Annotated in this window: 45 protein-coding genes (1 of these 45 only partly in view); 17 read left to right on the top strand and 28 right to left on the bottom strand. The window is 72.9% G+C overall.

The window, feature by feature from the left end:
• Positions 1-36, top strand: the final stretch of a protein-coding gene (locus ACIPN7_RS26850) for a VOC family protein (RefSeq protein ID WP_400549746.1). It extends 891 nt beyond the left edge of the window; only the last 36 of its 927 coding nucleotides appear in the window; its start codon lies beyond the left edge, outside the window; it ends in the stop codon at positions 34-36.
• A gap of 30 nt (positions 37-66) precedes the next feature.
• Here ACIPN7_RS26850 and ACIPN7_RS26845 read toward each other — a convergent pair whose 3' ends face one another.
• Genes ACIPN7_RS26845 through ACIPN7_RS26820 form a run of 6 tightly spaced genes read right to left on the bottom strand, consistent with a single transcriptional unit; the run spans position 67 to position 6842 of the window.
• A complete protein-coding gene (locus tag ACIPN7_RS26845; protein WP_400549744.1) occupies positions 67-1161 on the bottom strand; it encodes a GntR family transcriptional regulator in 1095 nt (364 codons plus the stop codon).
• 36 nt (positions 1162-1197) lie between these two features.
• Positions 1198-2379 carry a glycoside hydrolase family 76 protein gene (locus ACIPN7_RS26840; protein WP_400549742.1) on the bottom strand — a complete coding sequence of 394 codons (1182 nt, stop codon included), beginning with the start codon at positions 2377-2379 and terminating at the stop codon, positions 1198-1200.
• Positions 2376-3629 (bottom strand): ABC transporter substrate-binding protein, encoded by a 1254-nt coding sequence (locus ACIPN7_RS26835; RefSeq protein WP_400549740.1) that lies wholly within the window; start codon positions 3627-3629, stop codon positions 2376-2378. The genes ACIPN7_RS26840 and ACIPN7_RS26835 overlap by 4 nt, the downstream gene beginning before the upstream one ends.
• A 26-nt stretch (positions 3630-3655) precedes the next feature.
• Complete coding sequence (locus ACIPN7_RS26830; protein ID WP_400549738.1) at positions 3656-4594, bottom strand: carbohydrate ABC transporter permease; 939 nt, start codon at positions 4592-4594, stop codon at positions 3656-3658.
• Complete coding sequence (locus ACIPN7_RS26825) at positions 4591-5478, bottom strand: carbohydrate ABC transporter permease (RefSeq protein WP_400549736.1); 888 nt, start codon at positions 5476-5478, stop codon at positions 4591-4593. The genes ACIPN7_RS26830 and ACIPN7_RS26825 overlap by 4 nt, the downstream gene beginning before the upstream one ends.
• Complete coding sequence (locus tag ACIPN7_RS26820) at positions 5475-6842, bottom strand: glycoside hydrolase family 125 protein (protein WP_400549734.1); 1368 nt, start codon at positions 6840-6842, stop codon at positions 5475-5477. The genes ACIPN7_RS26825 and ACIPN7_RS26820 overlap by 4 nt, the downstream gene beginning before the upstream one ends.
• Before the next feature lie 208 nt (positions 6843-7050).
• Between ACIPN7_RS26820 and ACIPN7_RS26815 the strand changes: the two genes are divergently transcribed.
• The 3 genes from ACIPN7_RS26815 to ACIPN7_RS26805 all read left to right on the top strand — a co-directional run bounded on the left by ACIPN7_RS26815 (position 7051) and on the right by ACIPN7_RS26805 (position 9839).
• Entirely contained in the window at positions 7051-8520 is a 1470-nt protein-coding gene (locus tag ACIPN7_RS26815; RefSeq protein WP_400549732.1) for an aldehyde dehydrogenase family protein, read from the top strand.
• An 87-nt stretch (positions 8521-8607) separates the two neighbouring features.
• Positions 8608-9369 (top strand): SDR family NAD(P)-dependent oxidoreductase, encoded by a 762-nt coding sequence (locus ACIPN7_RS26810; protein ID WP_400549730.1) that lies wholly within the window; start codon positions 8608-8610, stop codon positions 9367-9369.
• Between the two features lie 32 nt (positions 9370-9401).
• The gene (locus ACIPN7_RS26805; protein ID WP_400549728.1) at positions 9402-9839 is read left to right on the top strand and encodes a VOC family protein; all 438 of its coding nucleotides are present in this window, start codon (positions 9402-9404) and stop codon (positions 9837-9839) included.
• Positions 9840-9866: 27 nt separating this feature from the next.
• Here the strand turns inward: ACIPN7_RS26805 and ACIPN7_RS26800 are convergent, their stop codons facing one another.
• The 4 genes from ACIPN7_RS26800 to ACIPN7_RS26785 are packed head-to-tail and all read right to left on the bottom strand — an operon-like array spanning position 9867 to position 15770.
• Entirely contained in the window at positions 9867-12710 is a 2844-nt protein-coding gene (locus ACIPN7_RS26800) for a family 78 glycoside hydrolase catalytic domain (RefSeq protein ID WP_400549726.1), read from the bottom strand.
• Positions 12711-12721: 11 nt separating this feature from the next.
• Positions 12722-13549: a carbohydrate ABC transporter permease gene (locus ACIPN7_RS26795; protein ID WP_400549724.1), complete on the bottom strand. Its 828-nt coding sequence runs from the start codon at positions 13547-13549 to the stop codon at positions 12722-12724.
• Complete coding sequence (locus ACIPN7_RS26790; protein WP_400549722.1) at positions 13546-14466, bottom strand: carbohydrate ABC transporter permease; 921 nt, start codon at positions 14464-14466, stop codon at positions 13546-13548. The genes ACIPN7_RS26795 and ACIPN7_RS26790 overlap by 4 nt, the downstream gene beginning before the upstream one ends.
• Positions 14466-15770 (bottom strand): ABC transporter substrate-binding protein, encoded by a 1305-nt coding sequence (locus ACIPN7_RS26785; protein ID WP_400549720.1) that lies wholly within the window; start codon positions 15768-15770, stop codon positions 14466-14468. Before ACIPN7_RS26785 ends, ACIPN7_RS26790 begins: the two co-directional genes overlap by 1 nt.
• A gap of 132 nt (positions 15771-15902) precedes the next feature.
• On the opposite strand from ACIPN7_RS26785, the gene ACIPN7_RS26780 reads away from it, so the two are divergent.
• The gene (locus tag ACIPN7_RS26780; RefSeq protein WP_400549718.1) at positions 15903-17015 is read left to right on the top strand and encodes a LacI family DNA-binding transcriptional regulator; all 1113 of its coding nucleotides are present in this window, start codon (positions 15903-15905) and stop codon (positions 17013-17015) included.
• A gap of 138 nt (positions 17016-17153) precedes the next feature.
• On the opposite strand, the gene ACIPN7_RS26775 is transcribed toward ACIPN7_RS26780, so the two are convergent.
• The 3 genes from ACIPN7_RS26775 to ACIPN7_RS26765 all read right to left on the bottom strand — a co-directional run bounded on the left by ACIPN7_RS26775 (position 17154) and on the right by ACIPN7_RS26765 (position 19983).
• Entirely contained in the window at positions 17154-17681 is a 528-nt protein-coding gene (locus tag ACIPN7_RS26775) for a MerR family transcriptional regulator (protein ID WP_400549716.1), read from the bottom strand.
• A gap of 80 nt (positions 17682-17761) precedes the next feature.
• Positions 17762-18688, bottom strand: a complete 927-nt coding sequence (locus tag ACIPN7_RS26770; RefSeq protein ID WP_400549714.1) for an SDR family NAD(P)-dependent oxidoreductase — start codon at positions 18686-18688, stop codon at positions 17762-17764.
• Positions 18689-18885: 197 nt separating this feature from the next.
• The gene (locus tag ACIPN7_RS26765; RefSeq protein ID WP_400549712.1) at positions 18886-19983 is read right to left on the bottom strand and encodes a sigma-70 family RNA polymerase sigma factor; all 1098 of its coding nucleotides are present in this window, start codon (positions 19981-19983) and stop codon (positions 18886-18888) included.
• A gap of 115 nt (positions 19984-20098) precedes the next feature.
• On the opposite strand from ACIPN7_RS26765, the gene ACIPN7_RS26760 reads away from it, so the two are divergent.
• The gene (locus tag ACIPN7_RS26760) at positions 20099-20596 is read left to right on the top strand and encodes a DoxX family protein (protein WP_400549711.1); all 498 of its coding nucleotides are present in this window, start codon (positions 20099-20101) and stop codon (positions 20594-20596) included.
• Between the two features lie 160 nt (positions 20597-20756).
• The gene (locus ACIPN7_RS26755) at positions 20757-21545 is read left to right on the top strand and encodes a GNAT family N-acetyltransferase (RefSeq protein WP_400549709.1); all 789 of its coding nucleotides are present in this window, start codon (positions 20757-20759) and stop codon (positions 21543-21545) included.
• A 32-nt stretch (positions 21546-21577) separates the two neighbouring features.
• Here the strand turns inward: ACIPN7_RS26755 and ACIPN7_RS26750 are convergent, their stop codons facing one another.
• The 7 genes from ACIPN7_RS26750 to ACIPN7_RS26720 all read right to left on the bottom strand — a co-directional run bounded on the left by ACIPN7_RS26750 (position 21578) and on the right by ACIPN7_RS26720 (position 33852).
• A complete protein-coding gene (locus ACIPN7_RS26750) occupies positions 21578-22528 on the bottom strand; it encodes a DUF808 domain-containing protein (protein WP_400549707.1) in 951 nt (316 codons plus the stop codon).
• Between the two features lie 101 nt (positions 22529-22629).
• A complete protein-coding gene (locus ACIPN7_RS26745; RefSeq protein ID WP_400549706.1) occupies positions 22630-24108 on the bottom strand; it encodes a glycerophosphodiester phosphodiesterase family protein in 1479 nt (492 codons plus the stop codon).
• A 74-nt stretch (positions 24109-24182) separates the two neighbouring features.
• Complete coding sequence (locus tag ACIPN7_RS26740; RefSeq protein WP_400549704.1) at positions 24183-26873, bottom strand: glycoside hydrolase family 97 catalytic domain-containing protein; 2691 nt, start codon at positions 26871-26873, stop codon at positions 24183-24185.
• Positions 26874-26992: 119 nt separating this feature from the next.
• Positions 26993-29221, bottom strand: a complete 2229-nt coding sequence (locus ACIPN7_RS26735; protein ID WP_400549702.1) for a heavy metal translocating P-type ATPase — start codon at positions 29219-29221, stop codon at positions 26993-26995.
• A 318-nt stretch (positions 29222-29539) separates the two neighbouring features.
• The gene (locus ACIPN7_RS26730; protein ID WP_400549700.1) at positions 29540-31474 is read right to left on the bottom strand and encodes a potassium transporter Kup; all 1935 of its coding nucleotides are present in this window, start codon (positions 31472-31474) and stop codon (positions 29540-29542) included.
• A gap of 112 nt (positions 31475-31586) precedes the next feature.
• Positions 31587-32249 carry an SDR family NAD(P)-dependent oxidoreductase gene (locus ACIPN7_RS26725; RefSeq protein ID WP_400549698.1) on the bottom strand — a complete coding sequence of 221 codons (663 nt, stop codon included), beginning with the start codon at positions 32247-32249 and terminating at the stop codon, positions 31587-31589.
• A gap of 85 nt (positions 32250-32334) precedes the next feature.
• Positions 32335-33852, bottom strand: coding sequence for an MFS transporter (locus ACIPN7_RS26720; RefSeq protein WP_400549696.1), 1518 nt, complete (start codon positions 33850-33852; stop codon positions 32335-32337).
• Positions 33853-33945: 93 nt separating this feature from the next.
• Here ACIPN7_RS26720 and ACIPN7_RS26715 point away from each other — a divergent pair, with 93 nt between their 5' ends.
• On the top strand, positions 33946-34515 hold the full coding sequence (locus ACIPN7_RS26715; RefSeq protein ID WP_400549694.1) for a TetR family transcriptional regulator: 570 nt from the start codon (positions 33946-33948) through the stop codon (positions 34513-34515).
• A gap of 37 nt (positions 34516-34552) precedes the next feature.
• On the opposite strand, the gene ACIPN7_RS26710 is transcribed toward ACIPN7_RS26715, so the two are convergent.
• Complete coding sequence (locus ACIPN7_RS26710; protein WP_400549692.1) at positions 34553-34981, bottom strand: winged helix-turn-helix transcriptional regulator; 429 nt, start codon at positions 34979-34981, stop codon at positions 34553-34555.
• A gap of 169 nt (positions 34982-35150) precedes the next feature.
• Here ACIPN7_RS26710 and ACIPN7_RS26705 point away from each other — a divergent pair, with 169 nt between their 5' ends.
• Positions 35151-35708, top strand: coding sequence for an NADPH-dependent FMN reductase (locus ACIPN7_RS26705; RefSeq protein WP_400549690.1), 558 nt, complete (start codon positions 35151-35153; stop codon positions 35706-35708).
• Positions 35709-35747: 39 nt separating this feature from the next.
• On the opposite strand, the gene ACIPN7_RS26700 is transcribed toward ACIPN7_RS26705, so the two are convergent.
• The 3 genes from ACIPN7_RS26700 to ACIPN7_RS26690 are packed head-to-tail and all read right to left on the bottom strand — an operon-like array spanning position 35748 to position 39162.
• A complete protein-coding gene (locus ACIPN7_RS26700; protein ID WP_400549688.1) occupies positions 35748-38006 on the bottom strand; it encodes a heavy metal translocating P-type ATPase in 2259 nt (752 codons plus the stop codon).
• Positions 38006-38953 (bottom strand): heavy-metal-associated domain-containing protein, encoded by a 948-nt coding sequence (locus tag ACIPN7_RS26695; protein ID WP_400549686.1) that lies wholly within the window; start codon positions 38951-38953, stop codon positions 38006-38008. Before ACIPN7_RS26695 ends, ACIPN7_RS26700 begins: the two co-directional genes overlap by 1 nt.
• On the bottom strand, positions 38950-39162 hold the full coding sequence (locus ACIPN7_RS26690; RefSeq protein WP_400549684.1) for a heavy-metal-associated domain-containing protein: 213 nt from the start codon (positions 39160-39162) through the stop codon (positions 38950-38952). Before ACIPN7_RS26690 ends, ACIPN7_RS26695 begins: the two co-directional genes overlap by 4 nt.
• 157 nt (positions 39163-39319) lie before the next feature.
• Here ACIPN7_RS26690 and ACIPN7_RS26685 point away from each other — a divergent pair, with 157 nt between their 5' ends.
• The 4 genes from ACIPN7_RS26685 (at position 39320) to ACIPN7_RS26670 (ending at position 48013) form a co-directional block, all read left to right on the top strand.
• Positions 39320-40063, top strand: a complete 744-nt coding sequence (locus ACIPN7_RS26685; RefSeq protein ID WP_400549683.1) for a class I SAM-dependent methyltransferase — start codon at positions 39320-39322, stop codon at positions 40061-40063.
• Positions 40064-40311: 248 nt separating this feature from the next.
• The gene (locus ACIPN7_RS26680) at positions 40312-46374 is read left to right on the top strand and encodes an Ig-like domain-containing protein (RefSeq protein WP_400549681.1); all 6063 of its coding nucleotides are present in this window, start codon (positions 40312-40314) and stop codon (positions 46372-46374) included.
• Positions 46375-46541: 167 nt separating this feature from the next.
• The gene (locus ACIPN7_RS26675) at positions 46542-47405 is read left to right on the top strand and encodes a metalloregulator ArsR/SmtB family transcription factor (protein ID WP_400549679.1); all 864 of its coding nucleotides are present in this window, start codon (positions 46542-46544) and stop codon (positions 47403-47405) included.
• The gene (locus ACIPN7_RS26670; RefSeq protein ID WP_400549677.1) at positions 47402-48013 is read left to right on the top strand and encodes a dihydrofolate reductase family protein; all 612 of its coding nucleotides are present in this window, start codon (positions 47402-47404) and stop codon (positions 48011-48013) included. Before ACIPN7_RS26675 ends, ACIPN7_RS26670 begins: the two co-directional genes overlap by 4 nt.
• A gap of 2 nt (positions 48014-48015) precedes the next feature.
• Here the strand turns inward: ACIPN7_RS26670 and ACIPN7_RS26665 are convergent, their stop codons facing one another.
• Both ACIPN7_RS26665 and ACIPN7_RS26660 read right to left on the bottom strand, forming a co-directional pair.
• Entirely contained in the window at positions 48016-48801 is a 786-nt protein-coding gene (locus ACIPN7_RS26665; RefSeq protein WP_400549675.1) for a DUF899 domain-containing protein, read from the bottom strand.
• A 91-nt stretch (positions 48802-48892) separates the two neighbouring features.
• Entirely contained in the window at positions 48893-52105 is a 3213-nt protein-coding gene (locus ACIPN7_RS26660) for an efflux RND transporter permease subunit (RefSeq protein WP_400549673.1), read from the bottom strand.
• Between the two features lie 182 nt (positions 52106-52287).
• Between ACIPN7_RS26660 and ACIPN7_RS26655 the strand changes: the two genes are divergently transcribed.
• Positions 52288-52737: a MarR family winged helix-turn-helix transcriptional regulator gene (locus ACIPN7_RS26655; protein WP_400549671.1), complete on the top strand. Its 450-nt coding sequence runs from the start codon at positions 52288-52290 to the stop codon at positions 52735-52737.
• A 59-nt stretch (positions 52738-52796) separates the two neighbouring features.
• Here the strand turns inward: ACIPN7_RS26655 and ACIPN7_RS26650 are convergent, their stop codons facing one another.
• Complete coding sequence (locus ACIPN7_RS26650) at positions 52797-53765, bottom strand: helix-turn-helix transcriptional regulator (protein WP_400549669.1); 969 nt, start codon at positions 53763-53765, stop codon at positions 52797-52799.
• A gap of 111 nt (positions 53766-53876) precedes the next feature.
• On the opposite strand from ACIPN7_RS26650, the gene ACIPN7_RS26645 reads away from it, so the two are divergent.
• On the top strand, positions 53877-54242 hold the full coding sequence (locus ACIPN7_RS26645; RefSeq protein WP_400549667.1) for a VOC family protein: 366 nt from the start codon (positions 53877-53879) through the stop codon (positions 54240-54242).
• Between the two features lie 106 nt (positions 54243-54348).
• On the top strand, positions 54349-55503 hold the full coding sequence (locus tag ACIPN7_RS26640; RefSeq protein ID WP_400549665.1) for an epoxide hydrolase family protein: 1155 nt from the start codon (positions 54349-54351) through the stop codon (positions 55501-55503).
• A 1-nt stretch (position 55504) separates the two neighbouring features.
• Here the strand turns inward: ACIPN7_RS26640 and ACIPN7_RS26635 are convergent, their stop codons facing one another.
• The gene (locus ACIPN7_RS26635; protein WP_400549663.1) at positions 55505-56725 is read right to left on the bottom strand and encodes an FAD-dependent monooxygenase; all 1221 of its coding nucleotides are present in this window, start codon (positions 56723-56725) and stop codon (positions 55505-55507) included.
• Between the two features lie 57 nt (positions 56726-56782).
• Between ACIPN7_RS26635 and ACIPN7_RS26630 the strand changes: the two genes are divergently transcribed.
• Positions 56783-57535, top strand: coding sequence for a TetR/AcrR family transcriptional regulator (locus ACIPN7_RS26630; protein ID WP_400549661.1), 753 nt, complete (start codon positions 56783-56785; stop codon positions 57533-57535).
• Positions 57536-57671: the final 136 nt, after the last annotated feature.

Raw genomic sequence — 57671 nt, 5'->3', positions numbered from 1 at the left:
CCCGGCGCGTCCGCCGAGGACCTGCTGGCCCGGTAGGGCGCCGACCGGCCGCCTGGCCGCCCGCGCTCAGCGCGTCGAGCTGCCCGGCACCAGCTCGGTCGGCAGCGACAGCTTGGTCACCTGCCCGGGGTCACGGAGCTGGTCCAGCACGAGCCGCACCGCCTCCGCCCCCATGCGCGCCTCGTCCTGCCGGATGTGCGTGAACCGGTAGCGCGCCTGGTCGTAGAACGCGTCCGGGTGGTCGAAGCAGACGATGCCGAGGTCGCCGGGCACGTCGCGCCCGGCCCGGTGGGCGGCCTCCCGCAGCAGGACGGCGATGTTGTACTCCGTCGCCACGAGCCCGGTCAGCCCGGGGTTGGCGGCGAGGAACTTCTCCAGGGCGGCGATGTCGTCGTCGGGCGCCACGCCGCTGCCCGGCACCGTCGAGCGGACCTGCCGGAACTGGTGCGCGGGGTCGAACGGCACGTGCCGGGTGGCGTGGGCGTCGACCACGCCGTCGAGCCGGTCCTGCACCGTGGAGACCGTGCTCGTCGCCGACACGAGACCCACGTGGTCGTACCCGGCGGCGAAGAGCGTCTCCGCGGCCTGGCGGCCCGCCGAGACGTTGTCGGAGCAGACCGACGACACCGGGACGCCGTCGAACACCCGGTCCAGGATGGCCGCCGGGAACGACTGCGTGATCAGCTCCAGCACGGCCGGGGGCACGTACTGCGACGAGCTCGGCTCCAGGATCAGCCCCTGGACGCCGTCCGCCACGAGCGAGCGCACCAGGTCACCCTCCGCCTCGCCGTCCCCCAGGCTGCGCTTCATCACGAGGTTGGCGGTGGTGCCCGACGCGTCGAGCAGGCCCGCCAGGACGCGCGTGCCGAAGGTGTCGTCGAAGTCGGTCAGCACGCACCCGATCAGCGGGCTGGGCCCGCCGCCCGGGCCGACGGCGTTCGTGGCGGTCTCGCTCACCACCACCGTGCCGAGCCTCGGGCGGCGCGTGATGTAGCCGTCGTCGCGCAGCAGGTCCATCGCGCGCTTGAGCGTGATCGCGCTGACCCCGAGCTGCTTGGTCAGCTCGGCCTCGGCGGGCATCCGGTCGCCCACCCGGTACGTGCCGGCGTGGATCGCGTCGCGGAGCTTCTCGTACACCTCGAGGTAGAGCGGCTGGCTCACTGATGCCCCTTCACCGAATGGATATGACCGATGAATCTACCGTGACCCGGCGTCCGAACCGGTCTCCAGCGCGGCGCGCAGCTCCAGCGCCATGATGGCGCTGACCTGGGTCGAGTAGTACACCGGCGGCTCGGCCGGGCGGCGCCAGTCGTCGCCCGCCAGCAGCGACCCGTCGCGCTGCGCCGTCGACCACAGCGCGTCGGTGCTCGTGCGGACGAAGTCGACGAGCGGCGCGGCGTCGGGCGAGTCCGCGCCGAGCCGGCCCAGCAGCGTGCCCAGGTAGCGGTAGAGCACGCCCTTGAACAGGCCCTCGTCGCCGCCGGCGCCCTCGCTGCCGACCACGCCGTCGGGCGCGAGCTCCGCGACCGCCGTCATCGCGGTGCGCACGGCCGCGGCCACGAGCTCCGGCCGGTGCAGGACGGCGTCGAGCGCCACCGCCGCGCCCACGTACAGGCCCTGGTTGTAGGTGAACCGCCACTGGGTGTCGACCCGGCCGTCGCCCTCGCGGTTGATGCCGTCCTCGACGAACCCGTCGGGGCCCACGAGCGTGCCGGTGATCCAGTCGAAGGCGACGGTGCCGTGGTCCAGGTACCGCGGGTCCGGGTCGTGCCCGTGCAGCCGCGCGGACAGGATGGCGAACGGCCCGTTGGCCGGCGTGTTCTTGTAGTACGGCTGCTGCTTGCGCCAGGCGACGCTCGCGCCGTGCGTCTCGTTCCACCCGTGCTCGACGACGTGCGCCCAGATCGCGCGGGCGTCGTCCAGCGGCTCCTCGCGCCCGGTGGCCCGCGCCAGCCGCTCCAGGGCCAGCGCGTACCAGAGCATGTCGTCGAAGTAGTCGTTGAACAGGGAGCCCGCGTTGCGCGAGCGCAGGTTGGCGCTGGTCGCCTCGGCCGCATCCAGCCACTCCTGGTGCCCCGTGCGCTCGTACGCGTCCAGGCGCGCGTCGATCACGTGCGCCAGCCACCAGTAGTTGAACGTCGAGTTGTCCCCGACCGGGTAGGTGTTGTCGAGCAGCTGCGGCTCCGGCGCGCCGAAGAAGTGGTCCAGGCCGCGCTGGGCCAGGTCGGCGCGGGCGGGCCAGGGGTTGTCGGGCCGGTCGTTCTCAGCCAGGGCGTTCGAGGCGTTCACAGGTCTCCTAGATCGGTGCGCGTCCGGGACGCGCGTCGGGGTGGGCGTGCCGCCCGCCTCGTCGAGGCGGGCGGCACGCGGCGTGGTCACTGCGCGTTGTCGGCCAGGATCCGGTCGCCCAGCTCCTGCGCCTCCTTCAGCGCGGTGGCGGCATCGGTCTCGCCGCCCAGGAACCGCTCCAGGGCGGGGATCAGGGCCTTGCCCTCGACGTCGGACGCGCCGGGGATGTTCGAGCGGACCTGCGCGTACTCCATCGTCTCGATGAAGGCCTGGTACCGGTCGTCCTCCGTGAAGTAGGGGTCGTTGGCGGCCTCCACGTTCGCGGGGATCCAGCCGGAGATCTTGGCGAAGTCCACGCCGTTGGCGGGCTGCGTGGTCCACCACTTGATGAACTCCCAGGCGCCGTCCGGGTTCTGCGCCCCGCTCGGGATGACCAGGCCGAACCCGCCCATGCCCGCGCCCTGGTCGCCGTCGGGGCCGACGGGCGGCTGCACGATGCCGTAGTCGACCTCGGCCTCGTCCAGCGCGGTCAGCGCCCACGGGCCGTCGTACTTGATGGCCGTGGAGCCCTCCGCGAACGAGTCGACGCCCTCGCCGAAGCCCTGCTCGTACACGCCGGCGTCGAGCAGCCCCTGCCAGAACTCCAGCACCTCCAGGCCCTCCGGGCTGTTGAAGGCGGTGGTGGCGCCGTCGTCGCTGAACATCTGGCCGCCGGCCTGCCGCAGCCAGATGTTGAACAGGCCCGGGTCGTCCAGGGCGAAGCCGGCCACGCTCAGCTTGCCGCCGTCGCGCTCGGTGACCGCCTCGGCCGCCTTCTTCAGCGAGTCCCAGTCGGTCGGCGGCTCGACGCCGGCGTCCGCGAGGAGCTCGGTGTTGTAGAAGAGCGACCGGTTGTCCACGAGCAGCGGCAGACCGTAGGTCTCCCCCTCCACCACGAGCTCGCCCATGGCCTGCTCGTAGAACTGGGCGGTGTCCACGCCGTCCGCCGCGATGTACTCGTCGAGCGGCGCGAGCGCGTTCTTGGGCACGTACAGCGGGGTGTTGTACCGGTCCCAGAGGACGACGTCGGGCACGCTGCCCGAGGCGAGCGCCGTGAGCAGCTTCTCCTCGACGAGCTCCTGCCCCACGTACGTGACCTCGTACTCGTCCTGCGCCTCGTTGAAGGCGTCGGCCTGCGCCTGGAGCTGCTTGGCCTGGGCGCCCGACCAGGAGCCCCAGAACGTGACCTCCTCCGGACCGCCGCCGGAGCCGCCGTCCGACGCGCTCCCGCAGGCGCCCAGGGCGCCCACCATGACTGCTGCCGCGGCGAGGGCCCCGGTGATGCGTGCTGCAGACCTCATGACTCTGCTCCTTTGCAGGGTGCTGGTCACTTCGTCCCCGAGTGGGCGAAGTTCTCGATGATGTAGCGCTGGGCGACCACGAAGACCAGCAGGACCGGCAGGCTCGCCAGGATCGTGCCGGCCAGCAGCGGCCCGTACTGCGTCTGGTACTCGTTGACGTACCCGGCCAGGCCCACCTGGACGGTGAGCATCTCCGGGTCGTTGAGCGCGATCAGGGGCCAGAGAAAGCTGTTCCAGCCGGCCTGGAAGGTGAGCACGCCCAGCACCGCGAGGCCCGCGCGGGCCAGCGGCAGGTAGATGTTCCAGAAGATGCGGAACTCGCTCGCGCCGTCGATGCGGGCGGCGTCGCCGAGCTCGTCGGGCAGCGCCTGGAAGAACTGCCGCATGAAGAACACGGCGAACGGCCCGGCGGCGAACGGGACGAGCACCGCGCCGTAGCTGTTGATCAGGCCCGCCCCGCCCTCGCCGAACAGGTCGTTGCCGCCCGCCAGCGGGAAATGCCGCAGCACCAGGAACGTGGGGACCATCGTGATGATGCCGGGCACCATCATGGAGCCGAGGAACAGCGAGAAGACCACGCCGCGGCCGCGGAAGCTCAGCTTGGCCAGGGCGTACCCGGCCAGGCCCCCGAAGAACAGGTTGGTGACCACGCCGCCGAGCGCGATGACCGCCGAGTTGGCCAGGTACCGGCCGAACGGTCCGTCGGTGAACAGGGCCGCGTAGTTGGCGAGCGTCGGGTTGTCCGGCACGAGCTGGAGGTAGGACGAGAGGATCTCGCCCTCGGGCTTGAGCGACGTGGACAGCGTCCAGATCAGGGGCAGCACCGTGGTGACGCTGATCAGCACCACGGCCAGCGTCCAGACGGACTTCCCGGCCACCACGCGGGCGGTCAGCGGCCGGGACGTGGTGAGCTGCTGCGTCGCGGGCGCAGGGGCGCTCGGGGGCGCCGTCGCCAAGGCGCTCATCGGTCGTTCTCCCGTCCGGTGGCGCGGGCGTTGGCGACCGAGAAGACGAGGATCACCAGGAACAGCACGAAGGACAGCGCCGAGGCGTAGCCCATCTCCAGCCGCCCGAAGCCCCGGTCGTAGATGTAGTAGACGAGGGTCAGGGTCGAGTTGCCCGGGCCGCCCTTGGTCAGCACGTACGCCTGGTCGAACACCTGGAACGCGGCGATCAGCAGCAGCGTGAGGATGAGGAACGTCGCACGCGAGATGGAGGGCCGCGTGACGTGCCAGAACACCCGGAAGGCACCGGCGCCGTCGACGCGGGCGGCGTCGACCAGCTCGCCGGGCACGCCCTGGAGCGCGCCGAGGTAGATGATCATGTTGGCGCCGAACCCGGCCCAGACGCTCATCATGACGATGGCGATCATGGCCCAGCGGGACTCGTACAGCCACGCCGGCCCGTCGATGCCGAACCAGCCGAGCGCCGCGTTGAGCAGGCCGTACTGCGGGTTGAGCAGCCAGAACCAGATCGCCGCCGTCGCCACCGTCGAGGAGACCACCGGGATGTAGAACAGGGTGCGGAAGACGCGGGCGGCGCGCGTGCTGCGGTTGAGCAGCAGCGCGGTGCCGAGCGCGACCAGCAGCCCGGCCGGCACGTACAGCACCGTGTAGAGCGCGGTGTTGCGCACGGCGACCCAGAAGATGGGGTCGCCCGCGATCCGCGCGTAGTTGTCCAGGCCCACCCACTCGAAGTCGCCGATGACGGCGTAGTCGGTCAGGCTCAGCCCGATCGCCATGACCACCGGCAGCAGCAGGAAGATCACGAACAGCACGACCGGGACCGCCAGGAAGATCCAGGCGCTGATGGTCTGCTGACGCCGGGTGGCGCTCACCGCGGCGCTCACGGTGCCGGCTCCGGTGCCGGACGTCGGTGGGTGCGCAGCCCCGCGGTCTCCAGCGCCAGCTCGCAGAACATCGCGTTGGCCCAGGAGAACCACTCGCGGGTCCAGGTGCCGGGGTCGTCCACGTGGAACGACTCGTGCACCGCGCCCGTCCCGTCGTCGGTGGCCAGGATCAGGTCCAGCAGGGCGCGCCGCTCCGCCGGGTCCGTGCTGGTCAGCCCCTGGATCGCCAGCGCGATGGGCCAGACGTGCCCCTCGGGCGTGTGCGGGCTGCCGATGCCGGAGGCCGCCGAGCCGCTGTAGTAGTACGGGTTGGCCGGGCTCAGCACCAGGTCGCGGGTCGCGGTGTAGAGCGGGTCGTCCGCGCGGCACCAGCCGGTCAGGGGCAGTGCGAGCAGGCTGGGGGTGTTGGCGTCGTCGGCCAGGAGCACGCCGCCCCGGCCGTCCACCTCGTACGCGTACACCGGCACGCCGTCCGGCCCGGGCACCACGCCGTGCTCGCGGATGCCGCGCTCGATCTCGGCGCGCAGCGCCGTGGCCGACGCGGCCAGGTCGGCGTCGTGCAGCACCTCGGTGGCGAGCTCGGCAAGCTGACCCAGCGCCGCCGCCGCGAGCGCGTTGCCCGGGACGTTGTAGCCGTAGGCGCACGCGTCGTCGCTCGGGCGGAAGCCCGCCCAGGTCATCCCGGTCCAGGCGACCTCGGGCCCGCGGCCGCCGCGCACGAGCGTGTCGGTGGGCGGGCAGTCGGTGCGCTCGAAGGTGTACGACGACGCTTCCTCGTGCCGCTGCTCGGTGCGCCACAGCTCGATGACCGTGCGCCCCACCTGCCCGAGGTCGGCGAGGTGGTCGGTGCGGCCCGTCGCGCGCCACAGGTCGTGGGCGAGCTGCAGCGGGTAGGCCAGGGAGTCGATCTCGTACTTGCGCTCCCAGACCCAGGGCGACTGCCCCGTCCCCGGGCCGTCCGCGCCCGGCCCGCCCGTGCGGTCGCGGTGCCCCGCGCCGGTGGGGCCGTCGTTGAACGCGTTGGCGTACGGGTCGCGCAGGATCGACGCCTGCTGCCGCCGCGAGACGGCCGCGATGGTGTCGGCGAGGCGCTCGTCCCGGTCGACCAGGTGCAGGAACGGCGCGAGCTGCGTCGTCGAGTCCCGCAGCCACATGGCCGGGATGTCCCCGGTGATCACGAAGGCGGTGCCGTCCGGGTGCGGCGTGATGGTGCGCGCCAGGGTGTCCGCCATGCACCGCCCCACGGCGTCCGCCACCTCGCTGCCGAGCCGTTCGCCGACTCGCGCGACCAGGTCCGCCAGGACCTCCGGGTCGTAGAGCGCGGTACCGGACGCCGGTGCCGCGCTGCCTGTCACGTAGCTCATTCGAACCCCATCGTTCGGTCTGCTGTCGTACGTCTGATGCCCGCCGGACCCACGCTGGCCCGGCCTGCCGTGAACAGTAGGAGCGAATAACCCCTATGTCAACGTTGGCATTAGGGGTAATAGTGGAAGACGACGGCAGGGCGGTCGCGGAATACTCGGCAGTGCCCGCCCTCGACGAGGAGAGCGGCCGTCTCGACGAGGAGCAGCCATGCGCGACACGTCCCCCGGCCCCACCGCCGACCTGTTCATCGGCGGGCAGCACGTGCCCGCGGAGGGCGGCCGGTACACCGACTTCGTCCGCGCCCTGACGGGCGAGCCGGTCGCCCGGATCGCCGCCGCGTCGGTCGCGGACGCGAACCGCGCGGTCGACGCCGCCGCCGCGGCCCTGGAGGGCTGGTCGGGCCTGCCGCCGGCCGCGCGGCGCGAGGTGCTGCAGCGCGCCGCGGGTCTGCTGGCCGAGCGGGCCGACGAGATCGCCGCGGTGATGGGCCAGGAGATGGGCGCCACCCGGCCGTGGTGCGCGTTCAACGTGCACGTGGCCACCGGCATGCTGGCCGAGGCGGCGGCGCAGGCCTACTCCGCCGTCGGCGAGATCATCCCGTCCGACGTCCCCGGGCTGACCGCATACGGCGTGCGGCAGCCCGCGGGCGTCGTCGTGGGCATCGCCCCGTGGAACGCGCCCCTGATCCTGGGCGTGCGGGCCGTCGCGATGCCGCTCGTGCTCGGCAACACCGTGGTGCTCAAGGCCTCCGAGCAGACGCCGCGCACCCAGGCCGCGATCGTCGACGTGCTGCACGACGCCGGGGCGCCCGCCGGCGTCGTCAACCTGATCAGCAACGACCCGCAGGACGCGCCCGCGATCGTCGAGGCCCTCGTGGCGCACCGCGCCGTGCGGCGCGTCAACTTCACCGGCTCGACGCGGGTGGGCCGGGTGATCGGCGAGCTCGGCGGCCGGTACCTGACCCGGGTCCTGCTGGAGCTCGGCGGCAAGGCGCCGCTGGTCGTGCTGGCCGACGCCGACCTCGCCGAGGCGGCGGCCGCCGCGAGCTTCGGCGCGTTCATGAACCAGGGCGAGATCTGCATGTCCACCGAGCGCGTGATCGTCGACCGCGCCGTCGCGGACGACCTCGCCACGCGGCTCGCCGCAAAGGCCGCGGCCCTGGCGGTGGGCGCCCCGGACGACCCGGAGGCGCAGGTGGGGCCGATGGTGCACGCCGCGGCGCGGGACCACGTGCTGGACCTGATCGCCGACGCCCAGCAGCAGGGCGCCGAGGTGATCGCCGGCGGCACGGCCGACGGGCTGTACCTGCGGCCCACCGTGGTGCGGGGCGTGCGGCCCGGCATGCGGCTCTACGGCGAGGAGTCGTTCGGGCCGGTCGTCGCCCTGATCGAGGCGGACGGCGCCGACGACGCGGTCCGCGTCGCGAACGACACCGAGTACGGTCTGTCGGCCGCGGTGTTCGGCCGCGACGTGTCCGCCGCGCTCGACGTCGCGCGCCGCATCCGGTCCGGGATCTGCCACGTCAACGGCGCCACGGTGCACGACGAGCCGCAGATGCCGTTCGGCGGCGTGGGTGCCAGCGGGTGGGGGCGGTTCGGCTCGCGGGCCGCGATCGAGGAGTTCACCGAGCTGCGCTGGATCACGGTCCAGGCGGGGTCGCGGCCGTACCCGATCTGACGGTGCGCCCGATCTGGCCGCGCGCCCGGGTAGCCTGCGGCGGAACGCCCCGGTCGCGGGGCGAGCGCCCGACGAAAGGCACCACCCATGACGCGTGAGCTCCCCCTGGACGGTCGCACCGCCGTCGTCACCGGCGCCGCCCGGGGCATCGGCGAGGCGACCGCCCGGCGGCTGGCCGAGGACGGCGCCGGCATCTTCCTCGTGGACGTCTCCCCCACCGTGCTCGACCTGCGGGACGAGCTGCGCGCCGCCGGGCACCGGGCGGCGGCGTCCGTCATGGACGTGGCCGACGACGCCGCCTGGGCCGACGCCGTCACCGCCTGCCGCACGGACCTCGGCCGGCCGCAGATCCTGGTGAACAACGCGTACGCGACCCGCGTCGCCTCGCTGGAGGACACGCCGCCGGAGAGCTGGGAGCGCCAGATCCGGGTCACGCTCACGGGTGCCTACCTGGCCACGCGCGCGCTGCTGCCCGACCTGTCGGCGTCGGGCAACGGCGCGGTGGTGATGGTCTCGTCGGTGCACGCGCACTTCGGGCTGCCCGGGCGGGCCGCCTACGCCTCGGCCAAGGCGGGCATAACGGGGCTCGCCCGGCAGCTCGCCGCCGAGTACGGGCCCGCAGTCCGCGTGAACAGCGTGCTGCCCGGGCCGGTGCTCACGCCGCACTGGGACGGCGTGGGCGAGGCGGAGCGCGCGAGCGCCGCCACGGCGACGGCGCTGGGCCGCCTGGGCGAGGCGTCCGAGGTGGCCGACGCGATCGCCTGGCTGTGCTCCGACCGGGCGTCGTTCGTCACGGGCGTCGAGCTGAACGTCGACGGCGGCTGGAGCATCACCAAGGAATCAGTGTGATCGGCGGCCCGCCGCCGTCCTAGGGTGTGCCCATGACGACCGTGAAGCCAGTCCAGATCACCTTCGACTGTGCCAGCCCCGAGCGCGTGGGCCGGTTCTGGTGCGAGGCGCTGGGATACGTCCCCCCGGACACGGAGGAGGACGGGTTCGCCACGTGGGAGGAGTACAGCCTGTCGCTCCCCGCCGAGCAGCGGGACTCGTGGTTCGCCGCGAGCGACCCGGACGAGGTGGGCCCGCGGCTGTACTTCCAGCGCGTGCCCGAGGGCAAGGTCGTCAAGAACCGGGTGCACCTCGACATCAAGGTCGGCAGGGGCCTGGTGGGCGAGGAGCGCCTGGCCGTCCTCGAGTCCGAGGCCGTCCGCCTGGAGGCGATCGGCGCGACGCGCGGGACGCTGCTGCTGGCCGACGGCGAGAACGAGTCGTGCCAGAACATGCAGGACATCGAGGGCAACGAGTTCTGCCTCGACTGAAGCGCCCCGCGCGCGAGCTGCCGACCGCTACCCCGCCACCACCGCCCCACGACGCGCGTTGAGCTCGTCGAGCGCGGTGCGCACCTGGTCCGGCGCCCCGGACGGCAGCCGCACCAGCTCCTCCTCCAGGGTGCGCTGGTCGGTCCACTCCTTCAGTGAGCGCAGTGCGCCGGTCTGCCCGGTGTCCGCGGCCTCGACGGCGGCCAGCACCGTCGCGAACGCCTCCGGGTCGTCGGCGACGGCGCCGAGCGTGGAGGCCAGCGTGACCGGCGGCGGGACGGAGCGGTCGCGCGGATCGGGGACGGCCCACTCGTGCCGGCCGGCGCCCACCTCGATCTCGCCGGCGCCGCCCGGCAGCACCACCACCGCCGACGCGTTCGGCGGCACCACCGCGTGCACCACGATCTGCCCGTCCCGCTCCGCCCAGCCCGCCTCCGCGAGGCCGTACGGCGTCTCGAAGCGCGTCGCGGCGTGGTCCAGCCCCGCGATCGGCACCGGGGCGACCCGCAGCCGGCGGTAGCCGGGCGCGGCCGGGGCGAGCCCCGCCACGGTGCGGTGCAGCCAGTCCGCCACGGCCCCGAAGGCGTAGTGGTTGAACGACGTCATCTCCCCGGGGTTGATGCTCCCGTCCGGCAGCATGCTGTCCCACCGCTCCCAGACCGTGGTGGCGCCCATCGTCACGGCGTACAGCCAGGACGGCACGCCGGTCTGGAGCAGCAGCCGGGCGGCGACGTCGGCGTGCCCGGTGACCGTGAGCGCGTCCTGGATGATCGGCGTGCCCACGAACCCGGTGCCGATGCGGTACCCGGCCCGGCGCACGAGCCAGGCCAGCCGGTCGCCCATCACGGCCCGGGTCGCGCCGTCCACGAGGTCGAAGGTGATGGCCAGCGCGTAGGCGGTCTGGGCGTCGGAGACGATCCGGCCGGCCGGCGTCGTGTACTCCGCCACCCAGGCCCGCCGGGCGCGTTCGGCGAGGTCGCCGTACCGCGCGGCCCCCTCGGCGTCGCCCAGCTCGCCGGCCGCCGCGGTGACGAGCTGCAGCGAGCGCACCAGGTAGGCGCTGGCCACGATGTCGGGGTCGGTCTTGGCGCCCGCCGGGTCGTCCGGCGGCGCGTCCGGGTCGAGCCAGTCGCCGAACTGGAACATGCCCTCCCAGAGCAGCCGGTCCCCGGACAGGTCCAGCAGCACGTCGGCCCAGGCCCGCATGGACGGGTACTGCTCCGCGAGCGCCCGCCGGTCGGCGAACCGCTCGTGCAGGGTCGTGGGCACCACGGTGGCGGCGTCGCCCCAGGCGGCGGCGGGCTTGGACCCGAAGGGCAGCACGAACGGCACGACGACGGGGCAGACGCCGCCGCGGTCGGCCTGCTCGGCGGCGACGTCGCGCAGCCAGGAGGCGAGGAAGGCGTCGCTGTCGAAGAGGTAGCTGGCGGTGGGCCCGAAGACCTGGATGTCGCCGGTCCAGCCCAGGCGCTCGTCGCGCTGGGGGCAGTCGGTGGGCAGCGAGACGAAGTTGCCGCGCATGCCCCGCACGACGTTCTCGTGCAGCGTGTTCACGCGCTCGTCGGAGCTCTCGAACCAGCCGGTGCGGCGCATGTCGCTGCTGATCACGACGGCGGTGATCGCCGCGCGGGCGGTGTCGGCGTCGAGCGCGCCGGGCCAGCCGGCCACCTCGGCGTACCGGAACCCGTGGAACGTGAACTCGGGCTCGAACGTGTCGTCGCCGCCGGAGAGCACGAGGTGGTCGGTGGCCGCGGCGTGGCGCAGCGGGCGGACGCCGAGCTCGCCGTGCTCCAGCACCTCGGCGTGCCGCAGCGTGATCACCTGCCCGCGCTCCCCCGTCACCCGCACCCGGAGGCGGCCCACGAGGTTCTGCCCGAAGTCGAGCACCGTGCGCCCCGAGGGCGTGGTGATGACCTCGCGGACCGCTATCTCGTCGACGCGCCGCACGGGTTCGGCGACGGCGGGCTCGGGCACGACGGGCCCGGATCCGACGCCGCCGCCGTCGACCCGTACCGGCGCCCACGCCGAGTCGTCGAACCCGGGCAGGCTCCAGCCGGGGACGGCGCGGCCGGCGTCGACCCGCTCGCCCGCGTAGATGCCGCTGGTCACGACCACGCCGGTCGCCGCCCCGCGCCAGTCCGGCCCGGTGACGAGCACGCGGGTGGACCCGTCGGCGAGCTCGACGTGGAGCTGCACGGCCGCGGCCGGCTGGTCGCCGTAGAACGTCCGGGCCGTGCCGTGGAAACCGTACTTCTCGGTCCACCATCCGCCGGCCAGGCGGACGCCGACGGCGTTGGCGCCGGTCCGCAGCAGCGCGGTGACGTCGGTGGCCTCGTGCACGAGCCGGTGCTGGTAGGCGGTCCAGCCGGGCTTGAGCACGGCGTCGTCCACGTCCTGGCCGTTGATCTCGACCTGGTAGACGCCCTGGGCGGACGCGTAGAGGGTGGCGCGGACGACGTCGCCGGGCAGGTCGAGCTCGGTGCGCAGCAGGCCGGGCGCGGCGTCGTCGGGCGGATCGGCGAGGCCCACGAAGGCGGCCGCCCACCCGCCGTCCGCCAGGAAGGTGCTGCGCACGGTGACGGGCTCGCTCCAGGGCGAGGTGCCGCCGACCGTGCCGGTGACCCTGACCTCCAGGGTGTGCCGGGCGTGCGGCGTCAGCGGGTCGAACGGCCAGGGCACGAAGCGGGACTCGTCGGACTCCAGGGTGTGCACCCGGTCGCCGTCGAGCCGCACCTCGGCGCCGGCCTGCCACCAGCCGGGCGCGTCGGACTCGACGGTCCAGCTCAGGCGCGGGGTGGGGGTGTCGGCGAAGGCGCCGTCGGTGCGCCGCTCCACGCGCACCTCACGGACGCGGGTGGGGTTGTTCTCCATCGGTGGCCCTTTCAGCCCTTGACCGCGCCGGACGTCATGCCGGCCACGATCTGGCGGTTGAAGAAGATGTACATGACCAGCGGCGGCACCGTGATCAGCAGGATGTCCATGAACAGCAGGTTGAACTGGCTGACCATCTGGCTCTGGAAGTTGTAGAGCGTGAGCTGCACGGTCGCGTTCTCGTCCCCCGGCAGGAAGTACAGGGGGTTGGTGAAGTCGTTGAACACGTTGACCGCCTGCACCACGACGATCGTGATGATCACGGGCCGCAGCAGCGGCAGGATGACGGCGAAGAAGAGCCGCAGCGGCCCGGCGCCGTCGATGATCGCCGCCTCGTCGAGCTCGCGCGGGATGGTCGCCACGAACGCGCGGAACAGCAGGATGCAGAACGAGAGGCCGAACGTCGCCTCGATGAGGATGAGCCCGGGCATGGTCTTGAACAGCCCGATCCCCTGCAGCACCCAGATCGTCGGCACCACGGCGGGCGGCACGATCAGCCCCGCCAGCACAAGTGCGTTGACGACCGGGTTGAGCCGGGACTGCCGCCGCTGCAGCAGGTAGCCGACCATGGCCGCGAGGATCACCATGATCGCGACGCTCACCACGGTGAGGACCGTGCTGTTGACGAAGGCCCGCACCACGATGCCGTCGCGCGTGGCGAGCACCTCGGTCAGGTTCTCGAAGAACGCCCACTCCTCCGGCAGGGAGAACTCCAGCCGCGAGGCGGACGACGCGTCCTTCGACGCCGTGAGGAAGATGAACGCGAACGGCACGAGGAACACCACCACCGACGCGACGATGGCCACGATGCCCGTGACCCAGGACCCGGCGCGCCTCATCGCTCGACCTCCTTGCGGTTGAGCAGCATCGAGACCGGCACCATGATCGCCGTGACCACGAGGAACAGGATCACGTTGCCCGCGGTGGACAGCCCGTAGAACCCAGCCTGGTACTGCTTGTAGATGACGGACGCGATGACGTCGCTGGTGAACCCGGGACCGCCCCCGGTGGTGGCCCAGATGAGGTCGAACGACCGCAGGCCGCCGATCAGGGACAGGATGATCACGGTGGCTGTGGCGGGCTGGACCAGCGGCAGCGTGATGGAGCGGAACTGCTGCCACCGGCCCGCGCCGTCGACCCGGGCGGCCTCGTAGTACTCCTGCGGGATCGCGACGATGCCCGCGATGTAGATCAGGGTGGCGATGCCGAGCCCCTTCCAGACGTCGACGGCGGCGACCGTCAGCAGGGCCGTGCTCGGGTCGGTGAACCACCCGGGCCCCTCGATCCCGAACGCTGCGAGCACGGTGTTGACCACGCCGTCGAACGGGTCGAGAAGGGCGGTGAAGGTGATGCCGACACCGATCGTGGAGACCAGCACCGGGAAGAACACCACCGACCGCAGGTAGCCCCGGCCCACGAGCTGTGAGGTGAGCAACACCGCGAGCGCCAGCCCGAGCACCACCTTGGCGGCTGAGGTCACGAACCCGTAGATCAGGGTGTTCACGAACCCGCGCGAGAGCTGCGGCTCCGCGAAGAACTGGACGAAGTTGTCCAGGCCGATGAACTCGGTGTCGAACAGGGTCCAGCGCGTGAGGCTGAACCAGAACGACGCGAACGTGGGCACCGCGAAGAAGATCAGGTACAGCACGCCGGCCGGCACGTAGAACCACGACGGGTAGGTGGCGCGCTGGGTCAGGGAGGTGCGAGCCGTCGTCCGACGTGGTCTGACGACCCGCACCCGGGTGGTGGCGGACATCACCAACCCTCGAGGCCCAGCTGCTTGGCCTGCTTCTCGACGTCCTGGTCGTAGAACGCCGCGGCGTCCTCCGCGCTACGGATGCCGGAACCCACCTCGACGGTGGCCTGCTCCAGGTTCGGGCCCTTGACGGGCGAGATGAACTCCAGGGCGTTGGCGGTCTTGCCCGCGTCGAAGTACGCCTGGATGTCGTCGAGCAGCGGCGGGGCGGAGTCCAGCACCTCGCACGTGCCCGCGTACGGCCCGGCGGGCGGGAGCAGCTCGTTCTGGATCTCGCACCCGGCGTCGCTGTTGACGAACGCGACGAACTCCTTGGCCGCCTCGAGCTCGGCGCCCTCGGTGGACCTGGGGATGTAGACGGCGTTCGGCTGCCAGATCGTCGCCTGCGTGTTCCCGGCGTCCGACGCGGGGAGCGCGAAGAATCCGATGTCGTCCACGGCGTCGGGCGTGTTCTGCAGGATCGTCTGGATCACGTTCGACAGCATCGGGTAGTGCGCGCCCTCGCCCTCGGCGACCATCCGGGCGCCGTCGGGGAACGTCGCGGACGGGAAGTCCTCGTTGAAGAAGCCCGCCTCCGCGACCTCCTGCTGGTGCTGGAAGCCCAGCAGCGCGGGCTCCTCGGCGTAGGAGCGCTGGTGCGCCGTGTACTGGTCGGCCCACTCGGGGTCGACGGCGAGCACGTTGGCGAAGTCGCCGAGCACGAAGAGCTGGCTCGTCCACGTCTCCCCGTAGGTCTGGATGACGGGCGCGACGCCGTCGCCCTCCGCGGCGATCTTCTCGTTGTTCGCCATGAACTCGTCCCAGGTCTCGGGCACGGTCAGGCCGAGGTCCGCGTAGACCTGCTTGTTGTAGACGATGCCGCCGGCGAAGGACGCGCCCAGCGGCGCGCCGTAGATCCCGTTGTCGGTGCTCACGACGGGGACGAACTCCTCGGTGAGCGAGCCGACCCACTCCTGGTCGCCCAGCTCGACCAGGGTCGAGTCCGGGTTGAGCGCCTGCAGCAGCGAGCCGGAGTTGTAGAAGAAGACGTCGGCCATCTCCCCGGTCGACAGCCGGGTCTTGATCAGGTTGTCGCCCTCGGTGCCGCCCGGCCGGATCTCGACGCTGACCGAGATGTCGGGGTGCTCGGCCTCGAAGGCCTCGATCAGGGCGTCGGCGGTCTCGGGGTTCGGCGCGTCGTTGGTCGTCAGGAACGTGATCTCGGTCGTTCCGCCGTCGTCGCCGGACGACGAGCAGCCGGCGAGGACCAGCAGCGGGACGGCCGCTGCGGCCACTGCCACGCGATGACGAGTTGCACGAGACATCTCTCTACCTCCTTGTAGAGCGAAAGGATCGTAGAGCGATCTACACTCCCTCGAATGAATCCTTTCAGCGGGTTCACGCTAGCGAGGGCGCCTGTAGAGTGTCAACCGATCTACAGAATCGGGAACTCAGTCGTGACCTCAGCAGAGACCAAGCCGGATGCCGCACCCTCTCCGGCCCCGCCGCCGCCCTCCGCGGCGGCGGTACCCGGCGCGGAGCCCGGCCGCCGCCCTTCGACGATCCAGGACGTCGCCCGCGAGGCCGGCGTCTCCCGGGCCGCGGTCTCCAAGGTGATCCGGAACGCCTACGGCGTCAGCCCGCACATGCGCACGCAGGTCGAGGCCGCGATCGAGCGGCTGGAGTACCGGCCGCGCGTGGCCGCGCGGGCCATGCGCGGGGCGAGCTTCACGCTCGGGTTCGAGATCCCGCAGGTGGGCAACGACTTCCTGACGATGATCGTCGACGGCGCGACGGAGGCGCTCGCGGACACCCCGTACCAGATGATCATCGCCCCGCTCGGGCGGGACCAGAAGGGCGACGTGGCGATCAACAGCCTCGCCGACCGCCAGGTCGACGGCATCGTGGCCATCGCGCCGCGGGTGGACCCCGCGTGGCTGGAACGGGTCGCCGAGCGCACGCCGCTGGTGATGATCGGGCGGCACGACCGGTCCGACCGCTACGACACCATCACCGGCGACGACCGGTCCGGCGCCGAGCAGGTCATGACGCACCTGTTCGACCTCGGCCACCGGCGCATCGTCCACCTGACCATCCACCCGTCCCGGCCGGAGCCGCCGTGGGCCGGCCAGGCCGGTGCCGAACCGCACGTGGTGCGCACCGTCGTCTACCGCGAGCGCATGACGGCGGCCGGGCTGGAGCCGGTGGTGGTCCACACCATGTTCGACGGCTCCGAGGCCCACGCGGCCACCCGCACGCTGCTGGCCTCCCCCGACCGCCCGACCGCGATCTTCGCGGGCAACGACACCCTGGCCATCGGCGTGCTGAGCGCGATCGCGGAGGCCGGGCTCGACGCGCGCGACGTGTCGGTGGTCGGCTACGACGACGTGCCGATCGCGCGGCACCCGCTCGTCTCGCTCACCAGCGTGGATCAGAGCGGCATCACGCTGGGCCGGGAGGCGGTGCGCCTGCTGCTGGAGCGGCTGGCGGGGCGCACGGAGTCGGTGCGGTACGAGGCCGAGGCGGTGCTCCGGACCCGCCGGTCGAGCGCGGAGCCGCGGGTGCCGTGACCCGAGGGGGGGCCGCCGGCGGAGCGGCCGGGGCGTCCCGGGTGACCGACGGCTGCCGGGCTGCCCGGCTGCCGACGATCCTCTTTGAGGCCCGAGTTTCTCCGCTTTGCGGGCGGTCAAAGCGGAGAAACTCGGGCCTCAAAGGGGATCGCGTCCACGGCGGGGCGGGTCCTCGCCGAGCTCGATGTCCGGGTCCGTGATCCTCGGACCTGTGGCGCCGCCGTAGGTCGCGATCTTGTACTCCGTGGCCGCCAGGGAGAGGGTCAGCTCGCGGATCCGACGGCGGATGGTGTCGCGGTGCTCCAGCAGGAGGTCGAGCCGCTCCGGCTCCGTCTCCTTCCCGGCGTCGGCCAGGGCGATGTAGTGCTGCAGGTCCCGCATCGGCATGCCCGACAGCCGCATCCGGGTGACGAAGACGAGACGCCGCAGCGCGGCGGCGTCGTACAGGCGATACCCGGCGGTGTCCCGGCCCACCTCGACCAAGCCCGCGCGCTCGTAGTACCGCAGCGTGTGCGGGGAGACGTCGAGGTAGGTCGCCGCCTCGGCGATCGGCAGGGGTCCGGGCACCGCGTCGAGGTCCGCGAGGGCGTGGATCACGTCGACGGACGGCGCGCCGTCCTCCCCCAGCTCCGCCAGGGCGCGCGACATCAGGTCGTCCGTTGCCATGCGCACCAGCCTAGGCCGGGCCGGGCCGGGTCTGGCTCCGGTCCGGCCCGACCTGGCCGCGCGCGGCAGGGGCCGGGTCATCAGAAGGCCCGCACGGCCGGGGGCACGCCCGGGAAGTCCGCCGAAACGGACGCGCCGGCCCACTTCTCGACGTCGTCCGTTGCGTCCGCATAGGCGCGCCGCAGGTTGCGGACCGCCTCCGCGCCGAGCGGCAGGCGCAGCGGCGCGTCGGGTGCGTCGAGCACTCGGCGGACGACGGCGGCGGCGCGGACCGGGTCGCCCTCCTGGCTGCCGTGGGCCTCGGCCATGTTCGCGCGCACCGCGCCGGCGACGGCGTCATACGCGGGGTCGCCGGCCGCGGTGCGGAGGACGCCGGCCGCGTTGAAGGCCGTGCGGAACCGGCTGGGCTCCACGATCAGCACCCGGACGCCGAAGGGTGCGACCTCGCCGGCGAGCGCCTCGGACCAACCCTCCAGGGCGAACTTCCCGGCCGAGTAGCTGCCGACCGCGGGGAAGGACATGCGCCCGCCCTGGCTGCTCATCTGCACGATCGCGCCCGTGCCGCGCGCCCGCAGGTGCGGCAGGACCGCCCGCACGTAGGCGGCCGGGCCGAACAGGTGCTGGTCGAGCATGTCGCGCAGGGCGGCGTCACCGATCTCCTCGGCGGTCCCGACCTGGCCCGCGCCGGCGTTGTTGACCAGCACGTCGATCCGCCCGAACGCGTCCAGGGCCTGACGCACCACGGTCTCCGCGCCCGCCGTGTCCCGGACGTCGTGTTCCACCGCGAGCAGCCGCTCCCCGTACCGTGCCCGGAGCGCGTCGAACCGGTCGGCCCGGCGCGCCGTGCCGACCACACGCTCGCCGGCCTGGAGCGCGGCCTCCGCCAGAGCGAGGCCGAGGCCGGAGCTCGCGCCGGTGATGAGCCAGGTCTTGCCGTTCGTGGTGCTGTCGTTCGTGGTGCTGTCGCTGGTCGTGCTGTGGTTCGTGCTGGTGCTGTCGTTCGTCATGCCGGCGACGCTAGGGATTGGAGCGCGCTCGAAGGCAAGGCTTTCCCCGAGGTCGGCACTTCACATCGAGATCGGCACATCCCTGTGCCGATCTCGATGCAGACTGCCGACCCAACAGGGCAAGCTGCCGACTGCTGCCAGCGGACTCCCGTCCTGCTCCGCAGGACTCAGGGCAGCACGACCCAGGGCAGCACGACTCAGGGCAGCAGGACCGTCCGGATCGCCGTGATCAGGCCGTCCTCGACGAGCACCCGGATCAGCGCGACGGGCGCGCCGTCCTGCGTCGCGACGAGCGCCATGCCGTCGTCCAGGAGCAGCGGCGCCAGGGTCCAGCCCGACGCCGGACCCAGGTACCGGAGGGCACCGGCGGCCACCCGCTCGGCGCCGGTGTCGAAGCCGACGCGCTCGCCGCGCAGCGTCGCCCAGCCCGAGACCTCCGGGTGCAGGATCCGCACCAGCGCCGAGAGGTCGCCCCCGGCGCAGGCCGCGATGAAGGTGTCGACCACGCGCTGCAGCTGGGGATCGGCGTGGTTCCGGGCCGCCGCGGCCGGCTCGGAGCCGGCCGCCGCCGGGCCGGCCGCCGCCGGACCGGTCGACGTGAGCGCTGCCGACGTCGGACCGCCGGATGCCGACGGTGGCGCCGCCGACCCGGCGGACCCCGACGCCGGCGGCCGCGACGCCCGGATCGCCCGCCGCGCCCGGCTGGCGAGCTGGCGGCAGGCGGCCGGGGTGCGGCCGACCGTCTCCGCGACGCTCTCGAAGGGGATGCCGAACACGTCGTGCAGCAGGAACGCGGCACGCTCGCCCGCAGTCAGCCGGTCGAGCACCACGGACAGGGCGCGCCGGATCTCGTCGTCCAAGGTGATCCGGTCCGCCGGGTCCGCGGGCGCACCCGTGCCCAGGCCCGGTGCCCCCGCGCCGGACCCGAAGTCCCACGCGGTCGGGTCCTGGGGCGCGGACAGCCGCCGGTGCGCCGACCCGATGCGGTCCAGTGCGAGCCGCCGCACCGCCACGACCAGCCAGCCGCGCAGGTCGCGGATGCCGCCGACGTCCTGGGTCGCGAGCCGCGCGAACGCGTCCTGCACCACGTCCTCGGCCTCGGCGGGGTCGGCCAGGATGCGCCGCGCGACGGCCAGCAGGTAGGCGCGGTCGTCGCGCGACGCCGCGGCGACCCGCTCGGTGTCGCCCCGCACAACCCCGGCGTCCACCCCGGCCCCGGCGTCCGGCACCGTCTCGGCGTCGGTCCCGGCGTTCTCGCCGGCCCCTCGCGCGGGGTCACGTCCTGCTTCGCTCATGCCCCGCACGACGATCGGGCACCCCGTGATGTGACGGCGTCACAGACCCGGCCGCCCGTTCGTCCTGTCCGCACCCGGCCGGCAGACCGCCGTCCGACGGACCCGAAGGAGCACCATGCTCACCACCACCCTGTGGGCGGCGCAGATCGTCCTCGCCCTGTTCTTCCTGTTCGCGGCGCTGCCCAAGATCGCCGGCCGCGGCATCGACCGCTGGGCCGGGTTCGACGACCTGCCCCGTTCGATCGTCGTCCTGACCGGCATCGTGGAGCTCGTGGCGCCGTTCGCGCTCGTCCTGCCCCTGCTCCTGGGCGCCTTCGAGTGGACGACGCCGCTGGCCGCGGCCGGGCTCGCCGTCGTGACCCTCATGGCCAGCGGGTTCCACGTCCGGGCCGGCGAGTGGCTGCCCGCGCTGGAGACGGCGCTGTGGGCGGCGCTCGCCGGGGCCGTCGCCGTCGGCCGCTGGGACCTCCTGGCCACCGGACCGCACCTGGACGCCGACCTGCTGGTCCCCGTGATCGGGCTGGTCATGGTCGCGCTCACGATCAACCTCGTCGCGATCTTCCGGGGCCCGGCGCCGTCCCGCTCCGCGACGGCTGAGCCGGCCGCACGCTGAGCCGCCCCGGCACTGCCCGCCCGTCGGTCTCCCTCTCGAGGCCCGAGTTTCTCCGCTTTGAGCGGCATCAAAGAGGAGAAACCCGGGCCTCAAAGGGGATGGCGGCCGCGGTCGGCGTCGGGCCGGAATGCGCACGGCCGGACGCCAGTTGGTGATTGACGTGAGCCTCCTGACCGACGCCGCCCCCGGCGGCACCGCACCCGACCCCTCGGCGCCCGACCACTCCGCACCAGACCACTCCACACCCGACTACTCCGCGCTCGACTACTCCGCGCTCGACGACCCCGCCTGGTCGTCGCTCACCGGGGAGCACGCCCACCTCGCCGAGGGCGGCGACCTCGTCCGGCGCTACCCCGTGGACGTCTCGCCGTTCGCCGCCGTCCGCACCTGGGACGACCCGGACGTGTGGGCCGCGATCATCGACCTGGTCGGGCACGACGCCGACTTCCCCGCCCCGCCCGAGTCCGTCGCCCTGCCGGCCGGCTGGGTGCGCGGCGACGTGTTCGGCGGCGTACAGCTCGTCGAGACCGAGCGCGTGGTCGGCCGCCCCGACGAGGAGGCCGTGGTCCTGGGCGAGGCCGACGTGCCCGAGATGCTGGACCTCGTGGCCCGCGCCAAGCCCGGTCCGTTCCTGCCCCGGACCCACCTGCTGGGCCGCTACGTGGGCATCCGCCGCGACGGGCAGCTCGCGGCCATGGCGGGCGAGCGTCTGCGTCCGGCCGGCTGGACCGAGATCAGCGCCGTCGCCACCGACGAGCGCTACCGCGGGCAGGGCCTGGCCTCGCGGCTGGTGCTCGACGTCGTGCACTCCGTCCGCGAGCGCGGCGCCCGGGCCATGCTGCACGCCGCGGCGAGCAACACGAACGCGATCCGGCTCTACGAGAGCCTCGGGTTCGTGCTGCGTCGCCGCAACGAGTTCGGGAGCGTGCGCACGCCCGCGAGCGCGTGACGCTCGCGGGCGTGTGACGCTCGCGCACGACCTCAGTGCGCCGCCTGCGCCTCCTCGGCCTTCTTCTTCCGGGACGGCAGCAGGTGCAGCACGGCCACCACGACGGCGCCGACCACGAGGCCGACCACGGCCGAGCAGAGGGTGTTGAACAGCCAGCCGAGGGTGCCGCCGAGCGCCCCGGCGCCGTCGTGGATGACCACCTCGAGGTGGTGCACCCACTCGTAGGGCCAGGGGATCCAGCCGGTGCCGTCCGCGCCGAGGTTGACGAGCAGGATGTGCCCGCCCACCCAGAGCATCGCGACGGTGCCGACCACGGAGATGACGGCGAGCACGCGCGGCATCGCCTTGACCAGGCCGCGGCCCAGGGCCTGGGAGAACCCGGAGTCACGCTCGGCGAGCCGCAGCCCGACGTCGTCCATCTTCACGATGGCCGCGACGATGCCGTAGACGATGATCGTGATGACGAAGGCCACCACGACGAGGATGAGGAGCCGGGACCAGAAGGTCTCGTCGGCCACCTCGTCCAGGGCGATCACCATGATCTCGGCCGACAGGATCAGGTCGGTGCGGATGGCGCCGGCGACCAGCTTCTTCTCGGCCTCGGGACTGACCTCGGTGGCGAGCACCGTCTCCTTGCTGTGGCCGGAGATCTTGTGCCAGATCTTCTCGGCGCCCTCGTAGGCGAGGTACGTGCCGCCGATCATCAGCACGATCGGCAGCAACCACGGCAGGAACTGGCTGAGCAGCAGCGCGGCCGGGAGGATGAAGATCAGCTTGTTGCGGATCGAGCCGATCGCGATCTTCTTCACGATCGGCAGCTCGCGCTGCGCCGCGACGCTGCGCAGGTACTGCGGGGTCACGGCGGTGTCGTCCACGACGACGCCTGCCGCCTTGGCGGTCGCACGGCCCGTGGCCGCGCCGACGTCGTCGATGGACGCCGCCGCGAGCTTGGCCAGCGCGGCGATGTCGTCCAGCAGTCCCATCAGGCCACCCATGGCGCACCCCGCTCCGGTCGATGTGTCGTCATGTCCCGAAGCCTATGCAATCGAGGCTCCCGCCCGGGCATCCGGGCGGGAGCCTCGTGTCAGCGGCCGACCGGGGTGAGCTCGATGCGGTCCAGGTTCCAGTTCTGGTACGCGTCCTCGGGCAGGGCGATGCGCAGCGTGTGCGTGCCCTGGGTGAGGCGCTGCGTCACGCCGCTGGGCTGGAGCACCTGCTTGGCGTGGCTGGTCGTGTTCCGCACGTCGACCCGGTCGCTGGGCGCGCCGTCGTCGAACGAGACGGTGTACGCACCGGCGGGCGAGTACGGCGAGGAGGCGCGCACGGCGACCTCGTAGGTGCCGGTCCTCGGCACCTCGACGGCGTAGGTGAGCCACTCGCCGCCGCGCATCCAGCCGAGGCTGACGGCGCCGTCCAGGTCCTGGATGTCCACGCCCTCCCCCGGGCGCATCTGCAGGTTGCTGCGGTTGGCCGGCTCCAGGTCGTGGTAGCCCACACCCTCGCCGGGCAGGAAGTCCTCCGCCTGGACGCGGACGGCGCCGCGCGGCAGCGGGTCGCCCTCGCCGGTGCGGAGCCAGCTCTCCAGCTTCTCGACGTCGTCCGTCTGGAAGATCGTCGTGTGGTACCCCTCCACCAGGGCCTGCCAGCCGCGCAGCGGGTCGATGAGCGAGGCCTCGTCGGTCATCCGCTCCGACAGCCCGTTCCACATCGTGTTGCTCCAGACGCGGCTCCCGCTCGCGAGCCGGTCCAGGAACGGACGGCGGGCAACGACGTCGGCCGTGCTGTCGAAGTTGACCTCGTAGGCCACGGGCTGGTCGACGCCGAACTTCTCGACGTCGGCCACGTTCGCGTCCGTGACCATGTGCATGTAGACGGCGCCGCGGTGCGTGGCCCGGAACTCCTGGACCTGCTCGACGGGCGCGTCCGACTTGTACAGGCCGTTGCGGACGGTGCCGGTCTCGGTCAGCACCGCCCAGATCTCCTCGCGGAACGGCCAGCCCTTGTCCAGGTTGACCAGGCCGCGGTCCTTCGCCAGGCGCATGGCCTGCTCCAGCGTGGGCACCCGCTCGTCGGTCAGCGCGGCCTGCGCGCCGCCCAGGCCCTCGCGCAGCCGCAGCCCCTCGATCTGCTCCAGCGTGAGGCTGTCCACGCGGCCGGTCCCGTTCGTGGTGCGGTCCACGGTCGTGTCGTGCATGAGCACGGGGACGCCGTCGGCGGTGAGCTGGACGTCCAGCTCGACGATCTCCGCGCCGTCCGCGAACGCTGCCAGGATCGCGGGGGCGCTGTTCTCGGGGGCCGCGCGCCACTGCGCGCGGTGCGCCGCCGTGAGGATCTTGGCGTCCCGGCCGTGGTCCAGCAGGTCGCGGTAGGCGCGTTCGGCGGGGGTGCCGCCGCCCTGGCCGGGGCCGCCGTGGCCGGCGGTTCCCGTGGCCGACGACGCCGCGGCGTCCCCGGTTCCGGTGTCCTGGGCGCCGGAGCCCAGCACGGAGGCGGTGGCCCCGGACAGCACCAGCGCGGCCGTGGTGACGACGGCCCCGACGCGGGTACGGATGCGTGAGTTCATGGGCCCGACTCTGGTGGTGCGGCCGGCCGCCGGGGCGAAGCGCACACGGCGGCCGGCTGAACACTGGCTGAACGTCAGCCCTGCCCGCACTCGACGCGGGCGTCGGCCCAGTCGGCGTGGTCGAAGTTCTTGCCGTCCGGGCCCTCGTCGGCGACCAGGCGCAGGCGGCGCACGCCGGTGACGTCCACGTCGAGCGGCACACCGCCGTCGTCGTTGGACAGGACCGGGGTCTCGGCCAGCAGCACGCCGTCGCCGTAGACGGCGAACCGGACGGAGCCGACGCCGGTGTCGCCGGGCTTGTCGAGCACCTCGTCGTCGATCCCGACCACGGCCGTCAGCGCCGTGCAGGCGCCGCCGAGCCACGCCGTCACCGAACCGGTCGCGTGCATCCCGATGCCCTTGGCGTAGGTGGTGCCCGCGATCCGCAGCGGCGCGCCGTCGCCGCCCGCGGCCTCGCCGTTGGAGCGGTCGCGCTCGACCGGGCCGTAGCCGTTGCTCTGCTCGGTCCAGTCGAGGTCGGAGACGAAGGGGGTCCCGGTCGGGGCGGGCGGGGTGACCCACAGGGTGGCCTGGCTCGCGGCGACGTACGGGTCACCGCCGTCCCGGTAGTCGACGTCGACCGGCACCTCGAACGTGCCCGTCGCGCCGTCGGCGGGCACCCGGACCTGCCACGTGAAGCGCGCGGTCTGCCCGGCGGCGAGCCGCGCGACGGTGCGGGTGCCCTGGTCGGCGGACCAGCCCGAGGGCAGGTCCGGCGTGAGGCGCACCCGCGTGACGGCGCGGTCCGCCACCGTGAACGCGGCCGTCACCGCCACGGTGCTGCCGGGCTCGACGTCGGCCTGCTCCGGGTCGACCGTGACCGTGGTGTCCGGCCGGGCCGCCAGCGGGTCCAGGCACGACTCCCGGTCGCCCGTCGCCGCGCACACGACCGCCACGAAGCCGCCGTTGTCCGCCGTCGGGATCCGCAGCGTGTCGGCGGCCGTGGTGCGCACCGTCGAGTGCACGGTGGCCGACCCGTTCGCGCCGTCGTCCGTCAGCAGGTCGACCATCACCTTGGACCCGCGTGTGAGGCCAGCCAGCGGGAGCCGCAGCGGGTCGCCCGATCCCGCGCGCATGCCGCCCACGAACCAGCGGTCCCCGGAGCGGCGCGCGAGCACCGCGTCCCGCCCCGGAGTGCCGCTGAGCAGCCGCACCTCGTCCCAGGTCGTGGGGAGGTTCCGCAGGAACGGCAGGGCGTTCGGCTCGTCGTCGTACCCCTCGGGCTTGTCCGAGATGTGCTGCCAGCCCGACTCGTACACGACCGCCATCGCCGCCTGCTGCGCCTTGGACGTCTTCGCGTTGTCGCGGGAGAAGACCACGGGCGTGAAGTCCATCGACCCCAGCACGTTGCGCGTGAACGGCACGATGAGGCTGCGCTCGGGGCTGATCCCGTTCTCCATGCCGCGCACGGCCTCGTAGCTCATGATGTGCGGCCAGGTGCGCTGCATGCCGGTGGGCAGCGCGGCGCCGTGGAAGTTGACCATCAGCTCGTACCGGGCGGTGTCGCGGGCGACGTCGTCGTACCACTGGTGGATCTCCTGCGAGTCGGAGTCCATGAAGTCGACCTTGATGCCGCTCACGCCCCACGACCTCAGGCGCGGCAGCCACTCGTCGCGCTGCTCCTGCGTGCGCAGGTCGCGGCTGTGGAACCACACGATCACGTCGACGCCGCGGGTGTGCGCGTAGCGGACCGTGCGCGGCACCCAGCTCGCGTCCCAGCCCTCGTCGAGCAGCACGTACTCCCAGCCGTTGCGCGCCGACAGGTCGACGAAGTCCCGCTGGCGCGCCTCGTCGCGCGGGCTGCTCCCGTCGGTCAGCCAGCTCCAGCTCGACCGGCCGGGCTTGATCCAGTCGGCGGCCGGGTCCAGGGCGGCGGGCGTGGCGAGGTCGTCCACCAGGGTGGAGCCGACGACGCCGGCCAGGTCGCCGACGATCGCGACCCGCCACGGCGTCGACAGGTCGCCGGACGTGGTGACAGGGCGGCCCTCGAAGAGGTCGATGCCGTAGCGCAGCGAGCCGGTCTCGTGCGTCAGGTGCGAGCCCGAGTAGTCGCCGTGCAGGTCGGCCTCGGTGACCAGCACGTACCGGTCGCCCTGCCCGAACAGCACCGGGTACCCGACGCTGCCGGAGCCGTTGCCCGCCGCCGCGGTCGTGGTGCTCCACTCCGCCTCGTAGTTGACGGCGTAGGAGCGCTGCATCCAGGCGGGGCCGTCCGCGGCCGGCTCCCACACGCCGGACTCGTCGTCGACCCGGTGCTCGCCCGGGCCGCCGAGCAGGTAGCGGTAGGCGACGCCGTCGTCGGACACGCGGACAGCGATCCGCAGCCGCGCGCCGGCCGGGTCGGCGAACGTGAACACCGACTCGCGGTGGGTGTAGCTGCGCCGCTCGCGCTTGCCGGTACTCATCGAGTACGTGTCGGAGACCGTGCGGTCCTGCCGGCCGGCGAACGTCAGTCCGGTGGTCAGGTCGCCGTCGCTGCCCCGCAGGCCCAGCTGCGTGGCCGAGAGCACCGTGTCGCCGTCGGCGAGCACGTCGAGCGCCACCTCCCCGGCGGCGTCCAGGCGGAGCAGCCCGTCCAGGTGCGACCCGCGCGGCCCCTCCACCCGCCAGCTCGACGCCGTCCCGCCCGCAGGGTCCGGGCCGGTACCGCTCGCCGGGGCGGCGGTCGCGCTGCCCGCGACCACCAGGCCGCTCGCGACGAGGGCGACGGCTGACACCGCTGTCACCAGATGGAGAGCAGGACGGAACGCTGGTACGAGCTTCACGAGGTCTCCCTTGACTTCGGTCCGGTGCCGGCGTCGGCCTGGTGCGCCGCCCAGAAGGCTAGGCGGCGCACCGGACCAGGTCAACGACCCGGGCGCAGGTCGAGGCGGCGTAGGAGCTGCGCGTTGAGCGCCACGACCACGGTCGACAGCGACATCAGGACGGCGCCGACGGACATCGGCATCACGAAGCCGATCGGCGCCAGCACGCCCGCGGCCAGCGGCACCGAGATCAGGTTGTACCCGGCCGCCCACCACAGGTTCTGCTTCATCTTGCGGTAGCTGGCCCGCGACAGCTCGATCACCGACAGCACGGACCGCGGGTCGTCGCTGGCGAGGATCACGCCGGCCGACGCGATGGCGACGTCCGTCCCGGCGCCGATCGCGATGCCGACGTCGGCCTGCGCCAGCGCCGGGGCGTCGTTCACGCCGTCCCCGACCATCGCCACCTTGCGGCCCTCGGCCTGGAGCTGTGCCACCTTGGCGGACTTGTCCTCGGGCCGGACCCCGGCGAAGTACCGGTCCACGCCGAGCTGGTGCGCCACGGACTGGGCCACGGCCTCGGCGTCGCCGGTGATCATGACCACCTGGACGCCGCGGTCGTGCAGGGTCCGGACCGCCTCGGCGGACTCGGCGCGCACCTCGTCGGCGAGCTTGATGCCGCCGATCACCACGCCGTCGCGCAGCACGTGCAGGATGATCGCGCCGTCCTTGCGCCAGGCGTCCGCCGCGGGGATCTCCTCCTGGCGGTTCTGCTCCAGCAGGCGCGGCCCGCCGACCCGGATCTCGTGGCCGTCGACCGTCGCCGTGACGCCCACGGCGGGCGACGACGCGAAGCCCGTGGCGCGCGGGACGGTGAGCCCGCGCTCCTGCGCCGCCCGGACGATCGCGCGGGCCAGCGGGTGCTCGCTGTCCGACTCGGCGGCGGCCGCGAGCGCCAGGAGCGTGTCGGTGTCGAGGCCGCCGTGGCCGGTGCCGTCGTGGCCGGTGCCGTCCCGGCCCGAGCCGGGGTCTCCGGCGGGCTGGGCGTCGGCGACCGTGGGCTCGCCCTTGGTGAGGGTGCCGGTCTTGTCGAACAGCACGGTGTCGACGGTGCGCATGCTCTCCAGCGCGAGGCGGTCCTTGACGAGCACGCCGCCGCGTGCGGCACGTTCCGTGGCGATCGAGACCACGAGCGGGATCGCCAGGCCCAGCGCGTGGGGGCAGGCGATGACGAGCACGGTCACGGTGCGGATGACGGCGTCGTCGGGCAGGCCGACGAGCGTCCAGACCACGGCGGTGACCGCCGCAGCGCCCAGCGCGAACCAGAAGAGCCAGCCCGCGGCGGTGTCGGCCAGGCGCTGCGCGCGCGAGGAGGAGGCCTGCGCCTCGGCGACCAGCCGCTGGATGCCGGCCAGGGCGGTGTCGTCGCCGGTGGCTGTGACCTCGATGCGCAGGCCGGAGTCGGTGGCGACGGTGCCCGCGGTCACGGGCTCCCCCAGGCCGCGCGGCACGGTGCGCGACTCCCCCGTCACCATCGACTCGTCCATCTCCGCCCGGCCGTCGACGACGCGGCCGTCGGCGGGGACGCTCCCGCCCGGCCGCACCACGACGACGTCGCCGACGACGAGGTCGCTCGGCGCGACCTTGACGATCTGGTCCCCGTCGACCCGCTCCGCCTCGTCCGGCAGCAGCGCTGCGAGGGAGTCCAGGGCCGACGTCGTCTGCGCGAGCGAGCGCATCTCGATCCAGTGGCCCAGCAGCATGATCACGATGAGGAGCGCCAGCTCCCACCAGAAGTCGAGCTGGTGGTCGAGCAGCCCCAGGCTGGCGCCCAGCGACGCGACGAACGCGACCGTGATGGCGAGCCCGATCAGCAGCATCATCCCGGGCTTGCGGGAGCGCAGCTCGGAGACGGCGCCGGTGAGGAACGGCGAGCCGCCCCAGACGTACATGACGGTGCCGAGCACGGGCGGGATCGCGGTGACCCAGGCGGCGTCGGGCAGATCGTAGCCCAGGATCATCGCGAACATGCCGGAGAACGCGACGACCGGCACCGCCAGGACGAGCATGATCCAGAACAGCCGCCGGAACCGGCCGACGTGGTCGCCGTGACCGGCGTGGGCGTCGTGACCGGCATGGGCGTCGTGGCCGGCATGGGCGTCGTGGCCCGCGTGAGCGTCGTGGCCGGTGTGGTCGGTGTGGGCGCCGTGGCCGGCCTCGGCGCCGTGCGATGCGTGCTCGTGGTGCGCGTGCTCCTGGTGCGCGGACTCGTGGTCCGCGGCAGGACCGGGCGCGACGGGCGGCGCGGGATGCTGGTGTGGCTCGTTCATGGATCGCTCCTGGGTTGAGCAGAGCATGCCCCGTGAGGGCTGCAGTACTCCATATATACCCCTAGGGGGTATCTGCGTCAACCGGGCGAGCTACATCAGAGGCCACCGACACCCCGCAGGGGGCGCATGCGAATGTGGGGTGCGTTGCTCAGCGTCGACATCGTCTACGCAGAGCAACACACCCCACATTCGAACAGTCACCCGGAGCGGTTCTCGACCACCTCGCCCCAGGCTCAGCCTCAGGTTGAGGTTGAAAGTTCGCCCGGACTCTGCCTCAGGTCGAGGTTGAGAGTCCGGGCTGGCAGCGCCGGGAAGCGCCTAGACGTCCACGTGGGAGCCGAGCAGCACCGTGCGGTCGCGGGGCAGGTTGAAGTGCTCGGCGGCGTCCGCCGTGATGTACGACGTGGCGATGAACAGCCGCTTGCGCCAGGCCGGCATCCCTGGCTCCTTGCCGAGCCGGAGCTGGATGCGGGACAGGAAGTACGTCGCGTTGTCCAGGTCGAGCCAGCCCTCGGTGTCCTCCGGCCCGAGCTGCGCCAGCGCCGCGGGCACGTCCGGCCGTTCGTCGTACCCGAACCGCACGGTGAGGTGCGTGATGCCGTCCCGGCCCTCGCCGAGGTGCTCGACGACCACGCGCTCCTCGTCCGTCAGGCGCGGCACGATCGCGACGTCGACCGCCACGACCGCCACCTGCTCGTGGCGCACGTGGTTGTGCTCGACGTTCGCGCGCAGCGCGAGGGGCGCCGTCTCGCTCCCGCGGTTGAGGAAGACGGCCGTGCCGCTGACCACCTGCACCGGCGTCTCGCGGGTCCGCAGCCCGTCCACGAAGGCGCGCAGCGACCCCTCCATGGCCTCGCGCTTGGCGGTGACGACCTCACGACCGCGCTGCCAGGTGGTCATGACGGTGAACGCGGTCACCGCGATCGCGAGCGGCAGCCAGGCGCCGTGCACGAGCTTGGTCAGGTTGGCCGCGACGAACAGCAGGTCGACCGCCAGCAGCACGGCGGCCAGCGACGCCAGCACCCACTTGGGCACGTTCCACGTCTTCCACGCCACGTAGAAGAACAGGGTGGTCGTGATCGTGATGGTGCCGGTCACGGCCATGCCGAAGGCGTAGGCCAGCGACGCCGAGTCACGGAACGCGAAGACCAGGGTGAGCACCGAGACCATCAGCAGCCAGTTGATCCACGGCACGTAGATCTGACCGCGCTCGGACCGGGAGGTGTGCAGGATCCGCAGCCGGGGCAGGTAGCCGAGCTGCGCGGCCTGGGCCGTCACCGAGAACGCGCCGGTGATGACGGCCTGGGACGCGATGACGGTCGCGGCGGTGGCCAGGACCACCATCGGGATCAGCGCCCAGTCCGGCGTCAGCAGGAAGAACGGGGCCGACAGGTTGGCCCGGTCCTGGAGGATCAGCGCGCCCTGGCCCATGTAGCTCAGGGTGCACGCCGGGAGCACGAGGAAGATCCAGCCGACCGAGATGGGCCGGCGGCCGAAGTGGCCCATGTCGGCGTACAGCGCTTCGGCGCCCGTCACGGACAGCACGATCGCGGCGAGCGCGAAGAACGCCAGGTCGAACCGGCCGGCCAGGAAGCCCAGGGCGTACGTGGGCGAGAGCGCCTTGAGGATGCCTGGCTCGCCGGCCACGCCCCAGATGCCGCACGCGCCGATCGCGACGAACCACGCGATCATCACGGGGCCGAACAGCCGGCCGACGGCCGCGGTACCGAACTTCTGCGCGGCGAAGAGGATCACGATGATCACGGCGGTGACCGGGACGATCCAGCCCTCGAACTCGGGGTTGATGATCTTCAGGCCCTCGACCGCCGAGAGCACGGAGATGGCCGGCGTGATCATGCTGTCCCCGAGGAACAGCGCGGCGCCGAACAGCCCGAGCCCGGCCAGCGTGAGGGTGGTCCGCGTCGACCCGTTCCTGGCCCACCGGCGCAGCAGCGTGATCAGGGCCATGATGCCGCCCTCGCCGTCGTTGTCGACCCGCATCGCCAGCAGCACGTACGTGATGGTGACGATGAGCATCACCGACCAGAAGATCAGCGAGACGACGCCGTAGACGTTCTCCGTGGTGGCCGGCACCGGGTGCGGGTCCGCCGGGTTGAAGACCGTCTGGAGGGTGTAGATCGGGCTGGTGCCGATGTCGCCGAACACGACGCCGAGCGCGCCGACCACGACGGCGAGCCGCAGGGCCTCCGCGGGTCGCGGGACGAGGCCGGGCGGGCGGATTGCAGTAGTCACCTGTGGAACCTAAGGCGGATACCGCGTGCCACGCGCGGCATTGACGGTTTCTTAACACCCTCCGCGTCACACCGCGGGCGCCGGGCCGGGCCTGGCCCGACGCCGCCGGGGTTCAGTCGAGCGGCGAGAGGAACTCGCGGAACTCGCCGGGCGTGGTGTGCAGCCCCCAGATGCGCTCGGCGACGGCGTCAAGACCTCGTTCGGGATCGTCGGCCTGTATTGCGCCGGGGATCACGAGCTGCGCCACCCGGATGCCGTCGGGGGCCAGGGCGTCGTGCAACATCTGCACGTACGCGCTCTCCCCGGCGAAGCCGATGGACGTGCCCGCGTATCCGGCGCGCGGGCGCACGGAGGTGCCGCCGTTGACGAACACGAGCGTGCCCGCGCCCGCCTGGCGCATGCCGGGCAGCACCGCGTTCACCGCGGCGACGGGGCCGAGCACGGAGAACCGGACGGCCTCCAGGATGTCCGCCGCGGGGGTCTCGGTGACGGGCCGCAGGTAGTGGCGGGCGGGCAGCGGGCTGTACTGGAGCACGGAGACCGGCCCGAGGTCGGCGGACGCGGCGGCCAGGGCCGCCGCGAGCGCGTCGGCGTCCAGCACGTCGGCCGCGTAGCCCCGCGCGGTGACGCCGTCGCCCGTCAGCTCGGCGGCGAGCGCGTCGACCTTGTCCTGGCTGCGGGAGATCAGCGCGACGGCGAAGCCTTCGCGCCCGAAGCGCCGGGCGACGGCCCGGCCGACGCCGGGTCCGGCGCCGATGATGGCGATGGTGGACATGCGGCGAGTCCTTTCGTAGGTGTCGCCTCGACGCTACGTCCGGTGGCGCGGGTCGGACAGACCCTGTCAGGGCACCCCTCGCCCGTCACCGCTCGTTCGGGATCAGCCGCCAGGCGACGACGGCGGCCACCGCGACCAGCACCGCCGCCACCACGCACGTCGTCTGCAGCGACGCGACGAACGCCTCGCGCGCCGCGTCCAGCACGGCCGCCTCCAGCCCGGCCGCCTGCTCCCCCGCCACGGCGACCGCCGAGGCGAGCGAGTCGCCCGCCTGGGCCGCGGCGTCGGGCGACAGGCCCGCAGGCAGGGCGACCCGGCCCTGGTAGCCCAGGGTGACCAGCGAGCCGAGCACGGCGACGCCCAGCGCGACGCCGAGCTCGTACGCCGTCTCGGAGATCGCCGAGGCCCCGCCCGCCTTGGCCGGCGGGACGGCGGAGACCACGGCGTCCGTGGTCAGGGTCATCGCGAGCCCGACGCCGAGCCCGGCCGGGATCAGGGCGAGCGCGAGCCACGCGTAGTGGTCGGCGCCCTCGGCCACGGCGATCGCGACCATGCCCAGCGCGGTGACCGCCAGCCCGAGCGCGATGGCACGGCCGCGCCCGAACCGCCGCAGCGACCAGCCCACCACCACGACCACGGCGATGGACGCGATGGTGGCGGGCAGCTCGGCGACGCCCGCGACCAGCGGCGAGAACCCGCGCACGAGCTGCAGGTACTGCGAGAAGAAGAACAGCATGCCGGTCAGCGCGAAGATCGCGATCAGGTTGGCCGCCACCGCGCCGCTGAACGCCGGGACCTTGAACAGCCCGACGTCGAGCAGCGGGCCGCGGCCGTCCGCCGCGAGCCGGTTCTGCCGCCGCACGAACCAGACGCCGGAGCCCACCGCGAGAGCCAGCACGCCGGTCGCGAGCGCGTCGACGCCCTCGGACGCGGCGTGCTTGATGGCCCAGACCAGCGGCATCACCGCGGCGAACGACAGGAGCACCGACAGCAGGTCGAGGCGGCCGGGGTGCGGGTCCTTCGCCTCGGGCAGCAGCACGGCGCCGGCGACCACGAGCACCAGCACGACGGGCACGTTGACGAGGAAGACCGAGCCCCACCAGAGGTGCTCCAGCAGCAGCCCGCCGACCAGGGGTCCGATCGCGGCGCCGCCGCCCGCCGCGGCGGACCAGACGGCGATGGCGCGGCTGCGCTCGGCAGCCTCGGGAAACAGCGTGCGGATGAGGGAGAGCGTCGAGGGCATGATCGTGGCCCCCGCGACGCCGAGCAGCAGTCGCGCGGCGATCAGGGTCTCCGCGTTGGGCGCGAAGGCGGCCAGGGCCGAGGCGACGCCGAACGCGCTGGCGCCGATCAGCAGCAGGCGCTTGCGCCCGATCCGGTCGGCCAGGGTGCCCATGGTGACCAGGAGCCCGGCGATGGCCAGCGAGTAGATGTCGCCGATCCACAGGACCTGGGTGGCGGTGGGCGCGAGGTCGCGGGTGAGCGACGGCACGGCCAGGTAGAGCACGGTGCCGTCGATCGCCAGCAGGCCGACCGCCAGCACGAGGACGGCGAGCGCGGCCCACCGGCGGCGCACGGAGAGAAGGGGAGCAGGAGCGGTCACTCGCGTAACTGTACCGTCTAGCCGGTACAGTTTTCGAGGACGAGGCCTGTGACGCGGCCTATAGTGCGTGCCGGGCGGTGCGACGGAGACGAGGTGGTGGCAGTGGGCCGGACGGCGGGCAGGAGCCCGGAACAGACGCGCGCGGCGATCCTGGACGCGGCGAGCCGGCTGGTCCGCGAGCGCGGGGTGTCGGCCAGCCTGGACGACGTCGCGCGCCGGGCGGGCGTGTCCAAGGGCGGGCTGCTCTACCACTTCGCGAACAAGCACGACCTGCACCTCGCCCTGGCGACCGACTGGCTGGAGCGGTTCCGCACCGCGGTGCTCGCCGCGGTCCCGGCCGACGACGCCGCCCCCGGCCGCCTCACCCGCGCCTACGTGCGCGTGTCGATCGACGGCGCCCTGGACGCCGCGGCCTCCCGGGACGCGCTGGTGGTGATCGCGCACCTGTCGAGCGTGGACGCCGTCATCGACCTGGCCCGGGCGGACGCACGCCGCTGGCAGGACGACCTCCGGGCGGACGGCCTGCCCGAGGACGTGCTGTCGCTCGTGGTGGCGGCGGCGGACGGCGCCAGCGCGCAGCCCGCCTGGGGCGGCGAGCCGACGCCGGAGGAGCTGGCCCGGCTGCGCGGGCAGCTGCTGGCGCTCACCGTGGCCCAGGGCTGACGACGACAGACAGCACCGGCGGCGGACGGTGCCGCCGTCAGACCGCCTCGCTCCCCCGGTCGAACCGGGCGCGGCTCTCGCGGAGCTGCTGCCCGTGGTCCTGCGCCCAGTCCACGAACCCGTGCGCCAGGTCCATGAGCTTCCAGCCGAGCGGGGTCAGCTCGTACTCGACGCGCGGCGGCACCTCCGCATAGGCGGTGCGGGTGATCATCCCGTCCCGCACCAGGCCGCGCAGGGTCTTGCTGAGCATCCGGTGCGAGACGCCGGCCACGACCGCCTGGATGGCGGAGAAGCGCTGCGGCCCGTCGGAGAGGGAGGCCACCACGAGCAGCGTCCACCGGTCGGCGACCTGGCCCATGAGGTCCCGGGTCAGCTCGTGCGTCTCGCTGTCGCACGGCGCGTCGGAGCCCCCGGGCATCCTCGCCGCCAGGCTCTCCAGACGCGTGTCACGCGGGATCGGCGCCATGCCGCATTGCTTCCTCTCGGGTTACCGACGAACTGCAAAGTGCGTATTTGAAAACTGGATTACCCGGGTTTCCGCACTGTTGTCTCACGTGGACCAACCACCCCGGGCCCGCGTTCGTTCCCGCGCCCGGGGGGTCCACCGACACACTCCCGGAAGCGAAGGACGAGCAATGCTCAAGATCGGAATCATCCTCGGCAGCACCCGCCCCGGCAGGAACGGCGAGGCCGTGGCCAAGTGGGTCTACGAGATCGCGTCGCAGCGCACGGACGCCGAGTTCGAGCTCGTCGACCTGGCGGACTACCCTCTGCCCCACCTCGACGAGCCCCTGCCACCGGCCACGGGCCAGTACGCCCACGACCACACCAAGGAGTGGGCCGCCAAGGTGGCCGAGTTCGACGGCTACGTGTTTGTGACCCCCGAGTACAACCACTCCACCTCGGGCGTGCTCAAGAACGCCCTCGACTTCGTCTACGGCGAGTGGAACAACAAGGCGGCGGGCATCGTCTCCTACGGCGGCGTGGGCGGGGCCCGCGCCGCGGAGCACCTGCGGCTGATCCTCGCGGAGCTGCAGGTCGCGACGGTGCGCCAGCAGGTTGCGCTCTCGCTGATGACGGAGTTCGAGAACTACTCCGTGTTCAAGCCGGGCGAGCACCTGACCCCTGCCCTGGACACGCTGCTGGACCAGACGGTCGCCTGGTCCGGCGCCCTGGAGCCGCTGCACGCCTGAGCCCGCACGCCCGGGCCCCTCGGCAGGGGCCCGGGCGCGTCACCTCCGGAAGGTGCGCAGCCGCAGGCTGTTGCCCACCACGAACACGCTGGAGAACGCCATCGCGGCGCCGGCCAGCATCGGGTTGAGCAGGCCGAGGGCCGCCAGCGGGATCGCGGCGACGTTGTAGCCGAAGGCCCAGAACAGGTTGGTCCGGATCGTGCCGAGCGTCCGGCGCGACAGCCGGATCGCGTCGGCGGCCGAGGTGAGGTCACCGCGCACGAGCGTGATGTCCGCCGCCTCGATCGCGGCGTCCGTGCCCGTGCCCATCGCCAGGCCCAGGTCGGCCTGCGCGAGCGCCGGGGCGTCGTTGACGCCGTCCCCGACCATCGCCACGATCCTGCCCTCGGCCTGCAGCTTCGCCACGACGTCGGCCTTGTCCTGCGGCATGACCTCGGCGATCACCTCGGTGATCCCCACGGCGGCGGCGACCTGCTCCGCCACGGGCCGGTTGTCACCGGTGAGCAGCACGGGCGTGAGCCCGAGCGCCACGAGCCGGGCGACGGCGTCGGCGCTGGTCGGCTTGACCTGATCGGCCACGACGAGGATGCCGCGGGCCTGCCCGTCCCAGCCGACGGCGACCACGGTCCGGCCCTCGCCCTCCGCGCGGGCCTTGGCCCGGGCCAGGTCCTCCGGCAGGTACTGGGACCAGTCGGCGAGCAGGCTCTCGCGCCCGACGACGACAGCGTGCCCGTCGACGACGCCCTGCACGCCCAGACCCTGGACGCTCTCGAACGACTCGGGGACCGGCAGGTCGCCGACCTCCTGGGTGGCGCCCTTGGCGACGGCCTGCGCCACGGGGTGCTCGGAGGCGTCCTCCAGCGCGCCCGCGAGCCGCAGCAGGTCCTGGCGGGAGATGCCGTCGGTGGGGACGGCCTCCTGGAGCGTCATCCGGCCGGTGGTGACGGTGCCGGTCTTGTCGAGCACCACGGTGTCGACCTTGCGGGTGGACTCCAGCACCTCGGGCCCCTTGATGAGGATGCCGAGCTGGGCCCCGCGGCCGGTGCCCACCAGCAGCGCGGTGGGCGTGGCCAGCCCGAGGGCGCACGGGCAGGCGATGATCAGCACCGCGACGGCGGCGGTCAGCCCGGCCGCGGCGGGGAACCCGGCGCCGAGCCAGAAGCCCAGGGTCGCCACCGCGATCGCGATGACCACCGGGACGAAGATGCCGGAGACCCGGTCGGCCAGGCGCTGGATCTCCGCCTTACCGGACTGTGCGTCCTCGACCAGGCGCGCGATCCGTGCGAGCTGGGTGCCCGACCCGACCTCCGTGGCCCGCACGACGAGGCGGCCGCCCGAGTTCACGGTCGCCCCGGCCACGGTGTCGCCGACGCCGACCTCGACGGGGACGGACTCCCCCGTGAGCAGCGACGCGTCGATCGCGGACGAGCCGGCGACGACCACGCCGTCGGTGGCGACCTTCTCCCCCGGCCGCACCACGAACTCGTCGCCCACGGCCAGGCTCTCGACCGGCACGCGGGTCTCGGTCCCGTCGCGCAGCACCGCGACGTCCTTGGCGCCCAGCTCCAGCAGCGCCCGCAGCGCGGCGCCCGCCCGGCGCTTGGACCGCTTCTCGAAGTAGCGCCCGGCCAGCACGAACATCGTGACGCCGGTGGCCACCTCGAGGTAGATGTTGGCGGCACCGTCGGACGGCGCGACCGTCAGCTCGAACCCGTGCGTCATCCCGGGCTCGCCCGCCGTGCCGAGGAACAGCGCGTACAGGGACCAGCCGAAGCCGGCCAGCACGCCCAGCGAGACGAGGGTGTCCATGGTGGCGGCGCCGTGCCGCAGGTTGGTCCACGCCGCCCGGTGGAACGGCCAGGCCCCCCACAGCGCGACGGGGGCCGCCAGGACGAGCGACGCCCACTGCCAGTAGGTGAACTGCCAGGCCGGGACCATCGCGAGCGCGATCACCGGCACCGTGAGCACCACGGTGGCGATCAGCCGGTCCCGCAGCCCGGACAGCTCCCGGTCCTGCGCGCCGGCCGCGCCGTCGTCGTCCGCCGGAGCCTCGGGAGGCGCGGACAGGACAGCGGTGTAGCCGGTCTTCTCGACCTCGGCGACCAGCGCGCCCAGGTCGTACCCGGCGGGCGCGGTGACCTTCGCCTTCTCGGTGGCGTAGTTGACGCTCGCCGTCACGCCGTCGAGGCGGTTGAGCTTCTTCTCGATCCGCATGGCGCACGACGCGCAGGTCATGCCGCCGATCTCCAGGTCGACCGTGGTCGTCGGCTCGTCCGTGCGGGACGTGGTGCCCGACATCAGTCCCTCCCCTTCGTGTCCAGGACGAAGCGCGCGGTGTGCACGTCCCCGTCCACCTTGAAGTCCAGGTACAGCAGGTAGCGGCCCGGGGTGGGCGCCTCGGTCAGGAACGTGACGTCCGGCCCGGACACCGCGCCCGGCTCGGGCTCGTGGCCCTCGGGGTGCACGTGCAGGTAGGCCAGGTCGCCCGCGCGCAGCGCGACGAGGTGCCCGAAGGCGCCGAGGTACGGCTCCAGGTCCGTGACCGGCTCGCCGTCGCGCGTGACGGTCGCCGTCAGCGTCGACTCCCCGCTCGCGCTCAGGTCTCCCGTGAGCGTCGCGGTGTACCCGCCGGTCGTGTCGGACGCCGACACCGCCGTCGCCGGCCGGGGGTCGAGCGGACCCGCGACGTCGACCGTCCGGCCCAGCGTCAAGTTCTCGCCGGTCGCCTCGGGGACGAAGTCCGCGAGCACGCGGTAGGTGCCCGCCTCGTCCCAGGTCCACGGTATCGACCAGACGCCGTCGGCCGACATCGTCGGGTGCACGTGCCGGAACTGCTCGCCGTCGGAGCGGACGACGACCAGGTGCAGCTCCTTGTCGTGCTCCGTGGCGAACTCGGTCACCGCCGCGCCGTCGGGCGAGGTGACCGAGAACGAGAGCGTGCCCCGCTCGCCCACCTCGTCCGGGACGGTCACCGGGCTCAGGAGCAGGCCGTCCTGCTCCAGCGACAGCCCGCGCACCGGCGCCGGGCCGGCGCCGTCCTGCCCGTGGGTGCCGGCCGGCTCGCCGCCCGCGTCCCCGTGGGCCGCACCGGTCATCTCCATGTCCTCGGCCCCGTCGGCCCCGGCCGCCGCCGACCAGGCGACGACCGAGGCCTCCGGGACGACCGCGCCCGCGACGGCGAAGGACGCGACGAACAGCGCCGCGAGCCCCCCGCCGTACAGGCCCAGCCGCTGGGGCGCGTTCATGAGAGACGCGCCGCCTCGTATCCCGCCTCGTCCACGGCGGCCAGGACCGCGGCCTCGTCCAGCGCCGCGGCGCTGCGGACCACGAGCCGGCCGGTCGCCGCGCTCACGTCGACCTGCTCCACACCCGGGAGGCGGCTCACCTCGCCGCGCACCGACATCTCGCAGTGCCCGCAGGTCATCCCCGTCACCTCGTACTCGCTCGTCGCCATCGTCTCGCCTCTCGGTGTTGATACCTTGCTACCCCTAGGGGGTAACCGTATGCCGCTCACCATATACCCCTGAGGGGTATCACGCGCAACACCGCACCCGGCCTCACCCGCCGGAAAAGTGCTGCGCCGGCCCCGCCGCCCCTGACAGGGTGGCGCGATGGACGCCACCGGGAACGAGACACGGGCCGCCTGGGCCGTCGCATCGCGCAAGTACGAGGACGAGTACGCCGAGCACCTCGCCCTGGCCCGCACCGCGGAGCTCCTGCCCGCCGAGGTCGACGCCCTCGGCGACCTCGTCGCCGGCGCCGACGTGGTGCACCCGATGAGCGGCCACGGGCTCGACGACATCGCGCTCGCACGCCTGGGGGCGCGCTCCGTGCACGGGCTCGACTACAGCGAGGCCGCCGTCTCCAGCGCGCGGCGCCGGGCGGACGAGCTCGGCCTGCCGTGCCGGTACACCCGGGCGGCCCTGCCCGCGAGCGGGCTGGAGACGGCCTGCGCCGACCTGGTCTACACCGGCAAGGGCGCACTGATCTGGCTCGCCGACCTGGGCGCGTTCTTCGCGGAAGCGCGCCGGCTGCTCCGGCCGGGCGGGCATCTCTACGTGTACGAGGCGCACCCCATGGTGCCGCTGTGGGACTGGAGCGCCGACGAGATCCGGGTGCGCCCCGACCGCGGGTACTTCGCCCCCGCGCACGTCAACGACACCTACCCCGGCAACGGCGCCGTGGAGCGGCAGCACACGCTCGCGGGCATCGTCACGGCCTGCCTGCGCGTGGGGTTCGAGATCGAGGAGCTGCACGAGCATCCCGAGCCGTTCTGGCGCCCGGACGGCCTCACCGCCGCCGCCTGGGACGGTCGCGTACCCAACACGTTCAGCCTGCTCGCGCGCCGGGCCTGACCGCTACCGTCAGCACATGCTCGTCGACGCGAAGGAATGGGTCGACCGGCGCACGGAGTCCTTCTGACCCGCGTCGCGCTGACCCCTCGTCGCGACGCGAAAGACTGCGTCCGGGCCGCGGTATTCACGCGGCGACAGAACCACATTTCGGCGACAATTCACCTCCTCCGTCGATAGGGTTGCCGACGTCGCGCCTGTGTAGTGGCCGGGCGGGCTTTCTTTTTGTGGAGTGATGATCAGGAGGGCGCATGAGCTTTGCCTCACGCGTATTTGAGAACCGTCGGTCGGTCGTATCGGTGGGGGTGGTGGCGCTCTTCGGCGCGGGTCTGGTCGGCTTCGCGCTCCTCTACGACGGTGAGGCCACCGCCGACGTCGACCTGAACGACTCGGGCGTCTGGGTGACCCAGACGGCGAAGGGCAACCTGGGCCGGTTCAACTACGAGGCCAAGACCATCGACGGCGTGCTGGTGGCCGGCTCGGGAAGCTTCGACGTGGAGCAGGACGCCCAGCGCGTGCTCCTGGACAGCGCGGGCAGCTCGTCCGCGAGCCCGGTCAACCCGGCGCAGCTCGCGTTCGACACCACCATGAACTTCCCCGCGGGGGCGCAGGTCGCCGCGGGCGGCGCCACCACGGCGGTGTACGACGGCGACACCGGCCGGGCGTGGGTGATGCCGTTCGACTCGGCGGCGTTCGACGAGAAGGAGCTCAAGCCCACGGTCGAGGCGGGCAAGGGTGGCAAGCTCGCGGTGGGCAAGGACGGCACCGTGTTCCTGGCCGTGCCGGCCGACGGCAAGCTCTACACGATCCCCACCAGCTCGCAGGGCGTCGCCGAGGACGCCGACGAGGCGTCGCTCCCCGTGAGCGCCGACGCCACGGTGCTGGTCTCCGCGGTAGGTGACGAGCCCGTGGTGCTCGACCAGTCCACCGGCAACCTCGTGCTGCCGGGCGGCGACACCGTGTCGATCGAGGAGGGCGCGCAGAGCATGCTGCAGCAGCCCTCCGACGAGGCGGAGAACGTGGTGCTGGCCACCCCGCAAGCGCTGGTGACGGTACCGGTCGGCGGCGGGAAGCCGACCACGTTCGGCTTCCAGGGTGCGGCCGGCGGCACGCCGTCCGCCCCCGTGCAGCTCGGCGGCTGTCTCTATGGAGCGTGGGCCGGCGGCCAGGTGCTCCGGGACTGCGAGGGTTCGCACAACGACGTCAACGAGGTGCTCGAGGGCGTGAGCGCCGGGATGAACCTGGTCTACCGGGTCAACCGGAACGTGATCGTGCTCAACGACATGGCGGGCGGCCTGCTGTGGATGGCCGCCGAGAAGTTCGAGGTGGTCGACGAGTGGAAGCTCACGACCCCCAAGGACGGCAAGGGCAAGAAGACCGAGACCGAGGAGGCCACGCCGGAGCAGGTCGACCAGGCCGTGGCCGACCGCAGCAAGCCCAACCGCGCGCCCAAGGCGGTGGACGACACGTTCGGTGTGCGGCCGGGCCGCACCACGGTGCTCAACGTGCTGGGCAACGACTCGGACCAGGACGGCGACGTGATGGTGGCGTCGGTCAAGGGTGAGGTCGAGGGCGGCATCGCGGTGGACCGCGTGCTCGACGGCACGGCGCTGCAGGCGAACGTGCCCGACGGCGCGACCGGGACCACCAGCTTCACGTACGAGGTGAACGACGGCCGGGGCGGCACCGACGAGGGTTCCGTGGACGTCAAGGTGGTGCCGCCGGAGGAGAACAACGCGCCCGAGCAGCCGGGCAAGCCGGTGCTCGTGGTGGGCCAGGGCGGCCTGGGCACCATCAAGGTGCTGCCGTACTTCAAGGACCCGGACGGCGACGACATGTTCCTGTCCAGCGCCACCACGGCCGACCCCCTGGACGAGGTGCGGTTCCGGCCGGACGGCACCGTCGAGTTCCGGGACGGCGGCACCGTGACGGGCAACAAGATCGTCGACGTCCTGGTGTCCGACGCCATGGGCCAGTCCTTCCCGGGCACGCTGATCGTCGACGTGGTCGCCACCAACGTGCCGCCGGTCGCGGTGCAGGACCACGTGGCCGTGCTGGCCGGCGAGCCGGTGACGGTGGACCCTGTCGCCAACGACTTCGACCCCAACGGCGACGACTTCCGGCTGATCCGGGTCGACGACAAGCAGGGCGCGACGATCACGACCAACGCCACGACCGAGACCTTCAAGTTCGAGTCGGACACCCCCGGCGCGTACGACGTGATCTATCACGTCAGCGACGGCCTCGCGCCGACGATGGGCCTGGTGCGCGTGGACGTGGTGGAGCCACCGGAGGAGTCCGGGGCGCCGGTCGCGGTCTCCGACCAGGTGCTGCTGCCCGCCGGCGGCACCGCCCTGGTGGACGTGCTCGCCAACGACACCGACCCCGCGGGCGGCGTGCTCGTGGTGCAGGGGGTCAGCGTGCCCGGCGACGCGCCGGTGACCGTGTCGGTGCTCAACCACCAGATCCTGAAGGTCTCGGAGGTCAAGCGCCTGGAGGGTCCGGTGACCCTGAGCTACAAGGTGGCGAACGGCACGAGCACGTCCACCGGTCAGGTGCGCGTGGTGCCGATCCCGGCGCCGGCGCAGCTGCGTCCGCCGGAGGCGGGTCCCGACGAGGCGACCGTGCACGTGGGCGACGTGGTGACCATCCCGGTGCTGAAGAACGACACGCACCCGGACGGCCTGGAGCTGACGCTGACCGACGAGCTGCAGGAGTCGCCGCCGGCCGCGGCGGGCGAGGCGTTCGTCTCGGAGGACACGGTGCGGTTCCGGGCCGGCCAGGAGGCCGGGACGTACCACGCCGTCTACGAGGTGTCGGACGCCAACGGCCAGAAGGACTCGGCCCAGGTCACGATCAGGGTGCTCGACGCGCCCGAGAACTCCGCCCCGCAGCTGCCCGACATCGAGGCGCGGGTGCTCAGCGAGGGCGTCGTCCGGATCCCGCTGCCGCTGGACGGCTCGGACCCCGACGGCGACTACGTCTCCCTGAGCTCGATCTCCGCGGCGCCGTCGCAGGGCACCGCCACGATCGTGGACGGGTTCATCGACTACGCGGCGTCGGCGGGCTCGGCGGGCCTGGACACCTTCACCTACCAGGTCACCGACACGCGCGGCGCCCCCGCCGAGGGCGTCGTCCGGGTCGGGATCGCGATGCCCCCGGCGTCCAACCAGGACCCGCAGGCGGTCGACGACGTGACGACGGTGCGGCCCGGCCGGACCGTCGCGGTCGCCGCCCTGGAGAACGACTCGGACCCCGACGGCAACCAGATCGGACTGGTGGCGAGGGGCTTCGAGGGCACGGGCGACCTCGAACCCCAGGCGGTGGACGACGACGTCGTGGTCACCGCACCCGACACGGAGGGCCCCTACTCCTTCTACTACGGCATCCAGGACACCTACAAGGCACGCGCCAGCGGCGCCATCACCGTGAACGTGGACGCGAACGCGCCCCTGCTGCGTCCCATCGCCCACGACGACGTCGTGACGGTCGACGACGTGGAGGGTTCGAGCAGCGTCACGCTCGACGTGCTGGCCAACGACGTGGACCCGGACGGCGTGGCCGCCGACCTCGAGGTCTCCGTGGACGGGGACGAGGAGGGCGTGACCGTCACCGAGTCCGGCGCCGTCAAGGTGGAGCTGACGCAGGACGCCCAGGTCATCACGTACACCGTGACCGACATCGACGACCTGGAGGCCAAGGCGTTCGTCCGCGTGCCGGGCGACCAGGCGCGGCCGCACGTCAAGCCGGGCCTGGAGCCGCTCAAGGCGACCAGCGGCGAGCCGCTGACGATCGACATCGCGGACTACGTGGTGGTGCGCGACGGCACCGAGCCGCGGATCACCGAGGACCGGACGGTCAAGGCGCTGGAGGGCACGGCCACGGTCGAGGACCACGACACGATCGTCTACACCTCGACGGCGGACTACGCCGGGGCCGCGTCGGTCAGCTTCGAGGTGACCGACGGCGACGGGCCCGACGACACCGAGGGCCTGACGGCGGTGCTGACGCTGCCGATCGACGTGACCCCGTCCAAGAACATGCCGCCCAAGATCACCGGGACGCCGGTGCTCAGGGTCGCCCCGGCCGAGATGGCCGAGGTGGACCTGTCGCGGTACGCCAGGGACCCGGACAAGGACCCGCTGACCTTCGAGGTCAAGGGCACCGAGGACATCACCACGTCCGTGACGGGCACGACCGTGCGCGGCGAGGTCGACGCGTCGGTCCCGAAGGGCACGTTCCAGGAGATCCCCATGACGGTCTCCGACGGCAAGAACCCGCCCGTCGAGGCCGAGCTGACCGTCGAGGTGGTGCCGTCGACCCGGGAGAAGGCCAAGACGGCGCCCGACGTGGTGCTGAACGCCCACCAGGGCGAGGCCACCACGGTCCCGGTGCTGAGGAACGACACCAACCCGTTCCCGGAGTCCCCGCTCAAGGTGGTCGACGCGGCGCGCGAGACGGGCCAGGGCGACGTCTCGCACAACGGCTCCGAGGTGATCGTCACCCCGGCCGCCGACTTCACCGGCGTCATGACCGTGCGCTACCGCGTGCAGGACGCGACGGGCGACCCCGACCGCGAGGTCGACGGCATCGCGAAGCTGACGGTGCTGGGCCGGCCCGAGGCGCCCCGGGCGCCGCGGGTGGAGGAGGTGCGTTCGGAGACGGTCGTGCTGAGCTGGGACCAGCCGAACAACAACGGGTCGGAGATCACCGGGTACACGCTGCGGACGCAGAACGGTCAGGAGCACGCCTGTGACACGACCACCTGCACGTTCGACGGGCTCAAGAACAACGTGAAGTACCGGTTCACGGTCACCGCGACCAACGAGGTGGACGAGTCCGAGCCGTCCCCGGCGTCGCGCGAGGTCCGTCCGGACGAGAAGCCGGACAAGCCCGAGCCCCCGACGCTCGATTTCGACAACCAGAGCCTGACGGTCAGCTGGAAGAACAAGGCCTACACGGACCGCTCGCCGATCGAGTGCGTGAACCTTGAGATCAGCCCCGCGCCGGCGAACAACGTGACCCAGAAGGCGTGCGTCGAGAACACCTCGGTCAAGTGGTCGGGGCTGGAGAACGGCACGGCGTACACGGTCCGGGTGCAGGCCAAGAACGAGGCCGAGGAGCCGTCGGAGTGGAGCGACCCCTCCGCGCCGGAGACCCCGGCCGCGCCCCCGGCGCGGCCGGGCGCGCCGACCGCGCAGCGCGTGAACACGGGCGTCGGCGGCCAGATCACCGTGTCGTGGACGGCCCCGGCCAACAACGGCGACGCGGTGAAGCGGTACTACCTGGACGTGTACAAGGACGGATCGAAGGTCAACACCATCCCCGTCACGGGTACCTCGAAGGCGGTCCAGGAGCTGAACACCAGCTCGACCTATACGTTCACGGTCCGGGCCGAGAACAAGGCGGGCAGGTCCGAGGCCAGCCCGCAGTCGAACGCGGTGGTGCCGTACGGCGTGCCGCAGGTCCCCGGCCGGCCCGCGGCGAAGCTCGGGTCGAACACGAGCAACCAGGCGGACGTGAGCTGGGCCGCCATCCCGAGCTCGGAGTTCCGGGGCAGGAGCCCGCGGTACGAGGTCACGCACAACAACGGTACGGACCACCCCAGCGCGGGCAACACGACCGTGTACACGTACAAGAGCCTGACCAACGGGACGGCGTACACGTTCCAGGTGCGGGCGTGCAACGCCGACGCCTGCTCGGACTGGTCCGCAGCCTCGAACCCGGTGACCCCGTACGGCCCGCCGAAGACCCCGACGATCACGGCGACCGCCGGGATCGGCAAGGTCACGTTCACGTGGGACGCGCGACCGGAGAACGGCCTGCCCACCACCGCGCGGGTGACCGGCGCGGTCACCAGCACGGCCAAGAACGGCACCGCGTCGGCCACGGCCAACGAGGGTCAGACCAAGGAGGCCTGCGTCACGGTCACCGACTCCCAGAACCGCACGGCGCGGGCCTGCGCCTCGAAGGCGGCCCTGACGCCGCGGGCCTGGGTGACCGTGGGCGGCAACAGCGGTGACTGCGCGAGCTGCCGCAACTGGGTGCTGAACTGGTCGGGCTTCGACACAGGCAACCACCAGGCGGCCTGCTGGGCGGGCAACACCCGGCAGTACGACCAGGACAGCCCGACCGACTGGCACGACATCCACCCGCCGCACGCCACCACGTGGGGCGGCAGCACCACGTACCCGATGAACGGGGCCAGCGGCAACCGGACGCTCTCGTGCTTCATGAGCGCCAAGTACAACGGGGCCGAGGTGGCCTTCATGGTCGACGGGAAGCTGTACCAGGTCTCGAGGTGGAACAGCTGACGCCGGTCGGCCGGGACGGCTGACGTCAGTCCTCGCGGGGCGCACGGGTGACCGTGCGCCCCGCGCTGTCGTTCCCGGCGAGTCCGTTCAGGAGCAGCGCGGTGATCGTGTCGATCACCCCCATTATTCCTTGACACGAATATTCTCTGGGGCGAATACTCGACTCCGTGGACGCACTCCTCATCGCACTGGCCGATCCGGCCCGCTGGCGACTGGTGAGCCTGCTGGCCGAGCGACCGCGCTCGGTCGGTGTGCTGGCCCAGCTCGCCCCGGCGCGCCAGCCGCAGACGACCAAGCACCTGCAGACCCTGGAGCGCGCGGGCGTCGTCACCTCCCAGCGCACCGGCCAGCGCCGCGTGTACGCGCTCCGGCCCGGACCGCTGCGGGATCTGGCCGCGACGCTCGGCCGGCTCGCCGACACGGCCGAGCAGGCCGGCGGCGCGCGCGAGACCTTCGACCGCTACGGGCTCAGCCTCCGCGCCGAGCGGCTCGCCGCACAGGAGCCGGGCTGGGCCGACGACCGCTCGTTCTCGTTCCTCCGGTCGCTGCCCGCGAGCCCCGACCTGGTCTGGCGGCACCTGACCGAACCCGCGCTGCTCGCCGGCTGGTGGGCGCCCGACGACCTGCGGGTCTCCGAGCTCGTCTTCGAGCCGCGGGAGGGCGGGCGGGTCGTCCTGGAGTACCGCGACGTCGAGGACACGGGCGGCTCGGACGTCGTCGTCGGGCGCGCGGAGGGCGTCGTCGAGCGGGCGCGCCCCGGCACGCGGCTCGTCTACCGGTCGTCGCCGCTGCTGCCCGGCGGCGGCGTCGCCTTCACCGCACAGGTCGACCTGGGCCTCGTGCCCACCGACGCGGGCACCGACCTCGACGTCCGCTACCGGATCGCCGACAGCACCATCGACTCCGCCGACTTCGTCGCGGGCATCGAGATCGGCTTCGGCCAGAGCCTCGACAAGCTCGCGGCGATCCTCGCCGCCGCGCCGTCCGGCACGGCCGACGCGCCCGACACCGACACCAGGAGCACACCGTGACCGAGCAGACGAGCGGCCGCAGGGTCGTCACCAACATGAGCCTCTCCCTCGACGGCCACTACGCCGCGGCCGACCCCCAGGACATGAGCTGGGTGCTGCCGTACGCCGTCGGCGATGTCGCCCGCGACCACCTGACCAGCCTCTGGGAGCCGGCGACGACGGCCCTGCTCGGACGGGTCAACGCCGAGGGGTTCCTCGGCTTCTGGCCGACCGTCGTCGGCATGGAGGGCGCCGACCCCCGCGACGAGGGTTTCGCGAAGTGGCTCGTCGACACGGAGAAGGTGGTCCTGTCCTCCACCCTGTCCCCGGCACCCGGCGAGGCGCCGTGGGAGCGCACGACGGTCATCGACAAGCCGGCCGCCGAGGTGGTCGCCGACCTCAGGGCGGCCGACGGCGGCGACATCGTCGTGTTCTCCAGCGCGAGCGTCATCAAGGCGCTGTTGGCGGCCGGCGAGGTGGACCGGCTCGCGCTCATGATCTTCCCGATCTTCCTCGGTGACGGCCCGCGCCTGTTCGACGACGGGCTGCCCGCGGAGAGGTGGACGCTCGTCAGCCGGACCGCGGGCGAGCACGGCGAGCTGGCCCTCGTCTACGACCGGGTCCGCTGAGGTCAGACGTCGTACCGGTCGGGCACCCGCATCGCCGGTCCCCCGACCTGCAGGCCGAGGGGTTCCGCACGACCCCTCGGCTCCTCCCACTCCTCCTGGCGGCCCAGCGCGGTCAGGTCGAGGTACTGGTAGCCGTTGTGGAACTCCTCGATGCCGCGGCCGAACGTCGAGTAGGTGTGGAAGACCTCGTCGTCGACCTGCAGGAACGCGCTGATACCCGGGAGCTCGGTGCCGTTCATGCTCTCCGTCCACGGCCCGCCGGTCCACGGCGTGCCGGCCTCGGTCAGCTCGGCCTCGTCGCGGAAGTGCAGCTGCACGGGCGTGACCCGGTTGTCCAGGGTCCCGTGGAAGTCGTAGTTGAAGTCGCTGCCGTAGGAGGAGTACCAGGGGAACGCCCAGCCCATCCGCTCCCGGTACGCGGCGAGCTTCTCCTGCGGCGCGCGCGAGACGGCCACGAGGGTCGTGCTGCGCACGTGCAGCTGCCGCAGCCGGCCGATGCCGTCGGCGGCCGACGAGCAGCTCGGGCACGCCTCGTCCCAGTCCGGGGCGAACATGAAGTGGTGCATGACGAGCTGCGGCCGGCCCTCGAACAGGTCGAGCAGGCGCACGGGCCCGTGCGGACCCTCGAACGTGTAGGGCTTGTCCACGCGGACCATCGGCAGCCGGCGCCGCTCGGCGTTGAGCTGGTCCCGGGCCTTGGTGAGCGCCTTCTCCTTGGCCAGCAGCTCCCGGCGTGCGGCGTCCCACTCGTCGCGCGACACCACCTCGGGCAGATTGTCCATCGTCATCTCGACAGCTCCGGGGTCTCGTCCTGGACCGAGATCTCAGCCTGACACCGACCGGGGGCGGGCACCAGGCCCCGCCCCCGGCGGGGCCCGCCTACCCCGCGCTGTCCGCCGCCAGCCGCTGCGCGACGGCCGCGGCCTCGGCGGCCCTGACCTGGGCCTTCTTCGCCCGCCGCGCGGCCCGGGCGGCCCGCTTGGGGCTGCTGCCCTCCGAGCGCCGCTCGAACAGCGTGTAGATCACCGGCACCACGTACAGCGTCAGCAGCGTCGACGAGACGAGCCCGCCGATCACCACGAGCGCCAGCGGCTGCGAGATGAACGCCCCGCCGCCCGTCAGGCCGAACGCCATCGGGGTCAGCGCCAGGATGGTCGCGGCGGCCGTCATCACGATCGGCCGCAGGCGCTGGCGCGCACCCTCCCGCACCGCCTCGTCGAGCGGCCGTCCGGCGGCCCGGTACTGGTTGATCAGGTCGATCAGCACGATCGCGTTGGAGACCACGATGCCCACCAGCATCAGCACGCCGATCAGGGCCGCGACATCCAGCGGCGTGCCCGTCAGCAGCAGCGCCAGCAGGGCGCCCGTCGCCGCGAACGGCACCGAGACCAGCAGGATCAGGGGCTGCCCGATGCTCCGGAACGTCGCCACCATCACCAGGTACACGATGAGGATCGCCGCCAGCAGCGCCAGGCCCAGGTCGGCGAACGCGTCGGCCTGGTCGGCCGCCACACCGCCCACGCTCACGTCCGCGCCGTTCGGCAGGTCCAGCCCGTCGATCTCCTCGGTCAGGGCCGTGGTCAGCGTGCCCAGGTCCTGGCCCGCCGGGGTCACCGCCACGGTCGCGCTGCGCTCACCGTCCACCCGCGTGACCGACGCCGGGGCCGACACCTCCTCGACCGTCACCAGGTCGCTCAGCGGGACCACGACCGCCGCCGTCGGCACGTCGATCTTCTCGATCTCGGCCGTCGTGGCCGGCACGTCGCCGGCGACGACGACGTCGAGCGACGCGCCGTCCAGGTCCACGGTGCCGATGCTCATCTCGTTCATCGCGCCGGCCACCAGTCCGGAGACCGTCGCCTCCGTCAGCCCGGCCTCGGCCGCCGCGTCGCGGTCCACCGTCACCTGCACCGTCGACTGCTCGGCGGCCAGGTTGTTGGTCACGCTCTCGACGCCGTCGAGGTCCGTGACCGCGTCCTCGACGTCGCTCGCGGCGGCGGCCAGGTCGTCGGCGTCGGGCGCGGTGACCACCAGGTCCACGGTGGTGCTGGAGAACCCGGAGTCGCCCGCGGCGACGGTCACCTCGCCGTCCAGGGTGGCGGTGTCGAGCGCCTCGCGGACGTCGTCCTGCACCGCCTCGCTGTCGGCGTCCTCGTCCAGCGTCATCGCGAACGACGCGCTGCTCCCGCCGCCGCCCATGCCGAAGGCGGCGGCCAGCCCGTCGCCCGACCCGACGGTGGTCTGCACGGTCGCGATGCCGTCGACGCCGGCGAGGACGTCCTCGACCTCCTTGGCCGCCGCGTCCTGGTTCTCCAGCGACGTGCCCGGCTCGAACTCCTGCGTCACCGACAGCGTGTCCTGCCCCGCGGCCCCGATGAAGTTGGTCTCCATGCGCGGCACCAGCGCGAGCGTGCCGCCCAGCAGGGCGATCGCGACCGTCAGCGTGACCGCCGGGTGGCGCAGCGCGGCCGCCAGCGACGGCACGTAGGCGCGCTGCCAGATGCCGCGGCGCTCCTTGAGCTCGGCGGCCTCCCGCATGGCGGCGCCGCCGTCGGCCGAGGCCGGCACCTTGATGAACCAGTACGCGAGGACCGGCACCACGACGAGCGCCACGACCAGCGAGGCGCCCATGGCGATCGCGACGGTGACGGCGAACGGCTGGAACAGCTCGCCCGCCATGCCGCCCACCAGGGCGATCGGGGCGAACACCGCGATGGTGCAGACCGTGGACGCGGTGATGGCAGCGCCCACCTCGCGGACCGCCGTGACGATCGCGTCCACGCGGTCCTCGCCGTAGGACAGGTGCCGCTTGATGTTCTCGATCACCACGATCGAGTCGTCCACGATGCGCCCGATGGAGATGGTCATGGCCGCGAGCGTGAGGATGTTCAGCGTGTAGCCGGTCAGGTTCATCGCCGCGAACGTCACGGCCAGCGACAGCGGGATCGAGACCGCCGCGACCAGCGTGGCCCGCAGCGAGGCCAGGAACACCAGGATCACGAGCACCGCGAACAGCAGGCCGAGCCCGCCCTCCGTGGTCAGGCCCTCGATCGACTCCTCGATGAACGGCGCCTGGTCGAACGTGACGGCGGTGCTCACGCCCGCGTCGTCGAGCTCGTCCTGCACGTCGGCCAGCACGTCCTGCACGGCGTGGGACACGTCGACCGTGTTGCCGTCGGGCGTCTTGGTCAGCGCGATCGCGAGGGACGGCTCGCCGTCCAGGCGCGAGAAGGAGGTGGGCTCGACGTCCTTGACGCTCACCTTGGCGACGTCACCCAGGTGCACGACGGCGGCGGGGCCGGCCTCGGCGGCAGGCTGCTCGGCGGCCGGCGCCTCGCCGGTGGCGCCCGGGGCGCCCGGAGCGCCCGCGGCCGCACCGGATCCCGCGGAGCCCGCGGACGGGACGATCGGCAGCTTCTCGAGCTCCTTGACGGTGCTCACGGTGGTGCCCACCTGGACGCTGCTGGTGCGGCCGTCCTCGGTGACCGAGCCGACCGGCGTGACCGTGCCGTTGTCCTGCAGCAGCGACGAGAGCTGGGCGGCGGTGAGGCCGGCGGCGGCGAGCTTCTCGTCGTCGGGCTCGATCACGACCTGGCGCTCGGTGGTACCCGTCACCGTGACGTCGCGGACCTCCGCGATGCCCGACAGCTCGGGCACCAGAACGGAGTCGATCGTGTCGGTCAGCTCCCGCTCGGTGCCGTCGCCGGACACCGCGAGCTGCACCACGGGCAGGTCGTCGAACGAGCCGGCCATGACGTCGGGCTCGACGTCGTCCGGCAGGTCCTGGAGGCCCCCGACGGCGGAGGTCATCTCCTGGCTGGCCGCGTCGATGTCGGTGCCGTACTCGAGCTCGACGGTGGTCATCGAGACGCCTGTGGAGACCGTCGAGGTCACGCCCGTGACGCCGTCGATCGCCTCGACGGCGGTCTCGATCGGGTCGGTGACGCGCTCCGCGACGATCTCCGGCGAGGTGCCCGGATAGACCGCGGTGACCGCCACGACGGGCACGTTCAGCGACGGTATGAGTTCCTGCCGGAGCTGCCCCATGCTGAAGATGCCGACGACGAAGACGGCGATCGTCGCGAGTGCCACGAGGGCACGGTTCGCGAGCGACATTCGGGCAAGACGAAACACACTGCCTCCAGATCTGGGGTTCACGCCGGGGTCCCACGACTCCGTCGGCGCAGTATTTTGCCTAACGCAAAGGATCACGCCCGGGTTCCCGCGACGCAACTCCGGTTCTCGTGCCGCCCGCGGACCACTAAAGTCACCCCGTGACCGACCAGACCCGCGCGCAGCTCGCCGCCGAGCTCGCCGAACTGCACCACGAGCTGGGCGAGGCGTTCTTCGCCTCCCGGCTCCGGCCGCTGCTGGAGACGGACCTCACGGTGCAGCAGCTCAGAGCGCTGGCCCTGGTGCAGGTGGACCGCGACTCGACGCCGCAACGGCTCGCCGAGGCGCTCGGCGTCTCCGCCGCCACGGTCTCCGGGATCCTCGACCGGCTCACGGCCGCCGGGATGATCGTGCGCACCCCGGACCCCGACGACGGCCGGGTGCGCCGCGTGACCAGCACGGAGAAGGGCAGCGAGGCGATCCGGCGCATCGTCGCGCTCGAGGACGACCTGCCGCCCGACCTGCTCGACCTGCTCGACGTCGACGACCTGCGCGCCCTGACCCAGGGGACCCGCGCCCTGCTGGAGGCGACGCGGAGGCTCGCCCGGTAGCGGGGGCACGGGCCGAAGCGGACCGAGGCAGTTCAGCCGCAGCCGGATGACGGCCGGGATCAGGCGTGGCGGCGCGCCGTGTCCTGGGCCAGGCGGTGGAGCAGCGCCCGGGCCTCCGGCGGGGCCGTGACCTCGATGTGGTCGGCGAACTGGAGAAGCTGCCGGGCGGCCTGGACCTGGGCGTAGGCGACCGTGATCGGCACCCGGCCGGCGGCGTCGGCCGCGCCGACCGTGCGCAGCCGGGAGCCCAGGATGCGGCGGGCCAGGTCCACGCCGTCGACGTCCAGGAGCGCCTCGACCGTGATCTCGTGCCGCGTCTCCAGCGCCTGGCCGAGCCCGCGCGCGACGTCCTCCAGGGCGACGTCGCGGACCCGGCGCGGCTCGTCGAGCAGTGCCCAGCGGTCCAGGCGGGTCAGCGCGAACAGCCGGGGTACCGCGTCGACGTCGGCGACGAGGTACCAGCGGTCGACCCGGAGCAGCAGGCCGTACGGGTCGACCACCAGGTCCGACGCCGAGCGGGCGCCGCTGCGCCGGTAGGTGACGCGCAGCCGCCGGGCCTGGCGCAGGTCGCGGGCGAGCGCGGCCACGTCGGGCGGGTCGCCCGCCGGCTCGGCGGCGAACCAGGCGCGGTTCTCGACCGTGACGACGTCGGCCAGGGAGAGCGGCGCTGCCCCCGACCGCGCCGGGGGCGCGCCGGGGCGGGTCGCGAACTTGCCGACGGCGGCGCGTGCGGCCGTCTCCGCGCCGAGCGCCCGGGCCCGGTCGAGGTCCACGCCTACGGCGCGGAGCACGTCGACCTCCGACGTGGTCAGCCGGCTGAGGTCGACCTGCTGCCCCGGCAGCAGGCTGATGCCGCCGTACCTGCCGCGCTCGGTGAGGACGGGGATGTCGGCGTCGACGAGCTTCTGGACGTCGCGCAGCACCGTTCGGGTGGACACGCCGAACTCCTCCGCGAGCGACTCCGCGGTGGTGTGCCGCCGCGCCTGGAGCGCACCGAGCAGGCCGATGAGGCGCTGTGCCGAGGTCATTCTTGCTCTCCGGTCGGTCGCTGGAGGTTGAACATGACAGGTTCTGTCGCATTATCGCGCGAGCGTGGGTCCGTCGCCGAACGTCGGCGGCGTCCTGGAAGGAGCAAACCCATGCCCGCACCCAACCTCTTCCTCGTCTACGTGACCGACGTCGAGCGCGCCACGGCGTTCTACGCCGACCTGTTCGAGATCGAGCCGGTCATGCGCGCCCCGCGCTACGTGCCGTTCGAGATCGCGCCCGGCGTGCTGTTCGCGCTGTGGAGCGGCCACACCGACGGGCTCTCCGCGCAGACCCCGCGGTCGTTCGAGGTGGGACTGATGGTGTCCCGGTCCACGGCGGCCGTCGACGAGGTGTACGCAGCGTGGGTCGCGAAGGGCGTCACCGTGGTCGAGGAGCCGCACGACGAGGTCTTCGGGCGCACGTTCGTGGTCGCCGACCCGGACGGCAACCTGATCCGCGTCTCGCCCACCGACTGACCGGTCGGCGCAGCCGCGCGGCCGTCGCGCCGACCGCACGACGGCGGCGCGGCGGCCCCACGACGGCGGCGCGCCGCGCGCCCGGGCCGCACGTAGGGTGTGTGCCGTGCCGGACACCACCGCCCCTGAGCCGTTCGCCCCGCAGGCCACGCCGGAGGCGATCGAGGACCTGCGCGCGCGGCTGCGGGCGACCCGCTGGCCCGACGCCCCCGAGGACGTCGGGTGGTCGCTGGGCACCGATCTCGACTACCTCCGCGAGCTCGTCGCGTACTGGGCGGACGGGTTCGACTGGCCCGCCCAGGAGGCGGCGCTGGCGCGGCTCCCCCGTTTCCGGACGTCGGTCGGCGGGCTGGGGATCCACTTCGTGCACGCGCGCGCCGTCGCGCCGACCGGCCCGGTGCTGCCGCTGGTGCTCAGCCACGGCTGGCCCGACTCGTTCTGGCGGTACTCGAAGGTCGTGCCGCTGCTGACGGACCCGGGCGCGCACGGCGCGGACCCGGCCGACGCGTTCGACGTCGTGGTCCCGGACATGCCGGGCTTCGGGTACTCGGACCGGCCGACGGGCGCGCCGCTGAGCTCGGTCGCCGTCGCGGGGCTGTGGGCCTCGCTCATGACGGTGCTGGGCCACGAACGGTTCGGCGCGGCGGGCGGCGACATCGGCAGCCACGTGAGCCGGTACCTGGCGCTGGACCACCCGGACCGCGTGGTCGCCGTGCACCGCACGGACGGCGGGCTGCCGGTCTTCGCCGGCGACCCGGCGACGCTCCAGGCCGAGGAGCGTGCCTGGTTCGCCGAGACCGCGACGTGGAGCGCGACCGAGGGCGCGTACGGCGCCATGCACCGCACCAAGCCGCAGACCGTGGCGGCCGGGCTCAACGACTCGCCCGCCGGGCTCGCCGCGTGGATCGTCGAGAAGCTCCGGGCCTGGAGCTTCGGCGACCTGGAGGACGCCTACACCCGCGACGAGATCCTGACGAACATCACGATCTACTGGCTCACGGGCACCATCGGCTCGTCGATGCGGATGTACCACGCCAACGGCGCGATCCCGGCCCGGCAGGTCACGCGGTGGGTCGCGGTGCCGTCCGGGTTCTCGCTGTTCCCGGGCGACATCGTGCGCCCGCCGCGGGCCTGGCTGGAGCGGACCGCCAACACCGTGTACGTGCGCGAGCCGGAGCGCGGCGGCCACTTCGCGGCGTTCGAGGAGCCGGAGCTGTACGCCCAGGAGCTCCGCGACTTCTTCCGCCCGTACCGCGCCTGACTCAGGCGGCGACCCGCTCGGCCCAGTCGATGTGGTGCTCGTAGATCCAGCGACTCGGGTCGTTGCCCGTGCGGGCCATGTGCGCCATCCCGAGCCGCATGACCAGGTCACGGGGCACCGCGGCGAGCGGGTGGAGCGACTTCCACCCGCCGGTACGCCGGCCCTGCTCGACGACGCGCTCGACGCGCTCGCGGCGCAGCCCCTCGTAGGCCGCGAACGCCGACACGACGGTCGGCCGGTCCCGCAGGCACTTCGCCAGCACCACGGCGTCCTCGATCGCCATGGCCGCGCCCTGCCCGATCGACGGGGCCGTGGCGTGGGCGGCGTCCCCGATGATGATCATGCGGTCGTCGTGCCAGACCGGGACCGACGGCACGTCGTAGGTGTTCCAGCCCGCGAAGATCTTCTCGGTGGCGCCGATGATGTCCGCGGCGGGCCCCTTGTCGTCCCGGAAGAGGTCGACCAGCCGGCGCCGCCACTCCTCCGGGCTGATCGCCGCCAGCTCCGCCGGTGTGGGCTCGACCGGGCTCGGCGGGTTCGCCACCCACCACACCTCGCCGTCCGGGTGCGGCGTGAACGCGAAGAAGCAGCGCCGGCCGAAGATCGCGTTCATCATGCCCGGCTCGCTGTCGACCGCTACCCCGGTGGCGTAGCCGCCGGTGTTGAGCAGCCCGTTGTAGCGCGCGCCCGGCGCGTCCGGCGCGAGGATCTCGCGGGTGCGCGACCGCAGCCCGTCGGCGCCGATCAGCAGGTCTCCCTCGGCGGTGGTGCCGTCCGTGAACGAGGCGACCACCCCGCCGTCGGACGGTGCGGCACCCGACGGTGAGGCGCCGACGAGGCGCCTGCCGTGCTCGAAACGCACGCCGCACCGCAGCGCCTCGTCGCGGAGCCTGCGGTACAGGTCCGCGCGCTTGACCGTGCGGCTCGTCGTGCCGTCGCCCGCCGCCTCCAGGCCCGTGCCGTAGGGCAGCTCGCCCAGCGTCCGGCCGGAACCGCTCCGCATCGTGATCCGTGGCGTGTCGAACCCGAGCCCGCGGAGGTCGACGTCCACCGCCCGCAGCGCGTCGAGCGCGTTCACGGCGAGCGTCAGATACACGCCCGCGCTGTCCGCCGTCCGGTCGTAGGCCTCGTACACGGTCGCCTTCATGCCCGCCCGGTGCAGGGCGATCGCGCACGTCGTCCCGGCGATCCCGCCGCCGACCACCATCGTTGTGTATGTCATACACATGAGCGTATGGCATACACTAGGGATCGAGCCAGCCCCTTTTCCCAACGACACGTGAGTGAGCGCAGCACCATGAACGCCAAGGTCCCGACCGGCCTCGACCTGCTCTGGGGAGACGACGGGTTCCCGACGAGGACCCGGCCCGGCCTGAGCCCCGCGCGCATCGTCGCGGCAGCGGTGGAGCTCGCCGACGAGCGCGGCCTGGACGCCGTGTCGATGGCCCGGATCGCCGAGCGCCTCGGCTTCACGACGATGTCGCTCTACCGCCACGTGCGGAGCAAGGAGGAGATCCTCCTGCTCATGCTGGACGCCGTCGCGGCGGTACCGGCGGAGCTCGACGAGCCGCCCGCCGACTGGCGCCTCGGGCTGGAACGCTGGTGCCGCGCGCAGTGGACCATGCTGCGGGCGCACGCCTGGATCGTGGACGTGCCCATCAGCGGCCCGCCGGTGACGCCCAACCAGCTCACCTGGACCGACCGCGCCCTGGCCGCGCTCGAGGACACCGGGCTCGCCGAGAGCGAGAAGGCGGGTGTGGTGCTGCTGGTGGCCACGTACATGCACAACAGCGCCCGGCTGAGCGCGGGGCTCGGGGACGCGGCCTCGGGCGAGTCGGTGGCCGCCCACAGCGGGCTGCTCGGCCGGCTCGCCGACGCCGAGCGATTCCCCGCCCTGCGCCGGGCCGTCGACGCGGGCGCCTACGACTACCCCGCCGACGCCGCCGAGGAGGACCGGCAGCTCGGCTACGAGTTCGGCCTGGACCGCATCCTCGACGGCGTGGCGGCGCTGATCAGCCAGCAGGCGGGCTGACAACGGCGCCCCGGGTCGGCAGTTTGCCCCACAGACTCGGGCGTTTTGTTGGAGGGGGGGCCCCGCCCGGGGCCCCCCCCCACCAAAAAAGCCCCCCCCCCGGGGGGGGGGGGGGGGCGGGCCCACGCCGCACCCC

This window comes from Promicromonospora sp. NPDC090134, from assembly GCF_044746965.1.
GTDB lineage: Bacteria > Actinomycetota > Actinomycetes > Actinomycetales > Cellulomonadaceae > Promicromonospora.
Note: the sequence above shows the minus strand (reverse complement) of the source record. Positions and strands in the feature narration are given on the sequence as shown.

What these genes read in the sequence shown, in the direction of transcription:
- ACIPN7_RS26835 (WP_400549740.1), bottom strand. Translation starts at nt 3,629, where the DNA reads ATGAGGTCTGCAGCACGCATCACCGGGGCCCTCGCCGCGGCAGCAGTC.
- ACIPN7_RS26830 (WP_400549738.1), bottom strand. Translation starts at nt 4,594, where the DNA reads ATGAGCGCCTTGGCGACGGCGCCCCCGAGCGCCCCTGCGCCCGCGACG.
- ACIPN7_RS26820 (WP_400549734.1), bottom strand. Translation starts at nt 6,842, where the DNA reads ATGAGCTACGTGACAGGCAGCGCGGCACCGGCGTCCGGTACCGCGCTC.
- ACIPN7_RS26815 (WP_400549732.1), top strand. Translation starts at nt 7,051, where the DNA reads ATGCGCGACACGTCCCCCGGCCCCACCGCCGACCTGTTCATCGGCGGG.
- ACIPN7_RS26810 (WP_400549730.1), top strand. Translation starts at nt 8,608, where the DNA reads ATGACGCGTGAGCTCCCCCTGGACGGTCGCACCGCCGTCGTCACCGGC.
- ACIPN7_RS26805 (WP_400549728.1), top strand. Translation starts at nt 9,402, where the DNA reads ATGACGACCGTGAAGCCAGTCCAGATCACCTTCGACTGTGCCAGCCCC.
- ACIPN7_RS26800 (WP_400549726.1), bottom strand. Translation starts at nt 12,710, where the DNA reads ATGGAGAACAACCCCACCCGCGTCCGTGAGGTGCGCGTGGAGCGGCGC.
- ACIPN7_RS26795 (WP_400549724.1), bottom strand. Translation starts at nt 13,549, where the DNA reads ATGAGGCGCGCCGGGTCCTGGGTCACGGGCATCGTGGCCATCGTCGCG.
- ACIPN7_RS26790 (WP_400549722.1), bottom strand. Translation starts at nt 14,466, where the DNA reads ATGTCCGCCACCACCCGGGTGCGGGTCGTCAGACCACGTCGGACGACG.
- ACIPN7_RS26785 (WP_400549720.1), bottom strand. Translation starts at nt 15,770, where the DNA reads ATGTCTCGTGCAACTCGTCATCGCGTGGCAGTGGCCGCAGCGGCCGTC.
- ACIPN7_RS26775 (WP_400549716.1), bottom strand. Translation starts at nt 17,681, where the DNA reads ATGGCAACGGACGACCTGATGTCGCGCGCCCTGGCGGAGCTGGGGGAG.
- ACIPN7_RS26770 (WP_400549714.1), bottom strand. Translation starts at nt 18,688, where the DNA reads ATGACGAACGACAGCACCAGCACGAACCACAGCACGACCAGCGACAGC.
- ACIPN7_RS26765 (WP_400549712.1), bottom strand. Translation starts at nt 19,983, where the DNA reads ATGAGCGAAGCAGGACGTGACCCCGCGCGAGGGGCCGGCGAGAACGCC.
- ACIPN7_RS26760 (WP_400549711.1), top strand. Translation starts at nt 20,099, where the DNA reads ATGCTCACCACCACCCTGTGGGCGGCGCAGATCGTCCTCGCCCTGTTC.
- ACIPN7_RS26750 (WP_400549707.1), bottom strand. Translation starts at nt 22,528, where the DNA reads ATGGGACTGCTGGACGACATCGCCGCGCTGGCCAAGCTCGCGGCGGCG.
- ACIPN7_RS26745 (WP_400549706.1), bottom strand. Translation starts at nt 24,108, where the DNA reads ATGAACTCACGCATCCGTACCCGCGTCGGGGCCGTCGTCACCACGGCC.
- ACIPN7_RS26735 (WP_400549702.1), bottom strand. Translation starts at nt 29,221, where the DNA reads ATGAACGAGCCACACCAGCATCCCGCGCCGCCCGTCGCGCCCGGTCCT.
- ACIPN7_RS26725 (WP_400549698.1), bottom strand. Translation starts at nt 32,249, where the DNA reads ATGTCCACCATCGCCATCATCGGCGCCGGACCCGGCGTCGGCCGGGCC.
- ACIPN7_RS26710 (WP_400549692.1), bottom strand. Translation starts at nt 34,981, where the DNA reads ATGGCGCCGATCCCGCGTGACACGCGTCTGGAGAGCCTGGCGGCGAGG.
- ACIPN7_RS26705 (WP_400549690.1), top strand. Translation starts at nt 35,151, where the DNA reads ATGCTCAAGATCGGAATCATCCTCGGCAGCACCCGCCCCGGCAGGAAC.
- ACIPN7_RS26700 (WP_400549688.1), bottom strand. Translation starts at nt 38,006, where the DNA reads ATGTCGGGCACCACGTCCCGCACGGACGAGCCGACGACCACGGTCGAC.
- ACIPN7_RS26695 (WP_400549686.1), bottom strand. Translation starts at nt 38,953, where the DNA reads ATGAACGCGCCCCAGCGGCTGGGCCTGTACGGCGGGGGGCTCGCGGCG.
- ACIPN7_RS26690 (WP_400549684.1), bottom strand. Translation starts at nt 39,162, where the DNA reads ATGGCGACGAGCGAGTACGAGGTGACGGGGATGACCTGCGGGCACTGC.
- ACIPN7_RS26685 (WP_400549683.1), top strand. Translation starts at nt 39,320, where the DNA reads ATGGACGCCACCGGGAACGAGACACGGGCCGCCTGGGCCGTCGCATCG.
- ACIPN7_RS26680 (WP_400549681.1), top strand. Translation starts at nt 40,312, where the DNA reads ATGAGCTTTGCCTCACGCGTATTTGAGAACCGTCGGTCGGTCGTATCG.
- ACIPN7_RS26665 (WP_400549675.1), bottom strand. Translation starts at nt 48,801, where the DNA reads ATGACGATGGACAATCTGCCCGAGGTGGTGTCGCGCGACGAGTGGGAC.
- ACIPN7_RS26650 (WP_400549669.1), bottom strand. Translation starts at nt 53,765, where the DNA reads ATGACCTCGGCACAGCGCCTCATCGGCCTGCTCGGTGCGCTCCAGGCG.
- ACIPN7_RS26645 (WP_400549667.1), top strand. Translation starts at nt 53,877, where the DNA reads ATGCCCGCACCCAACCTCTTCCTCGTCTACGTGACCGACGTCGAGCGC.
- ACIPN7_RS26635 (WP_400549663.1), bottom strand. Translation starts at nt 56,725, where the DNA reads ATGACATACACAACGATGGTGGTCGGCGGCGGGATCGCCGGGACGACG.